Source organism: Rhodococcus sp. Q1, assembly GCF_004153645.1.
Classification (GTDB): Bacteria; Actinomycetota; Actinomycetes; order Mycobacteriales; family Mycobacteriaceae; genus Rhodococcus; species Rhodococcus gordoniae.
This window is the reverse complement of record NZ_SDMJ01000003.1, coordinates 344,405-401,017: the sequence shown is the minus strand read 5'-3', so window position 1 is coordinate 401,017 and position 56,613 is coordinate 344,405. Positions and strand designations below refer to the sequence as shown.

Annotated in this window: 58 protein-coding genes (2 of these 58 only partly in view); 17 read left to right on the top strand and 41 right to left on the bottom strand. The window is 69.0% G+C overall.

Annotation, left to right across the window (positions count from 1 at the left end):
• The 5 genes from EQ874_RS10420 to EQ874_RS10400 all read right to left on the bottom strand — a co-directional run.
• On the bottom strand, positions 1-12 hold the start of the coding sequence (locus tag EQ874_RS10420) for an aspartate carbamoyltransferase catalytic subunit (protein ID WP_016934774.1). 930 nt of this gene lie to the left of the window's left edge; only the first 12 of its 942 coding nucleotides appear in the window; the start codon lies at positions 10-12; its stop codon lies off the left edge, out of view.
• On the bottom strand, positions 9-647 hold the full coding sequence (gene pyrR / locus EQ874_RS10415; RefSeq protein WP_026003434.1) for a bifunctional pyr operon transcriptional regulator/uracil phosphoribosyltransferase PyrR: 639 nt from the start codon (positions 645-647) through the stop codon (positions 9-11). Before pyrR ends, EQ874_RS10420 begins: the two co-directional genes overlap by 4 nt.
• A gap of 211 nt (positions 648-858) precedes the next feature.
• Positions 859-1,368 carry a transcription antitermination factor NusB gene (nusB, locus tag EQ874_RS10410; RefSeq protein WP_129976693.1) on the bottom strand — a complete coding sequence of 170 codons (510 nt, stop codon included), beginning with the start codon at positions 1,366-1,368 and terminating at the stop codon, positions 859-861.
• A complete protein-coding gene (gene efp / locus EQ874_RS10405) occupies positions 1,369-1,932 on the bottom strand; it encodes an elongation factor P (RefSeq protein ID WP_016934777.1) in 564 nt (187 codons plus the stop codon).
• A gap of 34 nt (positions 1,933-1,966) precedes the next feature.
• Entirely contained in the window at positions 1,967-3,064 is a 1,098-nt protein-coding gene (locus tag EQ874_RS10400) for an aminopeptidase P family protein (protein WP_129976692.1), read from the bottom strand.
• A gap of 75 nt (positions 3,065-3,139) precedes the next feature.
• On the opposite strand from EQ874_RS10400, the gene EQ874_RS10395 reads away from it, so the two are divergent.
• Positions 3,140-3,724: a B-4DMT family transporter gene (locus tag EQ874_RS10395; protein WP_064064931.1), complete on the top strand. Its 585-nt coding sequence runs from the start codon at positions 3,140-3,142 to the stop codon at positions 3,722-3,724.
• A 78-nt stretch (positions 3,725-3,802) separates the two neighbouring features.
• Positions 3,803-4,414 (top strand): TIGR03086 family metal-binding protein, encoded by a 612-nt coding sequence (locus EQ874_RS10390; RefSeq protein ID WP_016935103.1) that lies wholly within the window; start codon positions 3,803-3,805, stop codon positions 4,412-4,414.
• Positions 4,415-4,417: 3 nt separating this feature from the next.
• Here the strand turns inward: EQ874_RS10390 and aroB are convergent, their stop codons facing one another.
• Genes aroB through EQ874_RS10370 form a run of 4 tightly spaced genes read right to left on the bottom strand, consistent with a single transcriptional unit; the run spans position 4,418 to position 7,948 of the window.
• A complete protein-coding gene (gene aroB, locus EQ874_RS10385; protein WP_129976691.1) occupies positions 4,418-5,527 on the bottom strand; it encodes a 3-dehydroquinate synthase in 1,110 nt (369 codons plus the stop codon).
• Complete coding sequence (locus EQ874_RS10380; RefSeq protein ID WP_064064934.1) at positions 5,524-6,090, bottom strand: shikimate kinase; 567 nt, start codon at positions 6,088-6,090, stop codon at positions 5,524-5,526. Before EQ874_RS10380 ends, aroB begins: the two co-directional genes overlap by 4 nt.
• A 4-nt stretch (positions 6,091-6,094) precedes the next feature.
• Positions 6,095-7,282, bottom strand: a complete 1,188-nt coding sequence (gene aroC, locus EQ874_RS10375) for a chorismate synthase (RefSeq protein ID WP_064064935.1) — start codon at positions 7,280-7,282, stop codon at positions 6,095-6,097.
• A gap of 48 nt (positions 7,283-7,330) precedes the next feature.
• Positions 7,331-7,948 carry an A24 family peptidase gene (locus tag EQ874_RS10370; protein WP_129976690.1) on the bottom strand — a complete coding sequence of 206 codons (618 nt, stop codon included), beginning with the start codon at positions 7,946-7,948 and terminating at the stop codon, positions 7,331-7,333.
• Positions 7,949-8,112: 164 nt separating this feature from the next.
• Here EQ874_RS10370 and EQ874_RS10365 point away from each other — a divergent pair, with 164 nt between their 5' ends.
• Positions 8,113-8,493, top strand: a complete 381-nt coding sequence (locus EQ874_RS10365; protein ID WP_129976689.1) for a DUF1622 domain-containing protein — start codon at positions 8,113-8,115, stop codon at positions 8,491-8,493.
• On the opposite strand, the gene EQ874_RS10360 is transcribed toward EQ874_RS10365, so the two are convergent.
• The 7 genes from EQ874_RS10360 to EQ874_RS10330 all read right to left on the bottom strand — a co-directional run bounded on the left by EQ874_RS10360 (position 8,486) and on the right by EQ874_RS10330 (position 17,770).
• On the bottom strand, positions 8,486-9,721 hold the full coding sequence (locus tag EQ874_RS10360; protein WP_129976688.1) for an RNA polymerase sigma factor: 1,236 nt from the start codon (positions 9,719-9,721) through the stop codon (positions 8,486-8,488). The two genes, EQ874_RS10365 and EQ874_RS10360, sit on opposite strands and share 8 nt — an antisense overlap.
• Before the next feature lie 13 nt (positions 9,722-9,734).
• Positions 9,735-10,091 (bottom strand): YciI family protein, encoded by a 357-nt coding sequence (locus EQ874_RS10355; RefSeq protein ID WP_016934267.1) that lies wholly within the window; start codon positions 10,089-10,091, stop codon positions 9,735-9,737.
• Between the two features lie 200 nt (positions 10,092-10,291).
• Positions 10,292-11,146, bottom strand: coding sequence for a shikimate dehydrogenase (locus EQ874_RS10350; protein ID WP_064064940.1), 855 nt, complete (start codon positions 11,144-11,146; stop codon positions 10,292-10,294).
• The gene (locus tag EQ874_RS10345; protein WP_129976687.1) at positions 11,136-13,004 is read right to left on the bottom strand and encodes an endolytic transglycosylase MltG; all 1,869 of its coding nucleotides are present in this window, start codon (positions 13,002-13,004) and stop codon (positions 11,136-11,138) included. Before EQ874_RS10345 ends, EQ874_RS10350 begins: the two co-directional genes overlap by 11 nt.
• The gene (gene ruvX, locus EQ874_RS10340; protein ID WP_016934264.1) at positions 13,001-13,519 is read right to left on the bottom strand and encodes a Holliday junction resolvase RuvX; all 519 of its coding nucleotides are present in this window, start codon (positions 13,517-13,519) and stop codon (positions 13,001-13,003) included. Before ruvX ends, EQ874_RS10345 begins: the two co-directional genes overlap by 4 nt.
• 2 nt (positions 13,520-13,521) lie before the next feature.
• Positions 13,522-16,188, bottom strand: a complete 2,667-nt coding sequence (gene alaS, locus EQ874_RS10335; RefSeq protein WP_129976686.1) for an alanine--tRNA ligase — start codon at positions 16,186-16,188, stop codon at positions 13,522-13,524.
• A 169-nt stretch (positions 16,189-16,357) separates the two neighbouring features.
• Complete coding sequence (locus EQ874_RS10330) at positions 16,358-17,770, bottom strand: replication-associated recombination protein A (protein WP_129976685.1); 1,413 nt, start codon at positions 17,768-17,770, stop codon at positions 16,358-16,360.
• A gap of 94 nt (positions 17,771-17,864) precedes the next feature.
• Here EQ874_RS10330 and EQ874_RS10325 point away from each other — a divergent pair, with 94 nt between their 5' ends.
• On the top strand, positions 17,865-19,502 hold the full coding sequence (locus tag EQ874_RS10325) for an alkaline phosphatase D family protein (RefSeq protein WP_129976684.1): 1,638 nt from the start codon (positions 17,865-17,867) through the stop codon (positions 19,500-19,502).
• Between the two features lie 31 nt (positions 19,503-19,533).
• Here the strand turns inward: EQ874_RS10325 and EQ874_RS10320 are convergent, their stop codons facing one another.
• The 3 genes from EQ874_RS10320 to aspS all read right to left on the bottom strand — a co-directional run bounded on the left by EQ874_RS10320 (position 19,534) and on the right by aspS (position 23,140).
• Complete coding sequence (locus tag EQ874_RS10320) at positions 19,534-20,697, bottom strand: hypothetical protein (protein WP_064064945.1); 1,164 nt, start codon at positions 20,695-20,697, stop codon at positions 19,534-19,536.
• Positions 20,698-20,899: 202 nt separating this feature from the next.
• Complete coding sequence (locus EQ874_RS10315) at positions 20,900-21,169, bottom strand: DUF4235 domain-containing protein (protein ID WP_064064946.1); 270 nt, start codon at positions 21,167-21,169, stop codon at positions 20,900-20,902.
• A 183-nt stretch (positions 21,170-21,352) separates the two neighbouring features.
• Positions 21,353-23,140 (bottom strand): aspartate--tRNA ligase, encoded by a 1,788-nt coding sequence (gene aspS / locus EQ874_RS10310; protein WP_129976683.1) that lies wholly within the window; start codon positions 23,138-23,140, stop codon positions 21,353-21,355.
• Positions 23,141-23,279: 139 nt separating this feature from the next.
• Here aspS and EQ874_RS10305 point away from each other — a divergent pair, with 139 nt between their 5' ends.
• Complete coding sequence (locus EQ874_RS10305; RefSeq protein ID WP_129976682.1) at positions 23,280-24,197, top strand: neutral zinc metallopeptidase; 918 nt, start codon at positions 23,280-23,282, stop codon at positions 24,195-24,197.
• A 73-nt stretch (positions 24,198-24,270) separates the two neighbouring features.
• Here the strand turns inward: EQ874_RS10305 and EQ874_RS10300 are convergent, their stop codons facing one another.
• Positions 24,271-24,570, bottom strand: coding sequence for a protease inhibitor I42 family protein (locus EQ874_RS10300; protein WP_064065002.1), 300 nt, complete (start codon positions 24,568-24,570; stop codon positions 24,271-24,273).
• A gap of 82 nt (positions 24,571-24,652) precedes the next feature.
• Here EQ874_RS10300 and EQ874_RS10295 point away from each other — a divergent pair, with 82 nt between their 5' ends.
• Both EQ874_RS10295 and EQ874_RS10290 read left to right on the top strand, forming a co-directional pair.
• Complete coding sequence (locus EQ874_RS10295) at positions 24,653-25,183, top strand: hypothetical protein (RefSeq protein ID WP_242496708.1); 531 nt, start codon at positions 24,653-24,655, stop codon at positions 25,181-25,183.
• 33 nt (positions 25,184-25,216) lie between these two features.
• A complete protein-coding gene (locus EQ874_RS10290) occupies positions 25,217-25,825 on the top strand; it encodes a hypothetical protein (RefSeq protein WP_129976681.1) in 609 nt (202 codons plus the stop codon).
• 20 nt (positions 25,826-25,845) lie between these two features.
• Here the strand turns inward: EQ874_RS10290 and EQ874_RS10285 are convergent, their stop codons facing one another.
• A complete protein-coding gene (locus tag EQ874_RS10285) occupies positions 25,846-26,637 on the bottom strand; it encodes an SDR family NAD(P)-dependent oxidoreductase (RefSeq protein WP_129976680.1) in 792 nt (263 codons plus the stop codon).
• A gap of 175 nt (positions 26,638-26,812) precedes the next feature.
• Between EQ874_RS10285 and EQ874_RS10280 the strand changes: the two genes are divergently transcribed.
• The gene (locus tag EQ874_RS10280) at positions 26,813-28,534 is read left to right on the top strand and encodes an ATP-dependent DNA helicase RecQ (RefSeq protein ID WP_129976921.1); all 1,722 of its coding nucleotides are present in this window, start codon (positions 26,813-26,815) and stop codon (positions 28,532-28,534) included.
• A 46-nt stretch (positions 28,535-28,580) separates the two neighbouring features.
• Here EQ874_RS10280 and EQ874_RS10275 read toward each other — a convergent pair whose 3' ends face one another.
• Both EQ874_RS10275 and EQ874_RS23360 read right to left on the bottom strand, forming a co-directional pair.
• Positions 28,581-29,015, bottom strand: a complete 435-nt coding sequence (locus tag EQ874_RS10275) for a DUF4383 domain-containing protein (protein WP_207213531.1) — start codon at positions 29,013-29,015, stop codon at positions 28,581-28,583.
• 259 nt (positions 29,016-29,274) lie between these two features.
• Entirely contained in the window at positions 29,275-29,397 is a 123-nt protein-coding gene (locus EQ874_RS23360) for a hypothetical protein (protein WP_255162744.1), read from the bottom strand.
• Between the two features lie 424 nt (positions 29,398-29,821).
• Here EQ874_RS23360 and EQ874_RS10270 point away from each other — a divergent pair, with 424 nt between their 5' ends.
• Together EQ874_RS10270 and EQ874_RS10265 are read left to right on the top strand one after the other, a co-directional pair.
• Positions 29,822-31,189: a hemolysin family protein gene (locus tag EQ874_RS10270; RefSeq protein ID WP_064064951.1), complete on the top strand. Its 1,368-nt coding sequence runs from the start codon at positions 29,822-29,824 to the stop codon at positions 31,187-31,189.
• Positions 31,182-32,195, top strand: coding sequence for a hemolysin family protein (locus tag EQ874_RS10265; RefSeq protein WP_026003251.1), 1,014 nt, complete (start codon positions 31,182-31,184; stop codon positions 32,193-32,195). The genes EQ874_RS10270 and EQ874_RS10265 overlap by 8 nt, the downstream gene beginning before the upstream one ends.
• 74 nt (positions 32,196-32,269) lie before the next feature.
• Here the strand turns inward: EQ874_RS10265 and EQ874_RS10260 are convergent, their stop codons facing one another.
• Positions 32,270-33,049, bottom strand: a complete 780-nt coding sequence (locus EQ874_RS10260) for a pirin-like bicupin family protein (protein ID WP_129976679.1) — start codon at positions 33,047-33,049, stop codon at positions 32,270-32,272.
• Positions 33,046-34,071, bottom strand: coding sequence for a pirin family protein (locus EQ874_RS10255; RefSeq protein ID WP_129976678.1), 1,026 nt, complete (start codon positions 34,069-34,071; stop codon positions 33,046-33,048). Before EQ874_RS10255 ends, EQ874_RS10260 begins: the two co-directional genes overlap by 4 nt.
• Positions 34,072-34,164: 93 nt before the next feature.
• On the opposite strand from EQ874_RS10255, the gene EQ874_RS10250 reads away from it, so the two are divergent.
• The 3 genes from EQ874_RS10250 (at position 34,165) to EQ874_RS10235 (ending at position 36,498) form a co-directional block, all read left to right on the top strand.
• A complete protein-coding gene (locus EQ874_RS10250; protein WP_064064954.1) occupies positions 34,165-34,644 on the top strand; it encodes a MarR family transcriptional regulator in 480 nt (159 codons plus the stop codon).
• A 289-nt stretch (positions 34,645-34,933) separates the two neighbouring features.
• Entirely contained in the window at positions 34,934-35,269 is a 336-nt protein-coding gene (locus tag EQ874_RS10240) for a type VII secretion target (RefSeq protein ID WP_026003172.1), read from the top strand.
• A complete protein-coding gene (locus tag EQ874_RS10235; protein WP_347400869.1) occupies positions 35,269-36,498 on the top strand; it encodes a hypothetical protein in 1,230 nt (409 codons plus the stop codon). The genes EQ874_RS10240 and EQ874_RS10235 overlap by 1 nt, the downstream gene beginning before the upstream one ends.
• A 10-nt stretch (positions 36,499-36,508) precedes the next feature.
• On the opposite strand, the gene EQ874_RS10230 is transcribed toward EQ874_RS10235, so the two are convergent.
• From EQ874_RS10230 to EQ874_RS10220, 3 genes are all read right to left on the bottom strand, one after another.
• Positions 36,509-37,153 carry a hypothetical protein gene (locus EQ874_RS10230; RefSeq protein WP_207213522.1) on the bottom strand — a complete coding sequence of 215 codons (645 nt, stop codon included), beginning with the start codon at positions 37,151-37,153 and terminating at the stop codon, positions 36,509-36,511.
• Positions 37,140-38,414: a histidine--tRNA ligase gene (gene hisS, locus EQ874_RS10225; protein ID WP_016933619.1), complete on the bottom strand. Its 1,275-nt coding sequence runs from the start codon at positions 38,412-38,414 to the stop codon at positions 37,140-37,142. The genes EQ874_RS10230 and hisS overlap by 14 nt, the downstream gene beginning before the upstream one ends.
• A gap of 61 nt (positions 38,415-38,475) precedes the next feature.
• Positions 38,476-39,159, bottom strand: a complete 684-nt coding sequence (locus EQ874_RS10220; protein WP_026003171.1) for an MBL fold metallo-hydrolase — start codon at positions 39,157-39,159, stop codon at positions 38,476-38,478.
• 149 nt (positions 39,160-39,308) lie between these two features.
• On the opposite strand from EQ874_RS10220, the gene EQ874_RS10215 reads away from it, so the two are divergent.
• A complete protein-coding gene (locus EQ874_RS10215; protein WP_064064956.1) occupies positions 39,309-40,181 on the top strand; it encodes a peptidylprolyl isomerase in 873 nt (290 codons plus the stop codon).
• The gene (locus tag EQ874_RS10210; RefSeq protein ID WP_064064957.1) at positions 40,181-40,963 is read left to right on the top strand and encodes a peptidylprolyl isomerase; all 783 of its coding nucleotides are present in this window, start codon (positions 40,181-40,183) and stop codon (positions 40,961-40,963) included. The genes EQ874_RS10215 and EQ874_RS10210 overlap by 1 nt, the downstream gene beginning before the upstream one ends.
• Before the next feature lie 91 nt (positions 40,964-41,054).
• Here EQ874_RS10210 and EQ874_RS10205 read toward each other — a convergent pair whose 3' ends face one another.
• From EQ874_RS10205 to tesB, 12 genes are all read right to left on the bottom strand, one after another.
• Entirely contained in the window at positions 41,055-43,367 is a 2,313-nt protein-coding gene (locus EQ874_RS10205) for a RelA/SpoT family protein (protein ID WP_064064958.1), read from the bottom strand.
• Between the two features lie 105 nt (positions 43,368-43,472).
• On the bottom strand, positions 43,473-44,030 hold the full coding sequence (locus EQ874_RS10200) for an adenine phosphoribosyltransferase (protein ID WP_064064959.1): 558 nt from the start codon (positions 44,028-44,030) through the stop codon (positions 43,473-43,475).
• Positions 44,027-45,778, bottom strand: a complete 1,752-nt coding sequence (locus EQ874_RS10195; protein WP_129976675.1) for an ABC transporter substrate-binding protein — start codon at positions 45,776-45,778, stop codon at positions 44,027-44,029. Before EQ874_RS10195 ends, EQ874_RS10200 begins: the two co-directional genes overlap by 4 nt.
• 1 nt (position 45,779) lies before the next feature.
• Positions 45,780-46,982, bottom strand: a complete 1,203-nt coding sequence (secF, locus tag EQ874_RS10190) for a protein translocase subunit SecF (protein ID WP_242496707.1) — start codon at positions 46,980-46,982, stop codon at positions 45,780-45,782.
• A gap of 2 nt (positions 46,983-46,984) precedes the next feature.
• Positions 46,985-48,802, bottom strand: coding sequence for a protein translocase subunit SecD (gene secD / locus EQ874_RS10185; RefSeq protein ID WP_129976673.1), 1,818 nt, complete (start codon positions 48,800-48,802; stop codon positions 46,985-46,987).
• Between the two features lie 109 nt (positions 48,803-48,911).
• Entirely contained in the window at positions 48,912-49,241 is a 330-nt protein-coding gene (gene yajC / locus EQ874_RS10180; protein WP_064064963.1) for a preprotein translocase subunit YajC, read from the bottom strand.
• Between the two features lie 147 nt (positions 49,242-49,388).
• Complete coding sequence (ruvB, locus tag EQ874_RS10175; RefSeq protein WP_064064964.1) at positions 49,389-50,558, bottom strand: Holliday junction branch migration DNA helicase RuvB; 1,170 nt, start codon at positions 50,556-50,558, stop codon at positions 49,389-49,391.
• Positions 50,555-51,151, bottom strand: a complete 597-nt coding sequence (ruvA, locus tag EQ874_RS10170) for a Holliday junction branch migration protein RuvA (protein ID WP_016933011.1) — start codon at positions 51,149-51,151, stop codon at positions 50,555-50,557. The genes ruvB and ruvA overlap by 4 nt, the downstream gene beginning before the upstream one ends.
• Positions 51,148-51,726 carry a crossover junction endodeoxyribonuclease RuvC gene (gene ruvC, locus EQ874_RS10165; protein WP_207213530.1) on the bottom strand — a complete coding sequence of 193 codons (579 nt, stop codon included), beginning with the start codon at positions 51,724-51,726 and terminating at the stop codon, positions 51,148-51,150. The genes ruvA and ruvC overlap by 4 nt, the downstream gene beginning before the upstream one ends.
• 198 nt (positions 51,727-51,924) lie before the next feature.
• Entirely contained in the window at positions 51,925-52,677 is a 753-nt protein-coding gene (locus EQ874_RS10160) for a YebC/PmpR family DNA-binding transcriptional regulator (protein WP_016933013.1), read from the bottom strand.
• A 36-nt stretch (positions 52,678-52,713) separates the two neighbouring features.
• Positions 52,714-53,385 (bottom strand): pyridoxal 5'-phosphate synthase glutaminase subunit PdxT, encoded by a 672-nt coding sequence (gene pdxT, locus EQ874_RS10155; protein WP_129976672.1) that lies wholly within the window; start codon positions 53,383-53,385, stop codon positions 52,714-52,716.
• Between the two features lie 94 nt (positions 53,386-53,479).
• The gene (gene tesB / locus EQ874_RS10150) at positions 53,480-54,304 is read right to left on the bottom strand and encodes an acyl-CoA thioesterase II (RefSeq protein ID WP_064064968.1); all 825 of its coding nucleotides are present in this window, start codon (positions 54,302-54,304) and stop codon (positions 53,480-53,482) included.
• A gap of 142 nt (positions 54,305-54,446) precedes the next feature.
• On the opposite strand from tesB, the gene EQ874_RS10145 reads away from it, so the two are divergent.
• Both EQ874_RS10145 and EQ874_RS10140 read left to right on the top strand, forming a co-directional pair.
• Entirely contained in the window at positions 54,447-55,268 is an 822-nt protein-coding gene (locus EQ874_RS10145) for an alpha/beta hydrolase (RefSeq protein WP_129976671.1), read from the top strand.
• Positions 55,265-56,461: a SpoIIE family protein phosphatase gene (locus tag EQ874_RS10140; RefSeq protein WP_129976670.1), complete on the top strand. Its 1,197-nt coding sequence runs from the start codon at positions 55,265-55,267 to the stop codon at positions 56,459-56,461. The genes EQ874_RS10145 and EQ874_RS10140 overlap by 4 nt, the downstream gene beginning before the upstream one ends.
• 5 nt (positions 56,462-56,466) lie before the next feature.
• Here the strand turns inward: EQ874_RS10140 and pdxS are convergent, their stop codons facing one another.
• Positions 56,467-56,613 carry the end of a pyridoxal 5'-phosphate synthase lyase subunit PdxS gene (gene pdxS / locus EQ874_RS10135; RefSeq protein ID WP_129976669.1) on the bottom strand. Its footprint extends 756 nt past the window's final position, so the window shows 147 of its 903 coding nt (coding positions 757-903); its start codon lies beyond the right edge, outside the window; the stop codon is at positions 56,467-56,469.

Below are 56,613 nucleotides of genomic sequence, written 5' to 3'. Positions count from 1 at the left end.
CAGGTGTTTCACTGAGCCTTGCCTCCGGAGATCTCGACGGCGTCGCGCCCGTCGTGTTCGGTGAGCAGTACGCGGACATCCTCGGTGCGTGCGGTGGGCACGTTCTTCCCGACGTAATCGGCCCGCAGCGGAAGTTCGCGATGGCCGCGGTCGACGAGCACCGCGAGCTGGACGGCGCGGGGGCGACCGAGATCGCGCAGGGCATCGAGCGCGGCACGGACGGAGCGTCCCGAGAACAGGACGTCGTCGACGAGCACGACGAGGGTGTTGTCGACCCCACCCTCGGGCACCGAGGTGCGCTCGAGCGGTCGATGCGGCTTCGTGCGGAGGTCGTCGCGATAGAGCGTGATGTCGAGCGAACCCACCGGGACCCGGACACCGGCGAATTCCTCGATGCGCTCGGCGAGTCGCTGAGCGAGAGTGATCCCGCGGGTGGGGATTCCGAGGAGCACGACACGCGGCGCGTCGTCGGGAGTGTCGAGCGCGGTCTTCTCGATGATCTGATGTGCGATCCGGGCGATCGTCCGATGGACGTCGGCGGCGGAGAGCAGCTCGCGGGCCGGCACGGCGGTACCGGACGACGCAGCAGGAGTGGAGGAAGACTCGGTGGGGGTAGAAGCTGTGGACCCGTCCTCGGACACGGCCATGCAGCGACCTCCTTCTCCGCCTCACTGGACGGATCGTTAAAGGATGCCTGACGGTTGTCGAGCCTATCAGCGTCGACGTCCGCCTCGGCACGGATGGTGGGTGAAGCGCAACACAGACCTCCCGGACGCCGGAGTGGGCCCGGCAGGAACATTCCCGCCGGGCCCACTCACGGTGCCTCGTGTCGTCGCTCGCCCCGACAGGGTGACGAACTCAGGACTCGTCCGACTCCCGGTCCTGCGACGCCTGCGCCGGCCGGGCGAGGGTGGCAGCGGCAGCTGCGCGCACCTGGTCGGCGACGGCGACGATCTGCCCGAGTACTCCGTTGACGAAGGCGGGCGAGTCGTCCGTGGACAGCTGCTTGGCCAGCTCGACCGCTTCGTCGACCGCCACCACGGGCGGCACGTCGGTCGCGTGGAAGAGTTCCCAGACCGCGATGCGCAGGATCGCGCGGTCGACGGCGGGAAGCCGGTCCAGGGTCCATTCGTGCAGGTGGTCGGCGATCACCCGATCGGTCTCGTCGAGGTTCTCGGCGACACCGCGGATGATGGTCTGCGCGTATGCCGGCACCGGTGCGACCTGGTCGTCGTCGATCGCGAGTTCGACGCGATCGGCGGCGAGGTCGACGGGATGCACGTCGCGGGCCTCCGCCTCGAAGAGCAGATCCACGGCGCGCTTGCGGGCCTTGTGGCGGGCCCCGAGCTTCTTCTGGTTACCGGACACTCAGGAATTCACTCGCCCGAGGTAGTTGCCGTCGCGGGAATCGACCTTGAGCTTGTCGCCGGTGTTGATGAACAGCGGGACCTGGATCTCGGCGCCGGTCTCGAGAGTCGCGGGCTTGGTGCCGCCGGTGGAGCGGTCGCCCTGCAGGCCGGGATCGGTGTGCTGGACGACGAGCTCGACCGTGACCGGGAGCTCCACGAACAGCGGGACGTCCTCGTGCGTCGCGACCTGGACGGGCATGTTCTCGAGCAGGAAGTCGGCGCTGGTACCGAGCAGCTCGGGCGAGATGGTGATCTGGTCGTAGGTCTCGCCGTCCATGAAGACGTAGTCGGTGCCGTCGTTGTAGAGGTAGGTCATGTCGCGGCGATCGACGGTGGCGGTCTCGACCTTGACACCGGCATTCCAGGTCTTGTCGACGGTCTTGCCCGACGTCACATTCTTGAGCTTCGTACGCACGAAGGCAGGGCCCTTGCCCGGCTTGACGTGCTGGAACTCGATGATCTGCCAGAGCTGTCCGTCGATTTTCAGAACGAGGCCGTTCTTGAAGTCACTGGTATCAGCCACTTGGTTCGTGTCTCCTAGGGTCGAGGAACCGCCCTCAAACGACGGTCAATGTCTTGTCGGTGAGCGTGAGCAACTCCGGAGTATGCTCCCGCACCACGAGCGTGTCTTCGATCCGCACGCCTCCGCGCCCCGAGAAGTACACACCCGGCTCGACGGTCACCGCCGCACCGGCGACAAGTGTACCGGTCGCCGCCGCACCGATCCCGGGCGCTTCGTGGATCTCGAGCCCGACTCCGTGGCCGAGCCCGTGCAGGAACAGCTCGCCGTAGCCGGCCTCGGCGATCACCGTGCGCGCGGCGGCGTCCACCGCGGAGCATTCGGCACCGGGTGCGAGCGCCTCGCGACCGGCCTGCTGTGCACGCAGGACCAGCTCGTACAGGTCGCGCTGCCAGTCCGCCGCCCGGCCGAGCACGTAGGTGCGCGTCATGTCGGAGTGGTAACCCCCGATTCGGGCACCGAAGTCGAGTTTGACGAAGTCGCCCTCCACGAGGACCGCGGAGGTGGGCCGGTGGTGGGGTACGGCGGAGTTCGCGCCTGCGGCGACGATCGTCTCGAAGGAGATCCCGTCGGCGCCGTGCCCGAACATGCGCCATTCGAGGTCGCGCGCCACCTCCTTCTCGGTACGCCCCGGGCGCAGCCCGCCCGCCGCGAGGAGATCCGCCAATGCGCGGTCGGCCGCGCCGCACGCGTCGCGCAGCAGGCCGATCTCGTGTTCGTCCTTGACGGCGCGCAGCTGCTCGACGAGTCCCGGAGTGGGGACGAAGCGGACGGGGACGTCGAGCTCGTCCCACCGGGCCCTCTCGTCGACAGTGACCAAGTGGCTCTCGAATCCCCAACGCGCAGCGTCGGTTCCGAACTCGGTGATGAGCCGGGCCGCCGACGACCGGGCGATCACGGCGCGCAGATCGGGGACCTGCTCCTCCACCTGCGTGACGTAGCGGCCGTCGGTGCAGACGACGGTGCGGGTCTCGTCCGCATCGTCCACCGTGGAGACGATCAGCGCCGCGTTGGAACCCGTGAAACCCGTGAGATATCGGATATCGGTCAGACCGGTCACCAGCAGCGCGTCGAGATCGCGGTCGGCGAGCAGCGCACGCAGCGCTCGGCGACGGGAAGCGTGGTCGGCAGACATATCGCTCAACCTACCGCGACGGCAGCTGTGGGACGGGACACACTGTCGGCTTCGCCACCCGTTACGCTGAGGTACATGAAACCCTGGTTGCTTCGCGGACTCGGGCTCGCCCTCGTCCACGTGGTCGTGCGCGTCCTGCTCGGTGCCGCTCTCATCCAGTGGCCGTTGCAGGGATCGGTCCTGCGCTGGCTGGGCTTCGCCGTGGTGGTGATCGCCGCGTTCGTCTGGGCCGGTCTCGACGGCATCCGCGACCACCGCGCGCATCCCGACCCCGACGAGGGCGACGACCTGACGATGCGCTGGCTCGCCGCCGGCGCGGTCACCGCCATCGTCGGCGGAGTCCTCACGTGGCTCGTCGATACGGTCACCCCGGTGCCGGTGGGCGTGACGTCCCTGTTCTTCGAGATCACCTCCGGTGCCGCGTTCACCGTGCTGCTGGTGTTCCTGCCGGCGATGGCCGCGGTCACCTCGGGCAGGTTCTTCGCGCGCCGGAGCGAGCGCAAGGCCGCGCGTGACGACGACTGGTCGGTCCATCGGGAGCACCACGCGCCCGCAGGTGTGGGAGCGGCGGCGCCCGCGGGTTCGGCGCAGGCCGACCCTGCCTGGCGCACCGACGACTCCCCCACCGAGGTGTTCCCGAGGGTCGATCCGAAGCAGTAGGCCCCTCGGCAGGCGGCAGGTGCTCAGTTTTCCGGGTGGTGACGGTCGGTACCTACAGCCGACCTCGAGGAGCTTCCCATGACCGACACCACCGAGATGCTCGACCTGACTCCCGCCACCCGCCGCATGGAGCGCATCCTGGCGGGCATCGACGACGCGCAGCTGACAGGACCGACGCCGTGTTCCGACACTTCCGTCGGGGTGCTCGTCGACCATGTGCTCGGACTGTCGCTCGCGTTCACGGCGGCAGCGCGCAAGGACCACGGACCGTACACCGACACCCCACCGCAGCTCACGAGCGAACTACAGCCGGACTGGCGTCGCCTCGTACCCGATCGGCTCGCCGACCTCGGCCGGGCGTGGAAAGAGCCCACAGCCTGGGAGGGCACGACCCGCGCGGGCGGACTCGACCTTCCGGCGGCGGTCGCCGGACTCGTCGCCCTCGACGAACTCGTCGTCCACGGCTGGGATCTCGCGGTCGCCACGGGACAGCCGTACACCTGCGAGTCCGACGAGATCGCAGCGTGCACCGCCTTCGCGGAGAGCATCACCGAGGCGGAACGCGTCGGCGACGGGGGTGGTCTGTTCGGTCCTGCCGTCCGGGTGGGCGACGACGCGTCGCCACTGGACCGCCTGATCGGACTCACCGGGCGCGACCCGTCGTGGAGACCACCCTCGTCGACGAGGTGACTGCTAGAGCAGCACGGTTCCCGCGTCGGCCTTGCCCTGTCGCGCGACCTCGGAGTAGGCCGCCGCGAGCAGGGTGGGATCGGGTCCTTCGAGCCTGCCGGGCTTCGCGAGTCCGTCGAGGACGACGAAGCGCAGCATGCCGACACGGTTCTTCTTGTCGGTCTGCATACCCTCGAGCAGATCGCCGAAGGCGTCGGGATCGTAGGTCGTGGGCAGGCCGACGGATTCGAGGATCGCGCGGTGCCGGTCGGCGGTGGCGTCGTCGAGGCGCCCGGCGAGCCGGCCCAGTTCGGCTGCGAACACCAGGCCCACCGACACGGCGGCGCCGTGACGCCAGCGGTACCGCTCGCGACGCTCGATGGCATGCCCGAGGGTGTGGCCGTAGTTGAGGATCTCGCGCAGGCTCGACTCCTTGAGGTCGGCCGCGACCACCTTCGCCTTGACCTCGACCGAACGCCGGATCAGCTCGGGCAGCACCGTCCCGGCGGGATCGAGCGCGGCCTCGGGGTTCTCCTCGATCAGGTCGAGGATGACCGGATCGGCGATGAAGCCGGTCTTGACGACCTCGGCCAGACCGGCCACGATCTCGTTGCGCGGCACCGTCTCGAGGGTGGCGAGATCGACGAACACCGCGGACGGTTCGTGGAACGATCCGACGAGGTTCTTCCCCGCCTCGGTGTTGATGCCGGTCTTGCCGCCCACCGCGGCATCGACCATCGCCAGCAGGGTGGTGGGGATGTGGTAGACGCGCACACCGCGCATCCACGTCGCGGCGACGAATCCGGCCAGGTCGGTGGCGGCGCCGCCGCCGAGGCTGACGACGGCGTCCGAGCGGGTCAGCCCGATGCGGCCGAGAACCTCCCAGCAGAAGCCGGCGACGGCGAGTTCCTTGCCGTCCTCGGCGTCGGGAATCTCGATGCGGTGCGCGTCGATGCCGGTCTCGGCCAGCGCCTCCCGCACGGCCTCCGCCGTCGCGGTGAGCGTCGGCTGGTGGAAGATCGCGACGGTCCGCGTGCCGGACAGTTCTTCGACGACGTCGCCGAGCAGTCCCCGGCCGATGATCACCGGATAGGGCTGGGCGGTCTCGACGTCGATGCGTACCGGTTCGGTCACGGTGTGGGGCTCCGATCCTCGCTGATGGTCTGGCTGGTAGCGGTGTCCGCTGCTTCGAGTTTGGCAAGCACCTGCTGGACGACCCGCCCGGGGCTGCGGCCGTCGGTGCGCACCCGGATGGTCGCCGCCTGCCGGTACAACGGACGGCGACGACGCATGAGGTCGCGGTACTTCTGGGCCGGGTCGCCGCCGGCCAGCAACGGCCGGGTTCCGGCGGCTCCGACCGCGCCGGTGCGGCGCAGTCCCTCCGACACGCTGATCTCGAGGTAGACGACGGTCTGACCGGCGAGTCGCGCACGGGTGCGTTCCGACAGGATCGCACCCCCACCGAGGGACACCACCCCGTCGTGGGTGTCGAGGGCCCGCGCGACCACCTCTTCCTCGATCTCCCGGAAGGCGGGTTCGCCGTCCTGCGAGAAGATCTCGGGGATCGTCCGGCCGGTCACGCGCTCGATCTCGGCGTCGGTGTCGAGCAGCGGCAGGTCGAGTGCGTTCGCGACCCGACGGCCGATCGTCGACTTGCCCGCTCCCGGCGGGCCGATGAGTACCAGGCGAGGCGACATGGGATCACCGCGGCGGCCGCGCCGCGATGCCCTTCAGGTAGTGGTCGATGTTGCTCACGGTCTCGGCGAGCGAGTCGCCGCCGAACTTCTCGAGGGCGGCCTGCGCGACGACGAGTGCGACCATCGCCTCGGCGACGACACCCGCCGCGGGCACCGCGCACACGTCGGAGCGCTGGTGGATCGCGACGGCCTCGTCGCCCGTGGTCATGTCGACCGTCGACAGGGCGCGCGGCACCGTGGAGATCGGCTTCATCGCCGCGCGCACCCTCAGGGCCTCGCCGTTGGTCATGCCGCCTTCGAGGCCACCGGCACGGTTGCTCGAACGGAGCACACCGTCGGGACCGGGCTTCATCTCGTCGTGGGCGGCACTGCCGCGTCGGCGCGCGGTCTCGAAGCCGTCGCCGACCTCCACACCCTTGATGGCCTGGATCCCCATGAGGGCGGCGGCCAGTCGCGCGTCGAGACGGTCGGCGCCGCTGACGAACGAGCCGAGGCCCACGGGCAGCCCGTGCACCACGACCTCGACGATTCCGCCGAGGGTGTCGCCGTCGCGCTTCGCAGCCTCGATCTCGGCGATCATGGACTCTTCGGCGGCCTTGTCGTAGGCGCGCACGGGGCTCGCGTCGATCGCGGCGAGATCATCGGCGCCGGGTTCGGGGCCGACATAGGGATCGGACGCGCCGATGGAGATGACGTGCGAGACGACCTCGGCCCCGAATGCCTGGCGCAGGAAGTTCCGGGCGACGGTGCCGGCCGCCACGCGTGCTGCGGTCTCCCGGGCGCTGGCGCGCTCGAGGACGGGACGGGCGTCGTCGAAGCCGTACTTGAGCATGCCCGCGAAGTCGGCGTGGCCGGGCCGGGGGCGGGACAGCGGCGCGTTGCGCGCCTGTCCTGCGAGCAGTTCGGGATCGACCGGGTCGGAGGCCATGATGGTCTCCCACTTGGGCCACTCGGTGTTGCCGATCTCGATCGCGATGGGGCCGCCCAGGGTGCGTCCGTGCCGGACACCGCCGATCACAGTGACCTTGTCGGCCTCGAACTTCATGCGTGCGCCGCGGCCGTAGCCCAGTCGCCGGCGCGCGAGTTGCTCCGAGATGTCGTTCGACGTCACCTCGACTCCGGCGACCATCCCCTCGAGCATCGCGACGAGGGCGGGACCATGGGATTCTCCAGCAGTTATCCAGCGCAGCACAGGTCCATCCTTCCATGTTCGCCCGCCGCCTCGACATACCGCCCCTGGTCAACCCGGCACGATCGACGCCAGTGCCGCGGCGGCACACATCGACGGTCCGTGTGGAAGCGCACGCGGAACGGCCCTCGCTCCCCCGCGACCGGCCGCCCGGAACCGCAGAAACAGGGCCGCACCTGCGGTGAGGACGGGTGGGAGCAGGGCACCGAGCAGCACCGCCGAGGGCCCGGCAAGTCCGGTGACCGCGCCGAGCCCGAGGGCGAGTTTGACGTCGCCCGCGCCCAGTGACCGCGGCACCGTCAGATGGGTGATGAGCAACGGCGCCGCGAGCAGGAGGGCGCCGGCGAAGGCGGCCCGCCCCTGTCCCGTCGCGGCGGCGACGCCGAGGATCGCTCCTGCTCCCCCGAGGGTCAGCACGTTCGGCAGACGCCGCACGAGCAGATCCACCGTGCTCAGACACACGCACCACCATCCGAACACCATCACTCCGATCGTCGTGGCGCCGGCGGTTGCAGCGACCACGACGAGTGCGACTCCCACGCAGGCCAGCTCGCACAGTCCCGGTGGCGGTCGACGTCGGGCCAGCAACCCCGCCGAAACCCGCACGATCACTCCCGCGCCCAGCCCGAGAACCGCCGTCGCGAGCACGCCTGTCGCCTCCCCTGTCATGCCCCGGAGCGTGCACCCCACGCCCACCCGGCAGCGGGCTCGCGCGGGGTCCGGCCCGGCTTCTGTGGATACGACAGGGTCCTGTGGACAAAGCCGCACGGGACGGCGATCGTCCTGCAAGGATTGCCGCAGTCTGTCGGATCCGGTCGGAAGGTTCTGGTCGAATGGAGATTTCGTCGCTGCTCGAACACGTGGGCACGGTCATCGACGTCGTCGGAGTAGGCGTCATGGTGATCGGCGCGCTGGCGGCGACCTGGCTCGCGGCGACCGCGCGGCGACGCACCCCGGAGGCGGAGATCTACGAACCGTACCGGCGCAATCTCGGCCGATCGATCCTGCTCGGCCTCGAATTCCTGGTCGCCGCCGACATCATCAAGACCGTCGCCGTCACACCCACCTTCACGTCGGTGGGCGTGCTGGCGGTCATCGTGCTCATCCGCACCTTCCTGAGCTGGTCGCTGCAACTGGAGATCGACGGCCGGTGGCCGTGGCAGCGTTCGGTGCCCGAGACCGAGAGCGCGCCCGGCACGACGTCTGTCAGCTGAGCTCGTCGCGCCGCCGCAGCAGATGGGCACGTTCGACCGCGTTCTCCGTCCGCGCGGCGGCGATGCCGTACGCGACGCTCGCCTCGGTGGTCCTTCCGAGGCGTCTCAGCAGATCGGCCCGCGCCGCGTGGAAGACGTGATAGCGATCGAGATCGAGGCGGTCGACGATGTCGAGTGCCGCAGCGGGACCGTCCACTTCGGCGAGTGCGACGGCCCGGTGCAACGCGACGACCGGCGTGGGGCCCGAGGCCATCAGCAGGTCGTAGAGCGCGACGATCTGCGCCCAGTCGGTGTCGTCGATCGTGGCCGCGTCGGCGTGCACGGCCGCGATGGCGGCCTGGATCTGACAGGGCCCAGGCCTGTTCCAGCGCAGGGTGCGTCGCACGAGCGCCTGCCCCTCGTCGATCAGGGTTCGGTCCCACAGCGATCGGTCCTGGTCGGCGAGCAGCACGAGCCCGCCGTCGGGTCCCGTCCGCGCCGCGCGTCGGGACTCGCCGAGGAGCATCAGGGCGAGCAGTCCCGTGGTCTCGGGATCGTCCGGGACGAGCCGGACCAGCAGTCGGCCCAGGCGCACGGCCTCCGCGCACAGGTCGGCGTCGGCGAGTTCGGGCCCACCACTTGCGGTGTGGCCTTCCGTGTACACGAGATAGAGCACGGATCGGACGGCGTCGAGACGCTCGGGTAGATCGTCGGGGGACGGTATGCGGAACGGGATACGCGCGTCGCGGATCTTTCGCTTGGCGCGCGAGATCCGTTGTCCCATGGTCGGTTCCGGAACCAAGAAAGCGCGGGCGATCTGCGCCGTGGTCAACCCGCAGAGCAGGCGCAGCGTCAGGGCGACACGTGACTCCGGCGCGAGCGCCGGATGGCAGCAGGTGAAGATCAGCCGGAGCCGGTCGTCGGGAATCTCGGGAGAGGCGACCGCCTCGGGGTCGAGTGCCGCGCCGGACGCCGGGTGGAGCAGATCCGCCTCGGCGTGCTTGACCGAACGTGCCGTCTCCCGTCGTGCCCTGTCGATCGCCCGGCGACGGGCGGTGGTGATGATCCATCCGGCCGGACTCGGCGGGATCCCCTCCGTCGGCCACCGCTCGGCGGCAGTCGAGAAGGCATCCTGTACCGCGTCTTCGGCGACATCGATGTCGCCGAAGACGCGGTACAGGACGGCGACCGCCCGACCGTACTCCTCGCGGAAGACGCGTTCGATGTCTGCGGTGGACGGATCGGTCATCGCTGTATGCGCGTCATCCGGCGCAGGAACCGAAGGCCAGCGGCCGTACCTCGACGGGCAGCGTGGTGGCCTCCGCGAGACCGCGTGCCCACCTCAGCGCCTCGTCCAGGTCGGGCACGTCGAGGATGTCGAAGCCACCGAGGTGCTCCTTGCCCTCGATGTACGGACCGTCGGTCGTCACCACGCGCCCCTCGTCGGTACGCACGACCGTGGCGGTGTCCGGTGGGTGCAACCCACCGGAGAACACCCAGATGCCCGCCTCCCGGATCTCGTTCTGCCAGGCCTCGACCTTCTTCATGATCGGTTCGAGGAACTCCGGAGACGGCGGCTCACCGTCCGGTTGGTAGATGCTCAGCAGGTACTGCGCCATGTCGGGGTCCTTCCCTCCACGGCCGGCGGATCCGGCCTCTCATCCTCCATACGAACGGTAAGGCGCGGATTCGACACCTGGCACGGAAAAGACCGTCGGTCCGACCCGCCGCCCTCGCACATGGTCGGTATCGGACCCCTCGTCCGCATCCATGGATGAAGACGGTGCGGATCGCCACGACCCCGGGGCCGCGCGGGTCCTCAGGCCGGATGCGGAGAATTCATGTCCAGCCCGACGGCGCGGGCCATCGCCGCGCGCGGGGCGGGTAGTCCGGTGAACTGTTCGACCTGCCCGAAGGCCTGGTTCAGGAGCATGTGCAGACCGCTGACGACGCAGCCCCCACGTGCCTCGGCTGCCTTCGCCAGGGGCGTGGGCCAGGGATCGTAGATCGCGTCGAGGATGCAGGGCGCGTGCGCGAGCGTCTCCGCGTACGGTGCCGCCGCGGGCGCGGGCACGGTGCTCACGAGCGCACCCGCCTCGGCGCAGACCCGGGCGAGTTCCGGCGCATCGAACGAGAGCCATCGGGCCTCGATGTCGTCCCCGAGGCAGTCGAACGTCGCGCGGGCCTTCTCCTCGGAACGCGCGACGACGATCACCGAACGCACACCGAGGTCGGTGAGCCCGACCAGCGCCGGTCGCGCGGTGCCACCCGACCCGACGACGACCGCCGCCGCATCGGACAGATCGCCGACCCCGGCCGACCGCAATGCCCCCGACACACCGTCGACGTCGGTGCAGTCGGCCCGCCACCCGTTCTCGATACGGACGAGGGTGTTCGCCGAACCGATCGTCACAGCCCGCTCGGTGCGTTCGGTGGCGAATTCGAGTGCCGCGAACTTGCCGGGCATCGTGACGGACAGGCCGACCCATTCCTCACCGAGTGAGGACACGAGTCCCGGCAGCTGCTCGCCGGTGCATTCGACGCGTTCGTAGGTCCACTCGGCCAGCCCGAGTGCCCGGTACGCCGCGAGATGCAGCAGGGGCGACTTCGAGTGCGCGATGGGTTTCCCGAGGACCGCCGCCCTCCGGACACCCGACCTCGGATCAGCGGCCACTGTCGAGGATCCCGCTCGCGAGTGCCAGTTCGGTGTTCTGCAGGTGCTCCTCGTAGGAGTTCGCGAAGAGCGTGGTGCCCTTGTCGTCGATCGTCACGAAGTAGATCCATTCCCCCGGTTCCGGGTTCTCCATCGCCTGCAACGCGCCGATACTCGGCGAGGAGATGGGCGTCGCCGGCAGACCGACCTTCGCGTAGGTGTTCCAGGGGGTCACCCGGCCGCGATCGGCGTCGGTGGTCGCGAGTTCGGTCTCGTCGAGTTCGTAGTTGACCGTCGAGTCGAACTGGAGCATCTGATCGATCTCGAGCCTGTTGAGGATCACGCGGGCGACCTTCGCGAAATCCTGTGGCAGTGCCTCGCGTTCGACCAGCGACGCGGAGATGAGCATCTCGTAGGGGGTCAGGCCCACCCGCGCGGCCGCATCGGTGATCCCGGTGGAGTCGTAGCTCGTAGCACTCTCCGAGACCAGGCGGGCAAGGATCTCGACGGGTTCGGCAGTGGGATCGAAATCCCAGCTGCCTGCGGCGATGAGGCCCTCGAGCTGTCGTCGCCTGTCGGGCACGTTCGCCACCGCATCGCGCGCCCATTCGGGAACGCCGAGGGCCTGCAGATCCGGAGTGGATCCGGCCGCGTCGAGTTCCTCGTAGGTGATGCAGTTCTCGGCGGCGGCGTCGCCGTGGCAGCTCGCCTCGGCGATGAGTGTGTAGATGCCCTTGCGAACGGCGCCCGTGTTGACGTCGCGGATGTCGTGCAGCTGACGTCCCTCGGAAATGACGAGCGCCCCCACCCGGCTGGCCGGGTCGACGAGCGCCGCGACGGCGTCGACGGCGGGAATGTTGGTGGGCACCTGATAGAAGCCGGGATGCAGGGAGTTCATCCCCGAGTTCTGCACGGCCGCTTCGTAGAAAGCGGCGGAACTCGCCACGACGCCCTTGTCGACGAATTCGCTGCCGATCTCCCCGGCGGTGTCGCCCGGGGCGACCTGGACGACGACGGCGGGACCGGCGGGTCCGGTGAAGTCGGGTGGGAGGTCGGGGCCGAGGAGCCGATCGTAGGCGAGGTAACCGCCACCTGCTACGACGAGCAGGAGAATCGCCGCGGCGAGCGCCCCGACGACCCGTCCACGTCTCTTGCGCTTGCGCGCCTTCGGATCGCGGCGCGCGGGATGATCCGAACCGCCGACCGCGGCAGGCACCGCGCGCTGTTCGGCGGTGTCGTCGTCGGCGTCGTCCGCATCGTCGTCGACGTAGTCGGCATAGTCGTCGCGCCGATCGGTGTCCCGGTAATCGTCGCGTGCGGCGTAGGAGTAGCCGCCCGGATACTCGTCGTCGAGGTGTCCGCCGTCGTCGTAACCCCGCTCGCCGTAACCCTGCTCGCCGTAACCCTGCCCGCCGTAACCCTGCCCGCCGTAGTCCTGCCCGCCGTAGTCCTGGTCCGCATAATCGTCGTCGACGTATCCCTGTTCGGGGCGACCGGCCGTGGCATGCGGGTGGTACCCCGGGGTGCCTGACGGTGGACCGTCGACCGTGCCCGGCGGTGGGCCGTCGAACGCCCCCGGACCGAAGTTCAGGACCGTGGTCTCGTGGTCGTCCGGACCAGGACGACCGGCGCTCGGCGCCCCGCCGGAGTGGCCTTCACCGTACGGATCGCCGGCGTGGGGATCGTGCCCGTACGCATCGCGCGCGTAGGGGTCGGGTGCGTACGGGTCGTCGTACCTGTAACCCCGGTCGGACCGCTGCGGGTCAGCGGGTCCGGTGCGATCGACCGGAGGTTGCGTGTACCCACCGGCGTAGGGATCTGCGAACAGATCCTCCCGCCCGTTCTCCGAATGGTCGTCGTGTCGTCCGTGCCGGCTCACCGGCTGCCCCCCGCGTCACGCCCCGACTCGTTCACTACCGAACTCCGCTCGTCCAACCAACCCTGCAAGATGGCCACGGCGGCAGCCTGGTCGATGACCGGCCGCGCGCCTCGCGCACTCACCCCGCTCTCGCGGAGGGCGCGCGCCGCAGTGACCGTCGTGAAACGTTCGTCGGCCAGGCGCACGGGAACGTCGGGTAGGGCACGGCGAAGTCGACGCGCGAAGTCGCTCGCCAGTTTCGCAGCCTTGCCGGGCTCACCGCGCAGTGTCTGCGGCAGCCCGACGATAACCTCAACAGCCTCGTATTCCCTAACGATCTCGATGATGCGCCGGATATCGGGTGCGTCGGGTCCGCGTTCCTTGGACCGCGGCACCGTCTCGACCGGGGTGGCGAGGATGCCGTCGGGGTCGCTGGAGGCGACCCCGATCCGGACGCTGCCGACGTCGACTGCGATGCGGCGACCACGGCCGGGATCGTCCGCTCCGGGGCGATCGGGGCGCGGCGGTTCGGCCACGCTCAGCCGGCCAGCTCGCTCAGGCGGGCACGGAAGGCATCGAGTGCGGCCGGGATACCGGCCGGATCCGACCCTGCGCCCTGAGCCATGTCGGGCTTGCCGCCACCGCGACCACCGATCGCGGGGCCGAAGCTCGCGACGAGGTCGCCTGCCTTGATGCCCTTCTCCTGCGCAGCCTTGGTGGTGGCCACGACGAAGGGCACCTTGTCGCCGGCGTTGCCGAGCAGCAGCACCACGGCGGGCTCGGTGCCGAGCCGCCCACGGACGTCGGATGCGAGTGTGCGCAGGTCGTTGCCGGCGACACCCTCCGGAGCGGCCTCGGCCACGACGAGTACGTCGCCGACGCGCTGCGCCTTGCCCGCATACGTTCCGGCTGCAGCGGCGACGTTCGCGGCACGGGTCTTCTCGAGTTCCTTCTCCGCGGCCTTGAGCCGGTCGAGCAGGGCCTCGACGCGTCCGGGCACCTCCTCGGAGGGGACCTTGAGGGTGGAGGACAGGCCCGCGAGGAGCGCGCGTTCCTTCGCCAGATGACGGTAGGAATCGAGACCGACGTATGCCTCCACTCGGCGGATACCGGAGCCGACGGACTGCTCGCCGAGGAGGGTCACGGTGCCGACGTGCGAGGAGTGCTGCACGTGTGTGCCACCGCACAGCTCCATCGAGAACGGACCACCGATCTCGACGACGCGGACCTCGTCGCCGTAGTTCTCGCCGAACAGGGCCATCGCGCCCATCTTCTTGGCCTTGTCGAGGTCGGTGACGAACGTGTTGACCGGGTAGTTCGCCGCGACGGCCTCGTTGGTGACGCCTTCGATGTCCTGCTTCTGCTGCTCGGACAGCGCGCCGGGCCACGAGAAGTCGAACCGCAGGTAGCCGGGCTTGTTGAGCGAGCCGGCCTGCACGGCGTTGGGGCCGAGCACCTCGCGCAGCGCGGCGTGGACCAGGTGGGTGCCGGAGTGGCCCTGGGTGGCGCCCTTGCGCCACTCGGGATCGACCTGCACGAGGACGGCGTCGCCTTCGACGACCTGGCCCTCGAGCACGGTGACCTTGTGTGTCCACAGCTGCTTGGCGATCTTCTGGACGTCGTCGACCTTGATCCTCAGACCCGGGCCGGTGATGCTGCCGATGTCGGCGATCTGACCGCCGGACTCCGCGTAGAGGGGGCTGCGGTCGAGGATCAGCTCGACCTGCTGGCCCGCGCTTGCGGCGTGCAGCCGCTCGCCGCCGGTGATGACGGCGAGCACGTGCGCCTCGCTCACCAGTTCGCTGAAGCCGGTGAACTCGGTTGGGCCGCGGTCGAGGAGCTCCTTGTAGACCGTCAGGTCGGCGTGGGCGTGCTTGCGAGCGCGGGCATCGTCCTTGGCGCGCTGCCGCTGCTCGGCCATGAGCGAGCGGAAACCTTCCTCGTCGACGGTGAGGCCGGCCTCGGACGCCATCTCGAGGGTGAGGTCGATCGGGAAGCCGTAGGTGTCGTGGAGGGTGAACGCCTCGGTGCCGCCGAGCACGTTCCTGCCCTGCGACTTCACGGTCTCGACGGCGCCTTCGAAGAGCTTGCTGCCGGTGCCCAGGGTCTTGAGGAAGGCGGTCTCCTCGCCCACCGCGACGGTCTCGACGCGGGAGAAATCGGTGGCGAGCTCGGGATAGGACGGGGCCATGGTGTCGCGCACGACCGCCATGAACTCGCGCATCGTGGGCTTGTCGGCGCCGAGCAGGCGCGCCGAGCGCACGATGCGGCGGAGCAGGCGGCGCAGCACGTAGCCGCGGCCGTCGTTGCCGGGGTTGACGCCGTCGACGATGAGCATCGCGGCGGTGCGGGCGTGGTCGGCGATGACGCGGAAACGCACGTCGTCGTCGTGTGTCGCACCGTAGACGGCGCCGGTGAGTTCGGTGGCCTTTTCGATCACCGGACGCAGCAGGTCGGTCTCGTAGACGTTCTCGACGCCCTGGAGCAGGAAAGCGACGCGCTCGACCCCCATACCGGTGTCGATGTTCTTCTTCGGCAGCGGGCCGAGGATCGGGTAGTCGTCCTTGGCGCCGCCCTCACCGCGCTCGTTCTGCATGAACACGAGATTCCAGATCTCGATGTAGCGGTCCTCGTCGGCTTCGGGACCACCTTCGACGCCGTAGTCGGGTCCGCGGTCGTAGAAGATCTCGGAGCACGGACCGCACGGGCCGGGGATGCCCATCGACCAGTAGTTGTCCTTCATGCCGCGGCGCTGGATGCGCTCGTCGGGCACACCGACCTTGTCGCGCCAGATGGAGTACGCCTCGTCGTCGTCGAGATAGACCGTCGCCCACAACTTCTCGGGATCGATGCCGTAACCGCCGTGCTCGACGGAACCGGTGAGCAGCGACCACGCGAAGGTGATGGCCTCTTCCTTGAAGTAGTCGCCGAACGAGAAGTTGCCGGCCATCTGGAAGAAGGTGTTGTGGCGGGTGGTCTTGCCGACCTCCTCGATGTCGAGGGTGCGAACACACTTCTGCACGGATGTGGCGCGCGTGTACGGCGGGGTCTGCTGACCGAGGAAGTAGGGCACGAACGGGACCATGCCGGCGTTGACGAACAGCAGGTTGGGATCGGCGAGGATCAGCGACGCGCTCGGCACCTCGGTGTGTCCCGCCTTCACGAAGTGATCGAGAAAGCGCCTGCGGATCTCGTGGGTCTGCACGTCGATGGTCCTTTTGTGGTCTGGCGATGGTGTGAACTGCCCGGGGCGGGCTGCCGATCGTGCCGATCGGCCGCTCTTCAGCTTATCGCGCCGCCGAAAGTGGTTTCTGTACGGCAGCGCCGTGCATGGCTTCCGTACGGTGGCGCCGTCCGGGGTCCTCGGTACACGGTCACCGCTCACCGCGCACGATGCGGCGCAGCTTGGGCAGGCGGGCCGACAGCTCCCGTTCCACGCCGCGGCCGGTCGGCTCGTAGTAGTCGACGCCGACCAGCTCGTCCGGGGCGTACTGCTGCGCGAGCACGCCGTCCGGGTGCGCGTGCGGGAACTTGTAGCCGATCGCGTTGCCGAGCTTCTGCGCGCCCTGGTAGTGACCGTCGCGCAGATGCGTGGGTACCGGCCCCGCCTTGCCCGCTTTGACGTCGGCGATGGCGGCGCCGAGGGCGGCGGTGACCGAACCCGATTTGGGGGCGGTGGCGATGTGGATCGTCGCCTGGGCGAGCGCGAGCTGGGCTTCGGGCATCCCGACCTGCTGGACGACCTGCGCTGCGGCGACCGCCGTCTGGAGGGCGGTGGGGTCGGCCATGCCCACCTCCTCGCTGGCCTGGATCATCAGACGACGGGCGATGAAGCGCGGGTCCTCCCCCGCGACGATCATCCGTGCCAGATAGTGCAGGGCCGCATCGACGTCGGAGCCGCGCAGCGACTTGATGAAGGCACTCGCGACGTCGAAATGCTGATCGCCGTCGCGGTCGTAGCGGACGGCGGCCTCGTCGATGCTCGACTCCACCGTCGCGAGGTCGATGACGGCCGCGTCGCCACCGGTGACGGCGAGCGCGGTGTCGGCGGAAGCTTCGAGCGCCGTCAGGGCACGGCGGGCGTCGCCCCCGGCGAGCCGGACGAGGTGGTCGAGGGCGTCGTCGTCGATCTCGACCGCACCCGCGAGTCCACGGGCGTCGGTGCGCGCACGTTCGAGCAGTGCCCGGATGTCGTCGGGCCCGAGCGGCTGCAGTTGCAGTACCAGCGACCGGGACAGCAACGGGGCGACCACCGAGAACGACGGGTTCTCGGTCGTCGCCGCGACCAGCAGCACGATGCGGTTCTCGACGGCGGCCAGCAGTGCGTCCTGCTGGGTCTTCGAGAAGCGGTGGACCTCGTCGATGAACAGCACCGTCTGCTCACCGTGGGTGAGCCGCCGGCGCGCCAGATCGATGACGGCGCGCACGTCCTTGACGCCCGCCGACAGTGCGGACAGCGCTTCGAACCGGCGTTCCGTGGCCCCCGAGATCAGCGACGCCAGGGTCGTCTTCCCGGTGCCGGGCGGACCGTAGAGCACCACCGAGGCGGCGCCCGATCCCTCGACGAGTCGCCGCAGCGGCGCCCCGGGTTCGAGCAGATGCTGTTGCCCGACCACCTCGTCGAGAGTCGCGGGCCGCATGCGCGCGGCGAGCGGTGCGTTCGCGCCACCGGGTGCGATCGAGGTCCGGCGGACCTGCGGTTCGATGTCGGGTTCCGGTTCGCGTGGCGCCTCGAACAGGGCGTCCGGTTCGGCAGACGGGTCGTTCGCCCCGAAAAGATCACTCACGCATCCGACGCTACAAGCTCGCGCCGACGCCCGGTCGACGACGGTCTGTGCCGTTCGCGTGACGGATGTCCGATTGTGTGGTCGGATCGTGGTCGTGGCCACGACACCGTTCGCCGATCATGTGTCCCGCCGCGCCGTGCTCCGGTCGTCGGTCCTCGCCGCCGGTGTTGCGGCCTTCGCGACGACCTCGCAGCCGGCGCACGCCTCCCCGGCGGTCTTCGCGCACGGTGTGGCATCGGGAGATCCGCTGCCCGACGCGGTGATCCTGTGGACGCGGGTGACCCCGTCACCGGAGGCGACACCCGGTTCGGGTGCGGGGCCCGACGTCTCCGTGAGCTGGGAACTGGCCCGCAGCAGTACCTTCGATGCGGTCGTCTCGAGCGGCGCGGTGACGGCGAGTGCGGTCTCCGACCACACCGTCAAGGTCGACGTCCGCGGACTCGCACCCGGTTCCACCTACTTCTATCGTTTCCGTGCCGCCGGAGCCGTCTCACCGACCGGCAGGACGCTCACGGCACCTGCTCACGACGCCGCAGTCGAACGTCTCCGGTTCGGGGTGGTGTCGTGCTCGGATTGGGAAGGCGGGTTCTTCTCCTCCTACCGCCATCTCGCCGCGCGCGACGATCTCGACGCCGTGGTGCACCTCGGCGACTATCTGTACGAGTACGCGGCCGGGAAATTTCCCGTCGCCGGCGGCCGGGCCGTCCGCGCTCACCTGCCGGCGCACGAGATCGTGAGCCTGGCCGACTACCGGATACGGCACGCGCAGTACAAGACCGACCCGAACCTGCAGGCGCTGCACGCAAAGGTGCCGTGGATCGTGGTGTGGGACGACCACGAATCGGCCAACGACGCGTGGGCAGGCGGGGCGGAGAACCACGATCCGCTCGTCGAGGGCGACTGGGCGGCCCGCAGAGCGGCATCCGTGCAGGCCTACGACGAGTGGATGCCGGTCCGCACGAATGCCGGACGTCTCTACCGCCGTCTGCGCTTCGGGCGGCTCGCCGAACTGTCCATGCTGGACCTGCGGAGTTATCGATCCCAACAGGTTCGTGGCATCGGACGGCAGGTCGACGATCCGGCGCGCACGATGACCGGACGGGACCAGATGGAGTGGCTCACCGCGGGTCTGACCACCTCCCCTACCCGGTGGCAGCTGATCGGCAATTCGGTGATGTTCTCGCCGATCCTGCTGCCACCCCTCGATCCACGGACCACCGGGGCGCTGACCGCGCTCATCGGAGCGCCGGCCGGAGGCGTGCCCTTCAACACCGATCAGTGGGACGGTTACACGGCCGACCGCCGGCGGCTGCTCGACACGATCACGGCGGCGGGTCTGCGGAACGTCGTCTTCCTCACGGGCGACATCCACACCTCGTGGGCGATGGACGTCCCCGTCGACGCCGCCGACTATCCGGGGGCGGGCACCGTCGCCACGGAGTTCGTGGTTCCCTCGGTGACCTCGGCGAACATCGACGAGCTGCTCGGTGTGCCGCCGAGGAGCACGTCGCCTGCGCTGGAGGCGACGGCGACCGCGACCAATCGGCACGTGCGCTTCGTCGAACTCGATTCGCACGGCTACGGGGTACTCGACGTGGCCCCCGATGCGACACAGATGGAGTGGTTCTTCATCGGCGACCGCACGGATCCGAACACCCCTGCACGCCGTGTCGCGGGATACCGGGTGGCAGACGGCGCGACGAGGATCGAACCCGCCGCTCCCCTCGTGTAGCCGGCGAGCGGCGCCTGCCGGAGCGACCGCTCTAACCGGCGGCGCGGTCCTCGAGGTGGGCGAGCACGTCGCGGGCGTGTGCAGCGACATCGTCGTGGCCTGTCGCGGTGGCGAACTCGGCGAGCAGCGACCAGCGGGCGCGGAGCGCCGGAATGCGCGGCACCGACAGTCCGTGTTCGCGGACCGATGCGATGCGTGCGTGGTCCTCGGGCAGGAACAGGTGCGTGCTCAGCCAGATGCACGCGAGCAGGGCATCGAGCAACCGCTCCTCGAGCACCTCGTCGTAGGCCAGCTGCGGCCACATGGCGACGACCTCGGCGCGCCATGCGTCGGCCATCGCGCGGATGCGGTCGACGGAGAGCGGCACCGAGCACAGGCACAGCGGGAAGGAGCTGAGTGCGTACGCGATGTCGAGGGTCGCATCGCGGAAGCCGCCCCACTCGTAGTCGAGGAACTGCACGCCGTCGTCACCGACGACGATGTTGTCGGGGCACAGGTCCGACGGGCTGAAAGCCCGGAAACGTCCGCCGGTGAACAGCTTGGAGGCACGCTCGGCGCGCTCGCGCACCGACTCGGGCACGGCCAGCCCGAAATCCGCCTCGAGGAGTTCGGGGACGCCCCGTACCGCGTCGAGGGCCTGCTGGGACACCGCGTCGGCGACCCGCGCGACGTCGGCGCGACGAAGCAGGGCCGCGAAGTCCTCCTCGCGCCCGACGGTCGCGGCGTGCATGCGCCCGAGCGCCTGCGCCAGGGCCATCAAGGTGTTCCCGGCGGCCTCGGAGCTGTTGCGCAGCACCTCGGCGAGAGTGGTCGCGTCGCCGAGGTCGCTGAGCACGAGCAGACGGGCGTCGAAATCGTAGGCGAGCAGTTCGGCGCCCGGACGGTGATCCTTCGCCAGGGCCGTCGTGAACTGGTAGGAGACCGCCTCCCGGAGGAAGGCGATCTGCTCGTCGGTCTCGGAACCGCGGAAGTCGACGTGGCCGGTGCCGCGGGAGGGCGGCACCTGCTTGAGGACGAGGGTGCGTGGAAGCGAGAACGGATTGGCGGCCACTCGTACCCGAACGACCACCGAGCGGCCGCTGCCCCCGAGATCCACGGGATCGGTGAGGGTCACCGTGGCGCCGGTACGGCGGGTGAGCAGCGCTTCGGCGGCGTGTACCACCTCGGACACGGGGTCTGCCAATGTTGCGGTCATCACGGCCCAATCTACAGGTTCTCGGTCACGACGAGGTCGTCCACAAGGCTCGGATCGAGCGGGACCTTCTTCGCCCGCGACCGTTCCACCACGTCGCTTTCGTCTGCTTGCGAGGAAGAACTCGCTGTTCACCGATGTGTCCCGTTCCGCTCCCGTCCGCCGCGGCTCTCCACGCGTCCATCACGATAGGGACACGTCACCACTATTCCGGTGAAACGTGTGTCACCTTCTGAAATCCACGGGCGGTGCCGCGGTCCACCGCGGCCTTCACGACACCGAAGATCAGACCCTGGAGAGCGGCCGCGACGAGCACGTCCCTGGTGCGCTGCGACAGATCCTGAGGTTCGGGCCGTTCGTCACTGCCGCCGACCTTCTTCCACACCTGATTGAAGACTGCGCCGGCGAGAAGGCCGCCTCCCACACTGGCTGCGAGAGCGAGCGGCTTGTAGAAGATCACACGTGCGTCGGCCATCGATACCTCCTCGTACCGGCGCCCCCGTTGGCGCCGGACCGACGGAGTACCCCGACAGGATCCTCACAAACCCCATCGAACCCACGAACCTCACCACACGACCTCCGTCGGAGGCCTCGGACACGACGGCGCGGTACCGCCGCCCGGAGGCGGACGGCACCGCGCCGAGGAAGATGCGAGTGATCAGGACCTGTCGGCGTCCTCGGTCTCAGGCTCCGGCACGAAGTCGATGCCCGACTCCTTGCGCTGCGCCGGCGTGATGGGCCCGGGAGCGTCGGTCAGCGGATCGACACCGCCTCCGGACTTGGGGAACGCGATGACCTCACGGATCGAGTCGACCCCGGCGAGCAGCGCGGTGATGCGGTCCCAGCCGAAGGCGATACCGCCGTGCGGCGGCGCACCGTACTTGAATGCCTCGAGCAGGAAGCCGAACTTCTCGTTCGCCTCCTCCTCCGGGATGCCCATGACCTTGAACACCCGCTCCTGGATGTCGGGGCGGTGGATACGGATCGAGCCGCCACCGATCTCGTTGCCGTTGCAGACGATGTCGTAGGCGTAGGCCAGCGCCGACCCCGGATCGGTGTCGAAGGTGTCGAGGTACTCGGGCTTGGGCGAGGTGAACGCGTGGTGCACCGCGGTCCACGCCGAGTGACCGAGGGCCACGTCCCCACTGGCGGTCGCGTCGGCCGCGGGCTCGAACAGCGGGGCGTCGACGACCCACACGAACGCCCACGCGTTCGGATCGATCAGATCGAGCTTGCGGGCGATCTCGCCGCGCGCGGCACCGAGCAGCGCCCGCATCGGCTTGGTGGGGCCGGCGGCGAAGAAGATGCAGTCGCCGGGGTCGGCGCCCACGTGCGCGGCGAGCCCGGCACGTTCGGCGTCGGTGAGGTTCTTGGCGACCGGGCCGCTCAGCGTGCCGTCCTCGCCGACGAGCACGTATGCGAGGCCCTTGGCGCCGCGCTGCTTGGCCCATTCCTGCCAGGCGTCGAGCTGACGACGCGGCTGGCTCGCGCCGCCGGGCATGACGACAGCACCGACGTACTCGGCCTGGAAGACACGGAAGGTGGTGTCCTTGAAGAATTCCTTGCACTCGACGAGTTCGATACCGAAACGCAGATCCGGCTTGTCGGTGCCGAAACGGCGCATGGCTTCGGCGTAGGTCATGCGCGGGATCGGGGTCTCGAGTTCGTAGCCCACCAGACGCCACAGTGCGTGCAGCACCTCCTCGGCGAGGAGGATCACGTCGTCCTGGCTCACGAACGCCATCTCGATGTCGAGCTGGGTGAACTCGGGCTGACGGTCGGCGCGGAAGTCTTCGTCGCGGTAGCAGCGCGCGATCTGGTAGTAGCGCTCGATACCACCGACCATGAGCAACTGCTTGAACAGCTGCGGGGACTGCGGCAGGGCATAGAAGTTGCCGGGCTGCAGGCGTGCGGGCACCAGGAAGTCGCGGGCGCCTTCCGGTGTCGAGCGGGTGAGGGTCGGGGTTTCGACCTCGACGAACTCGTGGTGGGCGAGCACGGCGCGGGCCGCAGCGTTGACCTTGCTGCGCAACCGGATGGTCTTGCCGGGCTTCTCGCGGCGCAGATCCAGGTAGCGGTACTTCAGGCGGGCTTCCTCACCGGCCTGGTCGTCGAGCTGGAACGGCAGCGGGGCCGACTCGTTGAGGACGACGAGTTCGGAGGCGTCGACCTCGATCGCGCCGGTCGGGATCTCGAAGTTCTGGTTGCCCTCGGGGCGGACCTCCACCTTGCCGGTGATCCGGACGCAGTACTCCGCGCGGAGCCGGTGCGCCTGCTCGAGGACCCCGGCACTACGGAAGACCACCTGCGAGACACCCGACGCGTCGCGCAGGTCGATGAAGATGACCCCGCCGTGATCGCGTCGCCGGGCAACCCATCCGGTGAGGGTGACAGTCTGCTCGGCGTGCTCGGCTCGCAACGAGCCGGCGAGATGGGTGCGCAGCACGGAATTCCTTTCGAAACGATCAGCGACGGGTTCGTCGGCTGTAATCCTACGAAAGACACGATCGGCCTGAGCGCACCCGTACCGAATAGTTCGTGCCAAGCTTGTCCGGGTCCGACGAACACGGGAGAAAGCGGCGGCGATGACGTTCAGAGAAGGTGCACGCATGGATGCGGGCCGTGTCCGTACCGGCGGTGGTGGGCGCGGTGGGAAGCTCGCTCTCGGTGGCGGGGCCGGTGGCCTGATCGTCATCATCCTGGCATTGCTGTTCGGCGGAGATCCGTCCTCGCTGCTGGGATCGGGGGTGCCCGACACGTCCGGCGATCCGCAGGCGGAGAGCGCACTCGAGGAGTGCGAGGTCGGTGGTGCCACCGCCAACGAGAACGTCGACTGCCGGGTGCTCTACACCGTCGGGTCGCTGGACTCGGTGTGGGAGCAGCAGTTCGCGAGCCAGACCGGTGTGGCCTACGTGCAGCCGGAGGTCGAGATCTTCACGTCGGCCACGTCGACGGGCTGCGGTAACGCCACCAGCGACATCGGGCCGTTCTACTGCCCGGCGGATCGGACCGCGTACTTCGACACCAGCTTCTTCGACGAACTCGAGACCCGGTTCGGCGCCAGCGGCGGTCCGCTCGCGCAGGAATACGTCGTCGCGCACGAGTTCGGCCACCATCTGCAGAACCAGCTCGGCGATCTCGGACGTGCGCAGGCCGATCCGCGCGGTCCCGAATCCGGCGCCGTCCGTACCGAGCTGCAGGCCGACTGCTACGCCGGAGTATGGGCCTATCACGCCGACAAGCTGCCCGAGCCGACCACCGGCGAACCTTTCCTCGTGCCCCTGACCGACACCGATATCCGCGACGCACTCTCCGCCGCATCCGCCGTCGGCGACGACCGGATCCAGCGGGCCGCCACCGGTCGGGTGAACCCGGAGGGCTGGACGCACGGTTCGTCCGAGCAGCGCCAGGCCTGGTTCCTGGCGGGATACCGCACCGGCCGGGTCGACGCGTGCGACACCTACTCGGCGCGCGATCTCGACAACCCCCCGGCGCTGCGCTGACTCCGCGGATCGCGTGCGGCACCTCGTGTACCGACGAACCTCTACGTCACGCGTCCGTGGCTGCGATACGCCCTCACGCGACCGTGACGGTCATGTTCGCGCTGTCGGCGATCAGGTCGGCGTGCTTGCGCATGCGCAGGGAGATGGGCCAGGTACCGGCGCGGCGTGCCGTGAAGCTGAAGACCCGTTCACCGGCCCCTCCCGGCAGCGGATTCTTCGACGGCAGGAATCGGATGTCGCGCAGGACGAGTCCTTCTCCGATCCTCGACGTCGACCAGCAGTAGTCCCGGGAGGTGTTCTCGGGAAGGTGCAGTTCGATCGTGTCCCCGACACCGACCGTGACGTCCTTCGGCCCAGTGGCGATGTGCTTCATGACCTCAGAATAGCGCTCGGATGTGATCCGCCTCACCCACTCGGCCGTGGTGACCGCACAGCCCGCGCGATGCCAATGTGTGATGGGACACAAAATGGGGCATTCGGTGCCCATGCACGAGGAACGAGCCGGAATCACACGCAGCGACGCGGTGATGGGAGGACGCCTTCTCGCTCTCGCCCACGAGAACGGTTACAGCGAACTGACCGAAGAGGTCGCGGCACTGGTGTCGAGCGCCGGTTCGGACTCACCGTCCCGGATCACTCCCCCGCTGTACGGCGGCGTACTGAGGTGGACGGTCTCGACGATCGCCGACGTCGTGGTCGACAAGATCGGCCCGCAGGTGCGCGGCGACGAGTCCTTCGAACTGACCATCCGGACCGAGAGCGGCCGTCACGTCCGGCCGGAGGAACTTCCGCAGCCGGAGAGCACCGTGATGAAGGCCGTCGTCGATGCACTCGCCGGCGACTCCGTCGCGGCCCGCAGCGACCTCGACGAGGTGGTCTTCGCGATGGACTGGGCATCGCAGATGGAAGCCTTGGTCGAAGCGGTGCTCTGGCTCGACCGGCTTCTCGACACACCGGTACCGGACGGGAACGACGCACCCTGGTGATCCTCACCCGCAGAAGGGCATGAGCGACGACCGATGCCCTCGTTCACTCCCCTGACCCCCGAAGCCCTCGCGATCTCCGTCGCCGACCGTGCCGAGTCGCTCACCGGAACCGTGTGCGTCGCCGTGAGTGCGCCCGACGCGGCAGACCCGGTGGAACTCGCGCGCCGAATCGCGACGGAACTGCGAACACGGGGCCGTGCCGCCGACGTCGTGGCACTCCACGACTTCGTCCGGCCCGCGTCCCTCCGGCTCGAGCACGGGCGGACCGATCCGTACAGCTACCGGCACGACTGGTTCGACTACGCAGCACTCGATCGGGAGGTGGTGCGAGCATTGCACGAACAGCACCGATGGCTTCCTCGTCTGTGGGACGAGGACACCGACCGCTCGGCACGCGAACTCCCGCGGCCGGCGGCGCACGACCAGATTCTCGTCGTCGCCGGTCCGATGCTCCTCGGCCGCGGGCTCGACTTCGATGTCACCGTTTCCCTGACGATGTCGCGTGGGGCGCTCGAAAGACGCACGCGCGCCGGGGATCACTGGACGATCACCGCGTTGCTCGAGCACGGCGAGACGGATGCGGACGTGCTGGTGCGCTACGACCATCCCACCCGCCCGGCCGCACGGACGAGATCCGCCTGACCGGTCCTCTCGTCGCGGGCTCATCTCTCCGATCGCGGCTTCGCCAGGACCCGGTGGACGGCCGAGGTCACGGCGTCGGGCGCCACCGTACCGAAGACCGCCATGGATTTGGCGAGGAGGGAACCGGGCACCACGTTCCGCTTGCCGCGCATCAGCGCGGCATAGCCGTCCCGGGCCACACGGGCAGGATCGTCCTTGGGGGACTTCCCCAGCAGGGTGTCGAGCATCCCGGCACGCGCGAAGAAATGGGTGTCGGTGGCCCCGGGCAGCATCGACGTGAGCGTGAGCCCGCTGCCGTCCAGCTCCTTCCGGACACCGTCGGCGAAGGACTGCACGAAGGCCTTGGACGCGTTGTACACGGCCTGGTAGGGGCCGGGCATCGTCGATACGACCGACGATGTGATCAGCATGCGGCCCGATCCCGCCCGCAGCATGTCGTTCAGCAGCAGGTGCGCCAGATGCACCGTCGAGCGCACGTTGACGTCGACGATCGAGAGCACGTCCTCGAGCTCTGCGTCGACGAATGCGCCGCCGGCCCCGACACCGGCGTTGAGCGCGGCGGCGGCCGGGATGCGACCCTCGGCTGTCGCGGCCTCGTGGACCGCCCGGACGCCGTCCGGCGTCCGCAGGTCGGCGTGGACCGCAACCACGTCCACCCCGGTCTTCTCCAGGTCGGCGGCGACCGAGTCCAGCGCGTCCGATCTCGCTGCCAGGACGAGGTCGTAGCCGTCGGCCGCGAACAGGGCGGCCAACTCCCGGCCTATCCCTCGCGAGGCTCCGGTCACCAGAGCACGGGGTCGAGCATCGTTCATCTCTCCTCCTCGGCACGTATGGAGCGCGGGTACCCACACCCGGCCGGACCGACACGGCAGGCCCGGGATCCGCGAGCCGTTTGGGTCGGGCGCGTCCCCGGGTATGCGGCAGGCATCCTGCGCCCGCCCCACCCGGGCAGTCCACACGGAATCTGGAGTTCACTTGCAGCACAAGATGTATCGATCCTCGCCCGAACGAGCGTCGGACGAGGCACGCGAGGAACTCTGTGCCGCCACGCAGAATGTCTTCGGCTGGAGCGCTCTGCGCCCCGAGCAACTGGACGCCATGGTGCCGCTGCTCGACGGACGCGACGTCCTCGCCGTCATGGCCACCGGCTCCGGGAAATCCGCGATCTATCAAGTGCCCTCGTTGCTGCTACCGGGGGTGACCGTGGTCGTCTCGCCTCTGATCGCGCTGCAGAACGATCAGATCGCCGGTCTCGACCACTCGGAGGCGCCCGACGCGGTCGCCATCAATTCGCGCCAGCCCGAGTCCGAGAACGAGGCGAACTGGCGTGCCGTGCTCGAACACGATGCCGACTACGTATTCCTCGCTCCGGAACAACTCGTCAAGGACGAGGTTCTGGACCGTCTGCGCGACGTGCAGGTCTCGCTCCTCGTCGTCGACGAGGCGCACTGCGTCTCGATGTGGGGTCACGACTTCAGACCGGAATACCTGCGCCTGGGAGACGTGGTCGAGACGCTCGGTCGCCCACCCCTCGTGGCTCTCACCGCCACGGCCTCACCGCCGGTCCGCGAAGACATCGTCGCGGCGCTGGGTATGCGGGATCCGCTCGTCGTCGCCGGCGGCTTCGATCGGCCGAATCTCGACATCGAGGTGCGCAGGCACACCGACGACGGAGAGAAGCGGCGCGCCGTCGTCGAGGCCGTGGCATCGATGCCGGGCCCGGGGATCGTCTACGCCGCGACCCGCAAGGACACCGAGCGGTACGCCGATGCCCTGCGTGAACGTGGGATCGAGGCGTGTCCCTATCACGCCGGAATGCGCGCCGGGGAGCGCGAGGACGTCCACCTCGGCTTTCTCGACGGTCGCTGCGAGGTCGTGGTGGCGACCTCCGCTTTCGGCATGGGCATCGACAAGCCCGACGTGCGTTTCGTCGTTCACGCCTCGATACCCGACTCGGTCGATTCCTACTACCAGCAGATCGGGCGCGCGGGGCGGGACGGGGAACCGGCCACCGTCCTGATGTTCTACCGGCCCGAGGATCTCTCGCTCGCGACCTTCTTCACCACCCATCATCCCGACGAGGAGTTGATCGCCCGGGTGTTCTCGGCGGTTCGCGCCGGATCCCCGATGCGGCTCGGACAGTTGCGTGCCGAGCTGGACGTGCGGGGGCGCAGGTTGTCGAACGCCGTGAACCTGCTCGAACGGTGCGGAGCTCTCGTGTCCGGCCGGCGAGGACTCTCCGTCGCCGACGTCTCGCGCCGGACGGCGGTCGAGCGCGCACGGGAGACGGCGGCGGCAGGTGAGCGCCTGGATCGCTCCCGCGTCGACATGATGCGTGGCTACGCCGAGACCCGCGGGTGCCGACGCCGATTCCTCCTCGGATACTTCGGCGAGTCACTCCCCGCGCCGTGCGGCCGGTGCGACACCTGCCGGGACGGCGCCGCCGACGAGGCCGGGACGGTCTCGGCGCTTCCGTCCCCCGGCGGATACTCCTCCGTGCTCGCCCCGAACACGCGCGTCGTACACGCCGAGTGGGGACCGGGAGTGGTCATGACGGGCGAGCACGATCGTGTCACCGTCCTGTTCGACGACGAGGGTTACCGGACGTTGTCGCTCGAGGCGGTCGCCGAATCGGGTGTGCTCACGGTCGACGGCGAGGACGCCCCCTCGGAACCCGCGCCTGTCCACACGGAAGAACCCGTAGCGTGAGCCACGGGTTCTTCGGATCCCGTCACCGGGACGGGCCGGGCACGGGTCAGGGGCGAACCGTACCCGGAGTGGTCCGCGTCCGTGTCAGGAGCACACCGAGAGCGATCATGCCCACCCCCAGAACGAAGTGCAGCCAGTCGTCCGCCGAGTTCACGGGCACGAAGTTGGCGCTGCTGTCCTTGTCGATGATCAGGCCGTAGATCCAGAGCACCAGGTAGATCGCGCCACCGATGATCAGGAAACTGCGAGCGGTGGCCGCGGCGCGGGCCGCGGCGAGTCCCAGGACACCGAACAACAGGTGCACGATGTTGTGCAGGATGGACACCTGGAAGATCCCCAGGAGCAGAGCCTCGGAGTGGTGGCCTGCACCCGAGAGTTGGCCGTAGTCCGTCGTGACCCCCGGGATGAACCCGAGGATGCCGACCAGGAGGAACACCGCGCCCACTACGAGCGCGGCCGTCTGCACCGGGGTTGCCGTCATCGAGCCCCGGGTGGGTCGTGGGGATGGGGATGTCATGATTCGCGTCCTCTCACCGAACGTCCGTTTGCGCTGAGTGGTCCGAATTGCTCCCCCCGGGTAGCCCTGCCGGATCGAACCCAAACGTCGGTTTTCGCGCACCGCACCACGGGCGACAACCGGAATCCCGGGCGCCCCGCCTTTCGGCCCCTCCCGCCCTGTCACCACCCCGGCCACGACGAAGGCCCGCGGGCGTACCCGCGGGCCTTCGAATCGGCGAGGCTCAGGCCTGGCTGCTGCCGAACGCATCGCCGGCGGCGTCAGCGGAACCGGTGAAGAAGTTCAGCGCGTCGAACAGGTCGGACAGGTTACCGAAGAGGTCGACAAGGAACTCGAGTGCAGGCACGGGCTTCTCCCATCAATGGAACGACATCGAAGTTGTGACGACTCGCGTCGACACGCGATCCAATTGTTACCTGCATTCGACAGCTGCGCAGCGCGAAGAATTGTAATCCGGAACACAAATCGGCCCTAGCAGGGGAAATATCGAAAACTCGGTGAAAATCCGCCTGATATGTCGTATTCCTCGGGGAGTTTCCGGGCCGGACAATACGGTCTATTCGGGGGAAGATCCACATATTACAAGATCGCCTTGTGACCATATCTCCACCCGGCGGGGGGAACTTCCGCCGGTGCCCGTTCGTCCTATCCTGTGAGTACACCTGCCCGTCCGACCCCGAGGGAGTCATGAAACGCCCCAAGCGAAAACCTCGAAGACCCGTCCCGCCCAGACGTGACGATCTCTTCGTCACCCGAGCCCGGTCCCTTCAGTGCTGACCGCCCTCGGAATCGCGGCCGGCATTCTTGTCGTTCTCGCCATCACTGCTCTGACCGGCTACTTCGTCGCGCAGGAATTCGCGTACATGGCCGTCGACCGCTCCCGCCTGAAGGCCCGCGCCGAAGGCGGTGACACGGCTGCGGCCCGCGCACTGACGGTCACCCGCCGCACTTCCTTCATGCTCTCGGGCGCTCAGCTCGGCATCACCGTCACCGGTCTGCTCGTGGGCTATGTCGCGGAACCGTTGATCGGTAGCGGCCTCGGTGAGTTGCTCGGCGGTGTGGGCATCCCCACCGCCGTGGGTGTCGCGGTCGGCACCGTGCTGGCGGTGCTCTTCTCGACGGTGGTCCAGATGGTCTTCGGAGAGTTGGTGCCGAAGAACCTGGCCATCGCTCGCCCCGAGCCGGTCGCCCGCCGACTCGCCCTGTCGACGAGTGCGTATCTCGCCGTCTTCGGTTGGTTGATCAAACTGTTCGACGCGTCGTCGAACCTCCTGCTGCGAGCCCTGCGCATCGAACCGGTGCACGACGTCGAGCACTCCGCCACTCCGCGCGACCTCGAACACATCGTGGCCGCGTCCCGGGAGACCGGCGAGCTGCCTCCGGAATTGTCCACCCTGCTCGACCGGATCCTCGAGTTCCCTACGCGCACAGCCGAGCACGCAATGATCCCGCGTTCGCGGGTCGACGTCGTCGAGCTGGACGAGCCGGTTACCACGATCCTCGACAAGATGAGCGACGGTCACACCCGCTACCCCGTGGTGGGTACCTCGTCCGACGATCTGCGCGGTGTCGTGCACCTCCACGATCTTCTCGGACTCGACACTCCGACGGGCACGGCCGCGACGGTCTGCCGGCCGCCGGTGATCGTGCCGGCGACGCTGGCTCTTCCGGAAGTTCTCACCGAGCTGACCCGGGCCGAGGACGAGATGGCCCTGGTGATCGACGAGTACGGCGGTTTCGCCGGCGTCGTCACCCTGGAGGACATCGCGGAGGAATTGGTCGGCGAGATCGCCGACGAGCACGATCCCGCGGTCGCCGTCGAGGTCATCCGTCCCGAGGGCGACGGCTGGCTCGTCCGAGGCGACGCGCACATCGACGAGGTGGCCCGCACCCTCGACCACGATCTGCCCGAGGGTGACTACGAGACACTCGCGGGTCTGGTCATCACCGAGTTCGGCGGCCTTCCCGAGGTGGGTGACACCGTCCGGATCACGCTCGATCCCGATCCGGCCGAACTCGTGCACGAGGAGGGTCCGACCCACCGGACCCTCGTGGCCGAGGTACGCGACATCGACAAACACGTGCCGTCCTCGGTGCACGTGACCGTTCTGACGGACGAGGTGACCGGCGATGAGTAACCCTGTGGTCGTCGCGGCGGTGACGATCGGCCTGATCGCCGCCAGCGCGTTCTTCGTCGCGGTCGAGTTCGCGCTCATCGCGGCGCGGCGACACCGCCTGGAGGACGCGGCGGCGTCGAGCCGCTCGGCACGGGCCGCTCTGCGCAGTGCCTCCGAGTTGTCGGTGCTGCTCGCAGGATCCCAGCTCGGCATCACGGTATGCACGCTCGCGCTCGGCGCGACGACGAAACCTGCCGTGCACCACTGGCTCACCCCGTTGTTCGAGAACTGGGGCGCACCGCTGTGGCTCGCGGACGTGGCCGGTTTCGTCCTCGCCCTGATCATCGTGACGTTCCTCCACCTCGTCGTCGGTGAGATGGCGCCGAAGTCGTGGGCGATCGCCCATCCGGAGAAGTCCGCCACGATGCTGGCATTGCCGATGCGCGCGTTCATGTGGGTGACCCGGCCGTTGATCGTCCGGTTGAACCACATGGCGAACTGGTGTCTGCGGAAGATCGGCGTGGACCCGGTGGACCAGGTCGCCGAAGGGCAGGATCCCGATGCGCTGCGGCACCTGGTCGAGCACTCGGCCACGGTCGGCACGCTCGACGAGCGCTATCACGGACACCTCAGCAGCGCGCTGGAACTCGAGACGCTGACACTCGGCGACATCGTCACGCCGCAAGCACAGCCGAGCAGCGTGAAGCCCACCTCGACCGGCGCCGAGATCCGCGAGACGGCCCATCGCACAGGGCATCTTCGACTGCTCGTGCGGGCCAACGGCCACGTGGACGGCGTGGTGCACGTGCGCGACAGCCTCCAGGCCGCTCCCGGAACCACCGCGGCCGAACTGATGCGCCCGGCGCTGACGATCGACGCGGTGACGCCTGTCTACGAGGCGCTGACGACGATGCGGGAAACCAGGAACCATCTGGTCACCGTTACCGAGAACGGCCGGATCGTCGGATTGATCACCCTGTCGGACGTGCTGGCCCGGCTGCTGCCGATGAGCGGCGCCACGAGCTGACACACCGATACGTCAGGCCCGTTCCGGATCCACGGAGCGGGCCTGACGTCGCTTCCCGTCCCGACCGGCACCGTTCAGGAGTGCCCGAGTGCGGCGTGCATCTCCCAGACGAGGATCTCCGCGCCGGTCGCGGTGGTGAGCTGCCGGCCACCGCCGCCGGCAATCCGCACGGCGTCTCCTTCCGCGAGATGTCCGGCCCCTTCGAGCGCGGCTTCCCCTCGCGCGACGAACACGTGCAGGAACGGCGCGTCCGGGAGCGTCACGGGCCGGTCCGGACGCATCCGCGCGACATGCATGGCCGCGTACCTGTTGCGGATGCGGATCGCGGAATGGTCGGCGTAGGCATCCATTCCCGATGCGACCGGAACCAGACCACCGGAGAGCAGTTCGTCGTCGATCTCGAGCTGTTCGTATCCGGGCTCGATGCCCGCTTCGTCCGGCAGCACCCACATCTGCACGAAACGCACCGGCTCGTCGTGCTCGGCGGCGTGGGAGCCGGTGGCACCGGCACAGCGCCACGAGTCGTTCTTCTCGGAGTGGAGGATCCCGGAACCCGCACTCATACGCTGCGCGAGACCCGGGTAGATCACCCCGGAGTGCCCCGTCGAATCCTGGTGCACGAGCGATCCGCGGAGCACCCATGTGACGATCTCCATGTCGCGGTGCGGATGGGTGTCGAAACCGGCTCCGGGACGGACGATGTCGTCGTTGTTGACCATGAGTACGCCGAAATGCGTGTTCTCCGGGTCGTAGTGGTGACCGAACGAGAAGGAATGTCGCGAATCGAGCCAGTCGATCTTCGTGCGGAGGCGGTCGTCCGCGCGGCGGACGTCGAGTATCGGTGTGGTGCTCATGCGGGGTCCTGTGTCGGGCAGTTCGGATCTGCGGTGGACGGATTGCGGCGGGGGCGGATACGCGCCTGGGGCAGGGGTGGCGCCGGGAGACGCTCGATCCGGCCGGTGTAGCCGGAGACGCTGCCGAAGCGATCGGACCCGCGCTCCCAGGCGTCCCGGTAGGCGACGATCTCGTCGTGGTCGCGCCCGACGAAGTTCCACCACATCACGATCTCCTCGCCGAAGGGTGTTCCGCCGAGGAGGACGATACGTGCGGGTTCGTCGGTGGTGTTGGTCAGTTCGAGGGCCGTAACACCGGTTCCGGTGTAGCCGAGCGCGGCACGCGTGAGCACGGTACCGAACAGCGCGACCGTACCGGTGTCGACGAGCACGCCGTGCTCGAACGACGGGTCGACGTCGAGGGTGATGCTCGTCGCAGGATCGAGGACGATCTCGGCCCCGAGCAGCGGCGTGAACGTCGTCACGGGCGACTGCCGGCCCGCGAGCGAACCGAGGAAGACCTTCACTGCGGCGCCGCGTACCCGGACGACCGGCGGCACATGGTGCTGGAAGTCGCGGGGCGCATCGCGATGCGCGTCGGGCAGGGCCAGCCACAACTGCACGCCGTGCAGCGTGACGGTCGCGGATGTGGAGACCTCGGAGTGGCAGATCCCGTGGCCTCCGGTCATGAGGTTCAACTCCCCCGGCCGGACCATCGCGTGCACGCCGTGACTGTCGCGGTGTTCGATCTCCCCGGTGAACAGCCACGACACCGTCTGCAGTCCGGTGTGGGGGTGCGGTGCGACGTCCATGCCACCGGTGCGGGAGACGTCGTCGGGGCCGTAGTGGTCGACGAAGCACCACGCACCGATGAGCGAGCGCTGCCGTTGCGGAAGGGTACGGCGGACGGGCATCGCCCGCGGACCGCCGAGCGGGACGTCGCGCGAGGTGATGATCTCCACGCGGGGGCGGTGTGCGTCCCGGATCGGAAGATCCTCCGTCCGGCAGTGGATCTCCTCGGGGCGGGTGTCGGTATTGCTCATGCCGCTCGACTCCTCTCGGTGGTCGCGTCGGTCGACCTTTCCAGTGTGTCACATTTGATTGCGTAGTCAACTAACTGGGGTAGACTGGATTTCATGGGAGAAACGATGTGGCTGAACGACGACGAACAGCGACTGTGGCGTGCCTATCTGGATGCGACCCGCCTGCTGTTCCAGAATCTCGACAAGCAGTTGCTGCGGGATTCCGACATCTCCTTCACCGACTTCGAGATCCTCGTCCTGCTCTCCGAGGCGCCCGACCGCAGGATGCGCATGCGCGACATCGCGGATGCCAGCACCACGACCCGCAGCGGGATCACCCGGGCGGTCTCCCGCATGGAGAACGCGGGATGGGTGCGGCGCGTGGAGTGCGAATCCGATCGACGCGGGGCCTGGGCGGAACTCACGGAGGCCGGCTACGCGCGACTCGCCGCAGCGGGCCCGGGCCACGTCGACGCGGTCCGCGAGAACATGTTCGACCTGCTCTCCCCCGACGACATCGCCTCCATGACCGAGACCTTCACCCGCATGCGTGATCGCATGATCGACGGTAAGCGGTCGGCCGCCACCTCCTAGCGGGTCCGCCCCTGCCGTCGGGACCACGACGCCTGCACGCTCGCCGATTCGGTGAACGTCGGTACGGCCGCCGAAGGTGGGTCACGACCGATCCCCGAAGCATCGCGCGTCGCGTCCGAGAAGTTCCGGCTCGCCTACGGCACAAGGTGCGATCGAAGGTCGCGCACCCGGTCTGCAACGAATTCATCGCCGATGCCGTGGGTTCATCCACAGGCCGGCCAGGACCCGGTGGCTCCCCCGGTTCTCTCGAGTTAGAGTGCTCGCCACACTGATCTTCGAGGGGGGTTCGATGAGCGGTCTGTTTCCCGGTGCCGGAATCCGGGTGGTGCCCGACGGAGTTCGAGCGTTCGGGACGACGAATCTTCGTGCGGCCGAGCACGTCGCGCAGGCAGGGGCGTTCGATCTGCAGGCCAACATCTCCGCGCTGAGTCCGGCCATGGGACTCATCGGAAGCGAGTTCCTCGCGGTGTTCGCAGCAGCGCAGTCCGAGCACACCCGTGCCGTCACACAACTGTCGTGGGCATACGCGTCCAACGGCATCGCGGCACACGAAGCCGCCGCCGGCTACGAAACCGCCGACACCGGAACGGCTTCGGCCCTCTCCGACGCCGCGGGAGGACTGTGATGCAGGGATCGGTCGCAGACGCCGCAGCAGCACCCGTCACCTCACCGACCGTTCTCGACGCACTTCGCGCGTCACCGATCGGACCGGTCCTCGACGCCCCGATTCCCGTACCACCGCAACCCGTGCTCCCCGAGCCGGGTCTGCCCGTCCTCGACGCGAACACGATCGTCGAACTGCTCGAATCGATTCCGGTGCCGGTGCTGCCCGATCTCGAGGTGATCGTGCGGCCGCTCACCGAACTCGGCTCGATGTTCGGCACCGGCATCCTCGACTCGCTCGATCCCACGGCGATCCTGCATCAGGGTTCGCGCCTGCTCGAGACCGCGACCACTCTCGGGCGCAGTGCGCTGCACGCGCTTCCGGAGTCGTGGGAGGGTGCGACGGCCGACGAGGCCACCGGTCACGGCGTCCGGGCTCAGCAGTCCGCGCTCGAACTGGCCGACCGCGGCGACCGGATCGGCGACGTCACCCGCGCCGCCACGGCGAGCGTCGAACGCGGCAACGTCGAATTGACCGGCATCGCACAGTCGTTCGTGGCCACAGCGGTCGCGGCCGCCCCCGCTCTGGTGACACCGCCGGGTCAGGCCGCTCTGCTGGCGTCGGCCGCACAACACCTTCAGGCGGCACTGGCCGTCGTCGCGCGTACGCGAGGCGAACTGGCGGTCCACACCGCCGCGATGACCCCGTTGACCGCCCCTGTTCCGGTGCCCGCGCCGGTCGCGGTGGCGGGGGTGCACGAGATGCGCACGATCGCCACGGCCGCAACCGATGTCGCGTCGAGTGCCGCTGCACCGTTCACCGCGGCCGCCGCTCACACCCCGACCGCTCCCACCGCCTACGCATCGACCGTGCCCACCGCGCACACGGCGGTCCCCACCGTCGGTGCGGCCGTCGCAGGCTCGGCCGGAACGGTGTCGGCGGGAGTCTTCGCCGGTCACGGCAGCGCGGGGACCGCGTTCGGGACTGCGGGTGTGCCCGCCGCCACTCCGCTCCCGACGGGCGCGGGTGCGGGTGCGGGCGGAGGGTCGCCGGCGACGACCGGTACGACGCCGGGGGGCCGCACGCCTTCCACCGGCGGGATGGTCCCCGCGACGTCGGGCCGCGGGTCCGAGGACGAGGAGCACCGCTCCCCTGCCCGTCTCCTGAGTGCCGCCTCCGTGAGCACCGAGGTGGTCGGCGAGTTGCCGTTGGTCGTTCCTGCCGTGATCGGTTCGCACGACGACCGGTGAGCCCAGGCCGTCAGTCGACCAGGGAAGCCACCTCGTGGTCGGTCAGCGTCGTCTGCGGCACGCGCCCGGCGCCGCGCGCGAGTTCGATAGCCCGGTAGAGCGGGCGTTCGCCGAGCGCGGCGTCGCGGGCCTCGGCCCGCAACTGTTCGACGAGCACCGACGAGACCGCCGCTGCCGGTGCAATCTCGCTGGTGGCCAGCGCATTCGCCAGCTTCCGCAGAGCGAGCACCTCGAGTTCGCGACCTCCGCCGTTGGCGTACAGCGCCAACGGAACCGACACGAGATTGTGCTCACCGTCGTTGACGCGCAGGACCGCCTGCGAGACGCCGCCCACCCGCACGAGCAGTTCGACGCCGGCGAGCCGCGCCAGATCGACACTGCGCGACCGGAATGCCCCCGAAAGGGTGATGACGGTGCCGCGCAGCAGCAGGTGCCGACGCGTGGCCAGGAACGCCCCGAGAGCCGGTGGCACCGCGAGGACGGCACCGACGAGCAAGGCCACCCAGCCGGGCGCGACGATCCAGACGAGGACGCCGAGGACGACGCCGACGGCGAGCGCGAGCAACGCGATCCTGCGTGCCCGCGGCCGCAGCAGTCGGGCCGGGATCAGATCGAGCGGGACGGCGCCACCGTCCCGGTCGTCATGCGCCGGCAACGACCTCACCCACACGGGCGACGACGTCCGTGAGAGCAACGCTGTGCTGTTCGCCGTTGCGCAGGTCCTTCACGACGATCTCGCCCGCCTCGAGTTCGCGGTCGCCGAGGACGAGCGCGACGACGGCACCGGACTTGTCGGCAGCCTTCATCGCGCCCTTCAGACCACGTCCGCCGTAGGCCAGGTCGACACGGAGGCCTGCTGCGCGCAGCTTGTGCGCGATGGGCACGAGCGCAGCCTTGGCGGCATCCCCCATGGGCACGCCGTACACCTCGCATCGTGCGGGGCTGCCGGCCGACTTGCCCTCCGCGGCGAGCGCGAGAACCGTGCGGTCGACGCCGATCCCGAAACCGATACCCGAGAGCGGCTGGCCACCCAGTTGCTCCATGAGTCCGTCGTAGCGACCGCCGCCACCGATACCGGACTGGGCTCCGAGTCCGTCGTGGACGAACTCGAAGGTGGTCTTCGTGTAGTAGTCGAGGCCGCGCACCATGCGCGGGTTCACGACGTACGGGACGCCGATCGCGTCGAGGTGCGCGAGCACCTCGTCGAAGTGCGCACGCGCGGTGTCCGAGAGGTGGTCGAGCATCAGCGGTGCGTCGGCCGTCATCTCGCGGACCTCGGGACGCTTGTCGTCGAGCACGCGCAGCGGGTTGATCTCGGCGCGGCGGCGGGTCTCCTCGTCGAGTGGGAGCCCGAACAGGAACTGCTGCAACTTCTCCCGGTACTGCGGGCGGCAGGTGTCGTCGCCGAGCGAGGTGATCTCGAGGCGGAAGCCGTCGAGGCCGAGCGACCGGAACCCGGCGTCGGCGATCGCGATGACCTCGGCGTCGAGCGCAGGATCGTCGATGCCGATCGCCTCGACACCGACCTGCTGCAGCTGACGGTAGCGACCGGCCTGGGGGCGCTCGTAGCGGAAGAACGGTCCGGAATACGACAGCTTCACGGGGAGCTGACCTCGATCGAGGCCGTGCTCGATCACCGCGCGCATCACGCCCGCGGTGCCCTCGGGACGGAGCGTGACCGAGCGCTCACCGCGATCGGCGAAGGTGTACATCTCTTTCGTGACGACGTCGGTGGATTCGCCGACGCCCCGAGCGAACAGGCCGGTGTCCTCGAAGATGGGCAGTTCGATGTGCCCGTACCCCGCCAAGCGTGCGGCACGGGTCAGACCGTCCCGTACCGCCACGAACTCCGCCGACTGCGGGGGAACGTAATCGGGCACACCCTTCGGCGCCGAAAACGTGGAGGCCTTGCTCACTGGTACTGCCTTCTCTCGGAATTCTCTCGGTTGGTCACCGACGGATCGCGGTGTTCGTGTGTCAGCGGGATTCTGCCAGGCCGGTGAGGAAGGGATTCGAGACCCGCTCCTGCCCGATCGTGCTCGACCCGCCGTGACCGGGAAGGATGTTGGTGCCGTCGTCGAGCACGAGCAATTTGCGGGCGATCGAGTCGAGCAGTTGCGCGTGGTCGCCGCCCGGCAGGTCGGTACGGCCGATCGACCCCTGGAACAGGGTGTCGCCGGTGAGCGCGACGTTCAGGGCAGCCCCGTCCGGGGTGGTGGTGCGCGTGCGCAGGACGACCGAGCCGCGGGTGTGTCCGGGCGTGTGGTCGACGACGAACTCGATTCCGGCGTGTTCGATCTCGTCTCCGTCGCCGAACTCCACGACCTGCTGCGGTTCGACGAACTCGACGCCGTCGAGGAAGGGGGCGAGGCTCGACCCCATGCCCTGCAGCGGATCGGTGAGCATCGCCCGGTCGTCGGGGTGGATGTAGACGGGGATTCCGTACCGGTCGGCGATCGGCTGCGCCGACCACATGTGGTCGAGGTGACCGTGCGTGAGCAGCACCGCCCGGGGCGTGAGATCGGATCCCGTGAGGAACTCCACGAGCGGCTCGGCGGCGTCCTGGCCGGGATCGACGACGACGCACTCCTTCGCGTTGTCCTGCGCGAGGATGTAGCAGTTGGTCTGGAACATCCCGGCAGGGAATCCGGTCACGAGCACGAGCATCGCTCCTACGGGTGGAAGCCTTCGAGGTCTCCTACAGACTATGCGTTGCGCCCTGTCCGCGGGTTCCCGGTCCCGGGTGGCAGACTCGAATCGGCTTCGAAGTCGGTTGGACCACATCGATCGTTCACGGGAGGACTACTGCAGTGCCGAGCAACGCACAACGGCGCCAGGCCGCGAAACGCAAACTCGAACGGCAACTCGAGCGACGAGCCGAACGCGAGCGCAAGCGGCGCCGCGCGACGATCGCGCTGTCCGCGCTCGGGGTGATCATGGTCGTCGGCGCAGGTGTTGCACTGTGGGCGGTGAACCGGGGTGACGACACGGCCACGGAGGCAGCGTCGAACGACACCTCCGGTTCCGAGTACGCGGCACTGCCCGAGGGCCGGTCGGAGCCGTTGCCCGAGACGGTGAACTGCTCGTACCCCGCCGACGGTCGCGAGCCGTCGAAGCCCGCGCAGCCCCCGCGCACCGAGGGCATCCGCACCACCGGCGAGGGCAACACGGACGTCAGTGTCAGCGTGGAGACGAATCAGGGCAACATCGGCCTGATCCTGCACAACGACGACTCGCCGTGCACCGTCAACAGTTTCCTGTCGCTGGCGTCGCAGAACTACTTCGACGACACGACCTGCCACCGTCTGACCACCTCGCCGTCCCTGCAGGTCCTGCAGTGCGGCGACCCGTCCGGGAGCGGTTCCGGCGGACCGGGTTACCAGTTCGCCAACGAGTTCCCCACCGATCAGTTCGCCGCCGACGATCCCGCCGCGCAGGAACCGATGACCTATCCGCGCGGCACCCTCGCGATGGCGAACACCGGACAGCCCGAGACCAACGGCAGCCAGTTCTTCCTGGTGTACGGCGACTCGGTGCTGCCCCCTCAGTACACCGTGTTCGGCACGATCGACGAGACCGGTCTTGCGACCCTCGACACGATCGCCGCAGCCGGTGTAGCGGGTGGGGCTGCCGACGGTACCCCCGCACTGGAGACGACCCTCACGTCGGTCAGGATGGACTGATGATCCGATTGCGCACCACCCTCGCCGCCGGCCTCGGGCTCGCACTCCTCCTCACGGGGTGCTCCGACGATTCGTCCACCGATACCGCCGCGAGCTCGTCGGCACCGGCGTCCGCCGCCGACCGGCAGTCCCCCGCCTACACGGGCGAACTACCGGAGCGACCCAGCGGCACCGACTCCGTCTCGTGCACCTACGACGCCTCGGGTGACGCCGCACGCGACGTGACCGCCCCCGCCGCGGACGACGTCTCCGCCACCGGCGCTGCTGCCGCGCAGATCACCACCAGCGTCGGCGTCATCGGCGTCGAACTCGACCGGGCCGCGGCCCCCTGCACGGTCAACAGCTTCGTGTCCCTCGCGGAGCAGGGCTATTTCGACGACACGCCCTGCCACCGGCTGGTGACCTCCCCCGGGCTGCAGGTGCTGCAGTGCGGCGACCCGACGGGCACCGGAACGGGCGGGCCGGGTTACGGGTTCGACACCGAGTACCCGGAGAACGTGTACGCGCCCGGCGACACCCAGCTGCGGCAACCGGTGATCTACCCGCGCGGCACGGTCGCGATGGCGAACACCGGTCGTCCCGGCAGCAACGGCAGCCAGTTCTTCCTGGTGTACGAGGATTCGCAGCTTCCCCCCACCTACACGGTGTTCGGGACGGTCGACGAGGCCGGACTCGCCGTGATCGAGGAGGTCGCGGCGGAGGGTGACGACGGCTCGATGGCGGCCGGCGGCGGTGCGCCCAACCGCGCGGTGCAGATCGAGTCGGTGACCGTCGGGTCCTGACACCCCCGTTCACACGGAACGCACGGACGTCCCGTCCCGGAGATTCCGGGGCGGGACGTCGTCGTCCGGCGCCAGACCGAGACGGATTCGGTCAGGCTGCCGAGGTCACCCGGTACACGTCGTAGACGCCTTCGACATTGCGGACGACGTTCAGCACGTGTCCGAGATGTTTCGGGTCGCCCATCTCGAAGGTGAACCGGCTCACCGCGACCCGGTCGCCCGTGGTCGTCACGGAGGCCGACAGGATGTTGACCTTCTCGTCGGCGAGTGCCTTCGTCACGTCGGACAGCAGACGGTGCCGGTCGAGAGCTTCGATCTGGATCGCGACGAGGAACACCGACGACGGCGAGGGCGCCCACTGCACCTCGATGATCCGCTCCGACTGCTCCCGCAGCGACCCGGCGTTCGTGCAGTCGGTGCGGTGCACGCTCACCGCACCGGTCCGGGTCACGAAGCCCATGATCTCGTCGCCGGGAACGGGCGTGCAGCACTTCGCGAGCTTCGAGACCGTGCCCGGTGCGCCCGGCACGAGGACACCGGAATCACCGCTGTTCCGCGAGCGGGTCGGGATGGTCGACGGTGTGGACCGCTCGGCCAGTTCCTCCTCGACGCCACCGACGCCACCGAGCAGCGCGACCAGCCGTTGCACGACGTGGTGCGCCGAGACGTGGTGCTCTCCGACCGCGGTGTACAGCGCCGAGACGTCGGCGTAGCGCAGTTCCTTCGCGACCGCGACCATCAGATCGGCGTTCATCAGGCGCTGTAGCGGCAGACCGACGCGGCGCACTTCCTTCGCGATGGCGTCCTTGCCGGATTCGAGGGCTTCCTCGCGGCGTTCCTTGGCGAACCACTGCCGGATCTTCGCCTTGGCGCGGGGCGAGACGACGAACGACTGCCAGTCGCGGCTCGGGCCGGCATTGGGATCCTTGGAGGTGAACACCTCCACGACCTCACCGTTCTCGAGCTTGCGTTCGAGTGCCACGAGCCGGCCGTTGACCCGAGCGCCGATGCAGCGGTGTCCGACCTCGGTGTGCACGGCGTACGCGAAGTCCACGGGCGTCGAGCCCGACGGAAGGGTGATCACATCGCCCTTGGGAGTGAAGACGAAGATCTCCTTGACGGCCAGGTCGTAGCGGAGGGACTCGAGGAATTCGCCCGGGTCCGCCGCCTCACGCTGCCAGTCGAGGAGCTGCCGCATCCAGGCCATGTCGTCGAGCTCGGCGACATCACCGGAGTGGCGTCCCTTCGTCTCCTTGTACCGCCAGTGCGCGGCGATACCGAATTCGGCGGTGCGGTGCATCTCGTGCGTGCGGATCTGCACCTCGAGCGGCTTGCCCTCGGGACCGATGACGGTGGTGTGCAACGACTGGTAGACGCCGTAGCGGGGCTGTGCGATGTAGTCCTTGAACCGCCCCGCCATGGGCTGCCACAGCGAGTGCACGACCCCGACGGCCGCATAGCAGTCGCGGATCTCGTTGCACAGGATCCGCACGCCGACCAGGTCGTGGATGTCGTCGAAGTCGCGGCCCTTGACGATCATCTTCTGATAGATCGACCAATAGTGCTTGGGCCGGCCCTCGACGACCGCGTCGATCCGGGATGCCGAGAGCGTCCGGCCGATCTCCTCGCGGACGGTGGCCAGGTAGGTGTCGCGCGACGGCGCGCGGGTCGCGACGAGGCGGACGATCTCCTCGTACTTCTTCGGGTGGAGGATCGCGAACGCCAGATCCTCGAGTTCCCACTTGACCGTCGCCATCCCGAGACGATGGGCCAGCGGGGCGATCACCTCGAGGGTTTCGCGTGCCTTGCGGGCCTGCTTCTCGGGAGGCAGGAAGCGCATGGTCCGCATGTTGTGCAGACGGTCCGCGACCTTGATGACGAGCACCCGGGGGTCGCGCGCCATCGCGATGATCATCTTGCGGATGGTCTCACCCTCGGCGGCCGAACCGAGCACGACCTTGTCGAGTTTGGTGACGCCGTCGACGAGATGCGCCACCTCCTCGCCGAACTCGGCGGTGAGCTGCTCGAGCGTGTAGCCGGTGTCCTCGACGGTGTCGTGGAGCAGCGCCGCGACGAGGGTCGTGGTGTCCATACCGAGTTCGGCCAGGATCGTCGCGACCGCCAGCGGATGGGTGATGTAGGGATCACCGGACTTGCGCTTCTGGGTGGCGTGCCGTTCCTCGGCCACATCGTAGGCCCGCTGCAGCTGCGAGAGGTCGGCCTTCGGGTACAGCTCCCGATGGATGGTGACCAGCGGCTCGAGGACGGGCTTGAGGCTGGTGCCGCGCTGCCCGGTGATGCGCCGGGCCAGGCGGGCGCGCACCCGCCTCGAGGCAGAGGTGGACGCCGCGGTGGGCGTCGGATTCTGACCGGAATTCTGGGACCGATCGAGATTCTGGGTCATCCCTCCACCTCCCGTCGCAGGCTGCGAACCCGGTTCGTCACCGATGCGCATGTCCGGACCGTACGGGCCCGGCGGGTTCACCGGCACCTGTGGCAACTCTAACTCTCAGATCCGCACGAGCGACGTCAGTGGGTACTTCTGCAGTCGTGCCCGGCCACCGAGAGCTTCGATCTCGGTGACGACGGCGATACCGACGACCTCCGCGCCGACACGCTCGAGCAGTTCGACGGTCGCGGACAGGGTTCCACCGGTCGCGAGGACATCGTCCACCACGAGCACCTTCCGGCCCCGCAGAGCGAGCCAGTCGCCCGGGATCTCGATCGCTGCCGTGCCGTATTCGAGACGGTATTCGCAGGTCTGCACGGGCGGCGGGAGCTTGCCGGCCTTCCGGACGGCGAGAACCCCCACACCGAGGGTCCGGGCGATGCCACCCCCGAGGAGGAAACCACGCGCATCGATCCCGGCGACCAGTTCGGCGTCGGGTGCCACGGACGACAGGGCCTCGATGATCGCCGAGAAGGACGGACCGTCGGCGAAGACCGGCGTCAGGTCGGCGAACCGGACACCCGTGGACGGAAAGTCGTCGACCCATCGGGTGTGTCCGGCGACGGCTGCGGCAGCTTCCTCGACGAGCTGCGGTTCGCCGATCCGTTGAGCGTTCATCCTCTGAGTATCCACCGATCCATGTTCCAGCCCGCACCCGCGGTCGTCGGGTTCGGTACCCCGGCGTGAATTCCCGCGGCGAACCCGATCGTGCGGGGCTGCGCGAACAGCGGCAGGGTGGGAACATCGCCCCACAGGATGCGTTCGGCCTCGGTCGCGAGCCCGGCGACGGCGGCGTTGTCGCGGGCGACGAGCAGCCCGTCGAGCAGTTCGTCGACGCGCCCGATCGAGTAACCACCCACGTTGCTGCCGGCACCGGAGTGCAGCGCATCGCGCGCGTCCTCCATGTCCGCGGTGCCCCCGGCCCCCGCCGCGGTGGCGGTACCCACGAGGATCGCGTCGACCTCCCCGGCCGTCAGCTGCGACGGCGCGAACGTGTCGGAGCCGGCGTCGACGATGTCGATGCCCGCCTCGCGGCAGGACTCGCCGATCAACTCGAGAGTGCGCGCGCGCCGGTCGTCCGGCCCGAGATATCCGATACGGACCTGCATCCGGTCCTGACCGGAGGCCTCGCGTTCCGAACGGGCGGCGTCGATGTCCACCTCGGCGTAACGTTCGGCCGACGGCGCGGTCTGCGGGTACAACGGCGAATCGGGCGCCAGGAGCCTCGACGTGATCGGGCCCGTGACGCCGTCCGACTCGTCGGAGGCGCCCAGCTCGTCGAACAACTGCGTCCGCGGCACGCACAGGGCGACGGCGCGACGCGCCGCCGGGTTCTGGAACACCCCGCTCGTGGCGAACACCAGCTGCTCGAGATTGCGCGAGACGACCGTGGAGACCTCGGCGCCGTCGCCGAGATTGCTGTGGCCGATAGATCCCTCGGCGGCATCGACGACGTGGATGCGGCCGTCCTCCGCCGCCGCGGACGCGTCGGTCCCGCGCGGCCATACGACGATGCGATCGGTGCCCGGGGCGTTCCCCCACCACCGTTCGTTCGCGACGAGCGTCAGACCGTCCTCGGCCGTGTACGACTCGATACGGTACGGACCCGCCGACGGGAAGAGGGCCGGGTCGATCTCACCCGGGGTGAGAGACCAGCCGGTGTTCCAGAACTCCGCGATGCGCCGGACGGCGTCGGTGTCGTTCGTCGTGATCGCCCCGACCAGATCGGCCACGCCCGACCGGCCCGCCGCCACGTGCGCCGGCATCAGCTCGGTGGCCGAGAACAGCGACCTCCAGTTCGTGTCCTCGCGGCCGGGCCGGAAGACGACGGTGGCCTCCTTCGAACCGGGCCGACAGTCGACCCGGTCGATGTCGGCGTAGCCCCCGCGATGGGCGGCGTCGAAGAGCGGGACCTGTTTCCCGGCTTCGTCCGGTGCGGTGAACCGGCCGCTCGACGCCGCCCAGGCGAGGACGAGGTCGTCGCAGGACATGGGCACGCCGTCGGAGTAGACCGCGTCCGGGGACAACCGGTACTGCACGGTCAGACCTTCGCCCGGCACGACCGAGGCCGTTCCGATGTCGGTGTCCGCGATCACCCGGCCGGACGGGCCGACGTAACCGAATCCGGGCAGCACCCGGGCGAACGCCTGGCGCGCGCCGGAGGCGGCACCGTCGACGGTGTTCGCGTTGTAGGTCGTCACCGTGTTGTCGATCGCGTACCCGATCGAGTGCAGCGGTTCCTCCTCCGTGGCGCACGCCACGGTGGAGAACGCGAGCGTCGAGGCCACCGCTGCACACGCGAGGAGCGTGCCGCGGCGCCTCGGCGACCGCCTCGTCGTCGGGTCGTTCCGCTCGGTCACCGCCATGTCACGACCTTCTCTTGGCGCGCTTTCCGGTAGGTCGCGCTCCGGGGGCGGGGCCGCGACGGATCGTCGCCCGGTCGGGCAGGGCATCGGAGGCAGGGGCCGGCGGAACGATCCGGGGATCGCGCGTGCCTGCGGCCTGCGCACCGGCCGTCGTTCCGGCCTTCGCCGCGCGGGCGGCGGCCTCCTCCCGCTTGGCGAGCACCTTGCGGGTGTGCTTCGCGACCGGACCACGCCATTCCTCGAGGGTAACCAGCAACGGGGTCGCGAAGAAGATCGAGGAGAAGGTGCCGACGACGATGCCGACCAGCTGGACGAGCGCGAGGTCCTTGAGCGTGCCCACACCGAGGAGCCACACCGCGACCACCATGAGCGCGAGCACCGGAAGCACCGAGATGACGGTGGTGTTGATCGAGCGCATGAGCGTCTGGTTGACGGCGAGGTTGGCCTGCTCCGCGTAGGTGCGGCGGTGCAGGTGCAGGATGCCTCGGGTGTTCTCCTCGACCTTGTCGAAGACGACGACCGTGTCGTACAGCGAGAAGCCGAGGATCGTGAGCAGACCGATGACGGTCGCCGGGGTGACCTCGAAGCCGACGAGCGAATACACCCCCGCCGTGACGACGATGTCGAAGAACAGCGCCGCGATCGCCGCCATCGCCATGTTCCGCTGGTATCGGACGGTGATGTAGATGCTCACGATGACGAGGAAGACCACCAGCGCGAGAAGCGCCTTGTTCGTGATCTGGCTTCCCCACGTCTCGCTGACGTCCGCGACGCTGATCGAGTTGCGGGACGGCTCTCCGTCCGGACCGGCCGGCTGGAACTCCTCGAACAACGCGGTCTGCAGTTGCGCGACCTGCTCCACGTCGAGGGTCTCCGACCGGATCTGCACCGTCGCGCCGTCGCCGGCGCCGACGGTCTGCACCGCTTCGGGTTCGAAGCCGATGGTGTCGCTGAAGACGGTTTCGACGTCATCGACGGAGACGCCCGCCACGACCGGCATCTGGATGCGGGTGCCACCCTCGAAGTCGATTCCCCAGCTGAATCCGCGCAGCAGCATGCTGAGCAGGGCGATGAGCACGATCACCGCGGTGACGATGTACCACCGCTTGCGGCGGCCGACGATCTCGAAGGCACCCGTGCCGGTGTACAGACGGGACAGCAGGCTGTGCTGCGGTGCGGCCGTCGTCGTGGTCGTGTCGGTCATCGTCACGCCTCCTTCGCAGCGGTCGCGGCAACGAGGCGACGCTCGTCGGCCACCTGCTGGATTGCGCCCAGACCGTTCACGCTCGGCTTGGACCAGAACTTCGACTTCGAGGCCAGGAACACCAGCGGCCAGGTCACGAGGAACACCACGACGACGTCGAGGATCGTGGTGAGACCGAGAGTGAACGCGAAGCCGCGGACCTGGCCGACGGCCAGGACGTAGAGCACGGCGGCAGCGATGAAGCTGACCGCGTTACCGGAGAGGATCGTGCGGCGGGCTCGTGCCCAGCCTCGTGGCACCGCGGAACGGAAGCTCCGCCCCTCCCGGATCTCGTCCTTGATCCGTTCGAAGAACACGACGAACGAGTCGGCGGTCATGCCGATACCGATGATCAGACCGGCGACTCCGGCGAGGTCGAGTGTGAACCCGATGTATCTGCCGAGCAGCACCATGACCGCGTAGACCGCCAGACCCGCGAGAACGAGCGACAGCGCGGTGAGCAGTCCGAGCATCCGGTAGTACGCGAGGCAGAACAGGAGCACCAGGGCCAGACCCACCGCACCGGCGATCAGACCGGCCTCGAGCGATGCCAGACCCAGTGTGGCGGAGACGGTCTCGGCTTCGGATGCCACGAACGACAACGGCAACGAGCCGTACTTGAGGGTGTTCGCGAGCTCTGCGGCCTGCGTATTCGTGAACTGGCCGGTGATCGAGGTGGCGCTGCCGGCAGGGGTGGCGCCCTGGATCACGGGGGCGCTGACGACCTTGGAGTCGAGCACGAAGGCGGCCTGCTGACCGATGTTCGCGGCGGTGAACTGCGCCCACGTGTTGCTGCCCTCGCTGTCGAAGGTCAGGCTGACCTCGTAGCGCGACTGCTGCTGATTGAAACCGGAGGTCGCGTCCTCGATCTGCTGGCCGTCGATGATGCTCGGGCCGAGCAGGTAGATCGCGGTGCCGTCGGTCGAGCAGGCGACGAGAGGGAGCGCCGGGTCGTCGTTGCCGGCGAGCGGGTCGGCCGCGGAGCAGTCGAGGGCGAGGGCCGCCGCCTGCTGGACCGCGGGGTCCTCGCTCTGACGGGCGGCCTTGGCCGCGGCGATGTCGGCGGCTGCCTGTTCCTGCGGAGTGAGCGAGCCGTCGTTCGGCTGAGCAGGAGCGGGCGTCCCGCCCTCCGGTGCAGGAGCGGGCGTCCCGCCCTCCGGTGCAGGAGCGGGCGTCCCGGGTGCATCGGTGGGCTCGGCCGGAGCGTCGCCCGGTGCCGGGGTATCGGTCGGCGCGGTGGGATCCTGCGCCGGGAACGGGCGTCCCTGCGGTTCGGGCGCCTCGGCCGGCGGCGCCTGGTCGGCGGGAGCCGGCTCTGCCGGTGCGGGTTCGGCAGGCAGGCCGCCGCCGGGTGCACCGGCACCGGGCTGCTGGGCGAGATCCTCGGCCGTCATGTTCGCGTCGATCGGTCCCCCGATCACCGGCCTGATGTACAGACGGGCGGTCTGTCCCAGAGTCCTGGCCTGGGCACTGTCCTCACCCGGAACGGTGATCACGAGGTTGTCGCCCTCGACGATCACTTCCGAACCCGAGACACCGAGGCCGTTGACGCGGGTCTCGATGATCTGCTGGGCCTGGCGGAGGCTGTCCGGACTCGGGCTGCTCCCGTCGGGGGTTCGCGCGGTAAGGGTGACGCGGGTGCCCCCCTGCAGGTCGATGCCCAGCTTCGGGGTGGGCGACTTGTCCCCGGTGAAGAAGACCAGTGCATACAACGCGGCGAGAATCACCCCGAACAGGGCGAGAGCGCGCACGGGATGCACCGATCCATTGGAAGGTGCCACGGTCTGTCGGTCTCCTCGATGAGAGTGAGTGGTGGTCGGATGCAGTCGCGCGGCGCTCGGCCTCGACACCGGGAGTCCGGTGCCGACACCGTGGGGCGCGGAGCTGCCGTCAGTACTCGGTGGGACGTCCCTCCGGCGGATTCGTATCGTCGTCCTTGCGGAACAGGTCCGGATCCTGCGCGGTCGCAGTCTCGACGCGCTCCCGGACGACCAGGCGCGACCAGGTTGTCACGACGCCCGGCGCGATCTCGAGATCGACGGTGTCGTCGGCGAGCGCTGCCACCGTGGCGTGCAGCCCCGCGGTGGTCATGACGCGGTCGCCGATGCGCAGGGAATCCTGCAACGCCGACACCTTCTGCATCTCCTTCTTCTGACGCCGCACGCCCAGAAAGGTCGGGACGAGCAGTGCCAGGATCAGGAGAGGGAAGAGCAGTTCCATCGTTGAAGTCAGTCCTCGGTCGTTGTCGGCGGGTGGTGACGCAGGCGACACCAGCGTGTCGTGGTGGCGCGGGCGGCTCCACGACGTCGGGATCGGCCTCCACAGACCGACGCAGTAGACCAGTGTGCCATTCCCCGGCCGAGCGTCCTACCGCCGTACGTCCGGATCGTCCGGGTCGGACGTATCGGCGCCACCTTCGAGGACGGTGCCGGAGCCGTCCTCGAACAGGTCGAGCCGGGGTTCACGCGCGCGCACCTCGATGCCACCGGTGGCGGCTTCCGGCGGCGGGGTGAGCCCGAGTTGCAGCCAGGCGGCCTGCGTGGCCACGCGTCCGCGCGGGGTGCGGGCCACCATCCCGGCACGGACCAGGAACGGTTCGCACACCTCCTCGACCGTGGCGGGTTCCTCCCCCACGGCCACGGCGAGCGTGGACACCCCGACCGGGCCGCCACCGAAACTGCGTACGAGAGCACCGAGCACGGCACGGTCGAGACGGTCGAGACCGATCGGGTCGACGTCGTACACCTCGAGTGCGGCCTGAGCGACGGCCCGGGTCACGACACCGTCGGCCCGCACGTCGGCGTAGTCGCGGACGCGCCGCAGCAACCGGTTCGCGATGCGCGGAGTGCCCCGCGAGCGGCCGGCGATCTCCGAGGCAGCGTCGTCGCGCAGATCGATCCCGAGGATCGAGGCGGACCGGTGCAGGATCCGCTGCAGCTCGGGGGGCTCGTAGAAGTCCATGTGCGCGGTGAAACCGAACCGATCGCGCAGGGGGCCGGTGAGGGCACCGGAACGGGTGGTCGCGCCGACGAGGGTGAAGGGAGCGACCTCGAGGGGGATGGACGTCGCGCCCGGCCCCTTCCCCACCACGACATCGACGCGGAAGTCCTCCATCGCGAGATACAGCATCTCCTCGGCGGGACGCGCGATGCGATGGATCTCGTCGATGAACAGCACGTCGCCCTCGGCGAGATTCGACAACATCGCGGCGAGATCGCCGGCGCGTTCGAGCGCGGGACCGGAGGTGAGTCGTAGCGACGTGCCGAGTTCGGTGGCGATGATCATCGCCATCGACGTCTTGCCGAGACCGGGTGGTCCCGACAGGAGGATGTGATCCGGAGTGCCGCCGCGGAGCTTGGCGCCGCGCAGTACGAGCTGAAGCTGCTCGCGGACCCTCGGCTGCCCGATGAAGTCGTCGAGACTGGTCGGGCGCAGACTCGTCTCGATGTCGCTGTCGGAGGGCAGATGCTCGGCCGTCACCGGCGACCGCTCGCGGTCGGAGGCGGCCGCGTCGAACTCGCGGTACTCGTCGGTCACCGCGACCTACCCAGCAGCTTCAGTGCCGACCGCAGTGCCGTGGAGACGTCGGCGCCCGGGTCCTCGGTGAGCACCTTGTCGGCGGCCGGCTCCGCTTGTCGCGGAGTGAAACCGAGCCCGACCAGGGCCTCGACGATCTGATCGCGCAGCGGCGAGGCACCGGCCGCGACCGACGCCGATCCGGCCGCACCGAAGGCCGCGACCTTGTCGCGCAGTTCGACGATCATGCGCTCGGCACCGCGCTTGCCGATCCCCGGTACCCGCGTCAGCGCCGCGGTGTTGCCGTCGGCCAGGGCCGCACGCAGGGCGTCGGGTTCGAGCACGGCCAGGGTGGCCATGGCGAGCCGGGGGCCGACCCCGCTGACCGTCTGCAACAGGCCGAACAACTCGCGCGCCTCCGAGTCGACGAAGCCGTACAGCGTCATCGAGTCCTCGCGGACGATCATCGCGGTGGCGAGTCTGGCCTGCTCTCCGCGCCGGAGCCCGGCGAGGGTCGCGGGTGTGGTGTTGATCCGATAGCCGATCCCTCCCGCCTCGATCACCACATGATCGAGGGCTATGTCGAGTACCTCGCCGTGCACCGAGGCGATCACCGGCTACCTGCCTTCCGTGCGGCCGACTGTTCGCGCAGCCGCTCCTCGTAGCGTTTCTTCTGCTGGGCGGCCGCAGCTTCGGCGGCCGCGAGCCTGGCGAGCAGCGGAGCTCGCCAACAGTGTGCGACGGCCAACGCGAGCGCATCGGCGGCATCGGCGGGTTTCGGCGCGGAATCGAGCTTGAGGATGCGGGTGATCATCGTGGTCACCTGCTTCTTGTCGGCCGTGCCGCTGCCGGTGACCGCGGCCTTCACCTCGCTCGGCGTGTGGAACATGACCGGGATCGCACGCCGCGCCGCGGCCAGGGCGACGACGCCACCGGCCTGCGCGGTGCCCATCGCGCTACGCACGTTGTGCTGGGAGAACACGCGCTCGATCGCGACGACGTCGGGTTTGTAGCGGTCCATCCATTCCTCGACCGAGTCGAACACCTCGAGCAGCCGGTGCTGCAGGTCGAGGTCGGGCGAGGTGCGGATGACACCCACGGCGACGGGGATGACGTCGCGTCCGCGTCCGGTGTCGACCATTCCGAGCCCGCAGCGGGTCAGACCGGGGTCGACACCCATCACGCGCACCCGACTCACCTCTCGACACCCGACTACGGCCGGTTCCGACACCTCTCGACGGATCCCGACCCGCTCCGCACGATTGCGAACGCCTGTTCGAGAGCATAGCGGCCGGGGTCGGGTGCCGGGAGACCGACACGCGACCCCGGCCGCTGTGACAAGGACGACGCGAGCGTCGCTCGGGGACGACTACGACGCGAGCGTCGCTCAGGCGTCGAGTTCTGCGAGCACGTCGTCGGAGATGTCGACGTTGGTGTAGACGTTCTGCACGTCGTCGCAGTCCTCGAGCGCGTCGACCAGTTTCATGACCTTGCGCGCGCCCTCGGCGTCGACGGGCACCTCGACCGAGGCCCGGAAATCCGGATCGGCGGAGTCGTAGTCGATGCCGGCGTCGACGAGAGCCGTACGCACGGCGATCAGGTCGCTCGCCTCGGAGACGATCTCGAACGAGTCGCCGAGATCGTTGATCTCCTCGGCGCCGGCTTCGAGGACGACCTCGAGGATCTCGTCCTCGCTCCGGTCGTTCTTCTCGAGCACCACCACGCCCTTGCGGGTGAACAGGTAGGCGACCGAGCCCGGATCGGCCATGTTGCCGCCGTTGCGGGTCATCGCCGTCCGGACCTCGCCGGCGGCGCGGTTGCGGTTGTCGGTCAGGCACTCGATGAGCAGCGCGACACCGTTGGGACCGTAACCCTCGTAGGTGATGGTCTGCCAGTCGGCGCCGCCGGCTTCCTCACCGCCGCCGCGCTTGCGCGCACGCTCGATGTTGTCGTTCGGGACCGAGCTCTTCTTCGCCTTCTGGATGGCGTCGAACAGGGTCGGGTTACCCGCCGGGTCGCCACCGCCGGTCCGGGCCGCCACCTCGATGTTCTTGATGAGCTTCGCGAACATCTTGCCGCGCTTGGCGTCGATGACCGCCTTCTTGTGCTTGGTGGTGGCCCATTTGGAGTGGCCGCTCATTCGCTTCGAGCCCCTTCCGGCGAAGTGTGGTCGGCGTCAACCGACAGGTCGGAGAGTCGATTCTACGCGCTCCCGTTGTGGGATACCGCCCGGCCGCCGGGTCGCCGAGCGCACGGTCTCCACGAACAGCCGGTGCACACGATGGTCACCGGTGATCTCGGGGTGGAAGGACGTCGCGATCACAGCGCCCTGCCGCACTGCGACCACCCGTCCCGCCGCCGGCCCGTCCGGCACCGTGGCGAGGACCTCGACGCCGGAACCGACCTCTTCCACCCAGGGTGCGCGGATGAACACCGCGCGCACCGGACCGTCGTCGAGGCCCGTCACGGGCAGGTCGGTCTCGAACGAATCCACCTGGCGGCCGAACGCGTTGCGGCGCACCACGATGTCGAGTGCGTCCAGATGCTCGGCATCGTCGGTGGTGTCGAGCACCCGGGACGCGAGCAGGATCATGCCGGCACACGAACCGTAGGCGGGCAGCCCGGCCTCCAGCCGGGTCCGCAGCGGTTCGAGCAGGTCGAACACACGCAGCAGACGGCTGACGGTGGTGGATTCGCCTCCCGGAAGGACGATGCCGTCGACCTCGTCGAGTTCGCGTTCGCGACGCACCGCGATCGTCCGCGCGCCTGCCGCCTCGAGAGCGCTGCGATGTTCGCGGACGTCGCCCTGCAATGCCAGGACGCCGATCGTGGGGGAAGTAGTGGTCACTGTTGCCTGCCTGTCCGTTCGGGGTCGCCGGTGTGCAGCGTCGGAGCGCCGGGCCCGCGACGGGCCCGAAAGGCGCCCGGTCGGGACTTCCCGTTCAGGAATCGCGCAGGTACCGCGTGAGTCCTTCCTGCACCACCGCCGCGACCATATTGCCGTTGCGATCGAAGATCCGCCCCTGGGTCAGCGCCCGGCCCAGTCCGGCGGAGGGTGACGTCTGGTCGTAGAGCAGCCAGTCGTCGGCGCGGAACGGCCGCAGGAACCACATCGCGTGGTCCAGGGACGCACCCTGCGTCCGTTCGTCGTCGTGGCCGACACTCGCCGAGCCGAGCAACGTCATGTCGCTCATGTACGCGAGGGTGCACACGTGGAAGACCGGGTCGTCGGGAAGGATCTCGCGGGACTTGAACCACAACTGCTGCTGCGCGGCCATCCTGCTCGACGAATCCATCCGGTCGCGGGGAACGAACCGGAAGTCCCACTCGGCCCATTCCTTCTTGGCCCACAGCAGGGTGGCGTCGTCGATCACGGTCTCCGGATCGGGCAGTTCCTCGGGATCCGGCACCCGAGGCATCGTGTCCTGGTGCTCGATCCCCTCGTCGCGCACGTGGAACGACGCCGACATGGTGAAGATCGCCTTGCCGTCCTGGACGGCCGTCACGCGCCGGGTGCAGAAGGAGCGGCCGTCGCGGATCCGGTCGACGAGGTAGACGATCTGCATCGTGGGATTGCCGGGGCGCAGGAAGTAACCGTGCAGCGAGTGCACCAGATGGTCGGGTTCGACGGTGCGCACCGCCGACACCAGCGCCTGCGCGGCGACCTGACCACCGAACGTCCGCGGCAGCAGCGTCTCCGTCGCTATCCCCCGGAAGATGTCGTTCTCGATCTGTTCGAGCGCCAGGATCTGCTCGATCTTCGCCATGCGATCTCCTTCTGTGCACCGTTCGCAAGAAGGCTAGCTGCACGGACGTGCGCCGAACGCCGGGTCCCCGGGAAGTCGTGCGGCAACCGGGATCGCCTTCGAGTACCGAATGTGACACCCTCGGGAGAACAGAGGGGGTGCAATGCAACACGTCACCGATGTGGTGCGCCGCAACAGCGCGACGATCACCGGGAACCGGTCGGGTCCGGTCGTCGTCCTCGCGCACGGTTTCGGCTGCGACCAGCATCTGTGGCGCCTGGTGACCCCACGTCTCGAATCCGACTTCACCGTGGTGCGGTTCGACCACGTCGGTTCCGGGCGTTCCGATGCGACGGCCTGGGACCCCCGGCGCTATTCGCGGATGGAGACCTACGCGGAGGACGTCGTCGACCTGTGCCGGGGCCTGGACCTCGGTCCGGTGGTCTTCGTCGGTCACTCGGTGAGCGCCTCGATCGGCGTCCTCGCCGCCGCTGCAGCCCCGGACGTCTTCGCCGGACTCGTGCTCCTCGCACCGTCCCCGTGTTTCATCGACGATCCGGTCACCGGTTACCGCGGCGGGTTCAGCGCGGCCGACATCGACGAACTGCTCGAATCCCTCGAGGCGAACTATCTCGGCTGGACCGACACGATGGCCCCGGTCATCATGGGCAATCCCGGCCGGCCGGAGCTCGGTGACGAGCTCGCCGAGATCTTCTGCCGCACCGACCCTGCGGTGGCGCGGGTCTTCGCCCGGGTGACCTTCCTGTCCGACAACCGCGCCGAGCTGGCGGCGGTGTCGGTGCCCACTCTCGTCGCACAGTGCGCCCACGATACGATCGCGCCGCGTGAGGTCGGCGTGTTCGTTCACGAGCAGATCCCGGGGAGCGAACTCGTGACCCTGGACGCGACCGGCCACTGCCCACAGCTCAGCGCACCGGAAGAGACCGCCGCCGCGATCGCGGCGTTCGCACGCAGATCGGGGTGACGGCGACGCCCGATCGGATCTTCGATCCCGGCCTGCGCCACGGCGACATGCTCTACGAGAACGCGCCGTGCGGATTCCTCACGACCCTCCCCGACGGCCGCATCACCGACGTCAACCGCACGCTGACGGACTGGCTCGGATACCCGAGCGACGACCTGGTCGGCAAGCGGTACTTCTCCGACCTGCTCAGCGTGGGCGGTCGCATCTACCACGAGACCCACTACGCTCCGCTCCTGCTCGTGCAGGGGCATATCAACGGGATCGCTCTCGAGCTCGTCCGGGCCGACCGGACCCGGCTGCCCGTCCTGGCCGCGTCCGTCGTGGAGTCCGACGCCGAGGGCAGGCCGGCACTGATCCGCACCATGCTCTTCGACGCCCGCGAACGCCGGGCCTACGAGTCGGAACTGCTGCGGGCGCGCCGGGAGGCCGAACTCGAACGCGAACGGCTCCGCACGGTCAACACCACTCTCCAGGCCACTCTCCTCCCCCCGAGCCTGCCCGAGGTACCGGGTCTCGAGGTCGACGCGTACTACCACATCGCGTCTCCCGACGAGGTCGGCGGCGACTTCTACGACCTGTTCCCCGCGCGCGCCGGAACGTGGGGACTGTTCCTCGGCGACGTGTGCGGAAAGGGCGCCCGCGCAGCGGCGGTGACGTCGATCGTCCGGTACACCTTGCGTGCCGCGGCGGTCTACGAGACGGACCCCTCGGCGGCGCTCAGGACGCTCAACACGACTCTGCTCGACGAACGCGACCGCAGCGCGCGAGCACCCTTCTGCACACTCGCCTTCGGCACGGTCGCGCCCGACCCGGCGTCGGGAAGGATCGACATCCGCCTCGCCTCGGGTGGGCATCCGCCGCCGATCCTCGTGCGCGCGGACGGCAGCGTCGGTTACCTGCCGACGGTCGGCGGACAGCTGATCGGGATGCTGCCCGCCCCGCGACTCGTCGAGCACGCCTTCGCGTTGCGCCCCGGCGACACGCTGCTGTTGTACACCGATGGCGTGAGCGAGGCACTCGTCTCCGGTGAGACCCGTGAGCGTTTCGGGGAGGAACGGCTGCTCGATCACGTTCGCGCGTCGAAGCCGGCGACCGCCGCAGAGGCCGTCGGGGCTGTGTGCGAGGTGCTCGGGACCCTCGGGGAGGGCGTGCAGGACGACGTCGCCCGGCTCGCCCTGCACGCACCCCGATGAGGCGATCACCAGCCGCGTTCGGCGAGCCGGTGGGGTTGCGGGATCTCGTCGACGTTGATGCCCACCATCGCCTCACCGAGACCACGTGAGATCTTCGCGAGCACGTCCGGATCGTCGTGGAAGGTGGTGGCCTTGACGATCGCGGCCGCACG

Bases quoted from the DNA above. Each gene is read 5' to 3' on its own strand.
- EQ874_RS10255 (WP_129976678.1), bottom strand. From the start codon at position 34,071: ATGAGCAATACCGACACCCGCCCCGAGGAGATCCACTGCCGGACGGAG.
- EQ874_RS10285 (WP_129976680.1), bottom strand. From the start codon at position 26,637: ATGAACGATGCTCGACCCCGTGCTCTGGTGACCGGAGCCTCGCGAGGG.
- EQ874_RS10240 (WP_026003172.1), top strand. From the start codon at position 34,934: ATGAGCGGTCTGTTTCCCGGTGCCGGAATCCGGGTGGTGCCCGACGGA.
- secF (WP_242496707.1), bottom strand. From the start codon at position 46,982: ATGACCGACACGACCACGACGACGGCCGCACCGCAGCACAGCCTGCTG.
- EQ874_RS10280 (WP_129976921.1), top strand. From the start codon at position 26,813: ATGTATCGATCCTCGCCCGAACGAGCGTCGGACGAGGCACGCGAGGAA.
- EQ874_RS10290 (WP_129976681.1), top strand. From the start codon at position 25,217: ATGCCCTCGTTCACTCCCCTGACCCCCGAAGCCCTCGCGATCTCCGTC.
- EQ874_RS10200 (WP_064064959.1), bottom strand. From the start codon at position 44,030: ATGAACGCTCAACGGATCGGCGAACCGCAGCTCGTCGAGGAAGCTGCC.
- EQ874_RS10160 (WP_016933013.1), bottom strand. From the start codon at position 52,677: ATGAGCGGCCACTCCAAATGGGCCACCACCAAGCACAAGAAGGCGGTC.
- yajC (WP_064064963.1), bottom strand. From the start codon at position 49,241: ATGGAACTGCTCTTCCCTCTCCTGATCCTGGCACTGCTCGTCCCGACC.
- EQ874_RS10355 (WP_016934267.1), bottom strand. From the start codon at position 10,091: ATGGCGCAGTACCTGCTGAGCATCTACCAACCGGACGGTGAGCCGCCG.
- EQ874_RS10145 (WP_129976671.1), top strand. From the start codon at position 54,447: ATGCAACACGTCACCGATGTGGTGCGCCGCAACAGCGCGACGATCACC.
- EQ874_RS10295 (WP_242496708.1), top strand. From the start codon at position 24,653: ATGGGACACAAAATGGGGCATTCGGTGCCCATGCACGAGGAACGAGCC.
- EQ874_RS10265 (WP_026003251.1), top strand. From the start codon at position 31,182: ATGAGTAACCCTGTGGTCGTCGCGGCGGTGACGATCGGCCTGATCGCC.
- EQ874_RS10275 (WP_207213531.1), bottom strand. From the start codon at position 29,015: ATGACGGCAACCCCGGTGCAGACGGCCGCGCTCGTAGTGGGCGCGGTG.
- EQ874_RS10360 (WP_129976688.1), bottom strand. From the start codon at position 9,721: ATGACCGATCCGTCCACCGCAGACATCGAACGCGTCTTCCGCGAGGAG.
- EQ874_RS10315 (WP_064064946.1), bottom strand. From the start codon at position 21,169: ATGGCCGACGCACGTGTGATCTTCTACAAGCCGCTCGCTCTCGCAGCC.
- EQ874_RS10195 (WP_129976675.1), bottom strand. From the start codon at position 45,778: ATGGCGGTGACCGAGCGGAACGACCCGACGACGAGGCGGTCGCCGAGG.
- EQ874_RS10395 (WP_064064931.1), top strand. From the start codon at position 3,140: ATGAAACCCTGGTTGCTTCGCGGACTCGGGCTCGCCCTCGTCCACGTG.
- EQ874_RS10305 (WP_129976682.1), top strand. From the start codon at position 23,280: ATGACGTTCAGAGAAGGTGCACGCATGGATGCGGGCCGTGTCCGTACC.
- EQ874_RS10365 (WP_129976689.1), top strand. From the start codon at position 8,113: ATGGAGATTTCGTCGCTGCTCGAACACGTGGGCACGGTCATCGACGTC.
- EQ874_RS10400 (WP_129976692.1), bottom strand. From the start codon at position 3,064: ATGTCTGCCGACCACGCTTCCCGTCGCCGAGCGCTGCGTGCGCTGCTC.
- EQ874_RS10260 (WP_129976679.1), bottom strand. From the start codon at position 33,049: ATGAGCACCACACCGATACTCGACGTCCGCCGCGCGGACGACCGCCTC.
- EQ874_RS10250 (WP_064064954.1), top strand. From the start codon at position 34,165: ATGGGAGAAACGATGTGGCTGAACGACGACGAACAGCGACTGTGGCGT.
- EQ874_RS10390 (WP_016935103.1), top strand. From the start codon at position 3,803: ATGACCGACACCACCGAGATGCTCGACCTGACTCCCGCCACCCGCCGC.
- EQ874_RS10235 (WP_347400869.1), top strand. From the start codon at position 35,269: ATGCAGGGATCGGTCGCAGACGCCGCAGCAGCACCCGTCACCTCACCG.
- tesB (WP_064064968.1), bottom strand. From the start codon at position 54,304: ATGGCGAAGATCGAGCAGATCCTGGCGCTCGAACAGATCGAGAACGAC.
- EQ874_RS10370 (WP_129976690.1), bottom strand. From the start codon at position 7,948: ATGACAGGGGAGGCGACAGGCGTGCTCGCGACGGCGGTTCTCGGGCTG.
- EQ874_RS10205 (WP_064064958.1), bottom strand. From the start codon at position 43,367: ATGACCCAGAATCTCGATCGGTCCCAGAATTCCGGTCAGAATCCGACG.
- EQ874_RS10380 (WP_064064934.1), bottom strand. From the start codon at position 6,090: ATGTCGCCTCGCCTGGTACTCATCGGCCCGCCGGGAGCGGGCAAGTCG.
- EQ874_RS10210 (WP_064064957.1), top strand. From the start codon at position 40,181: ATGATCCGATTGCGCACCACCCTCGCCGCCGGCCTCGGGCTCGCACTC.
- EQ874_RS10320 (WP_064064945.1), bottom strand. From the start codon at position 20,697: ATGACCGCAACATTGGCAGACCCCGTGTCCGAGGTGGTACACGCCGCC.
- pyrR (WP_026003434.1), bottom strand. From the start codon at position 647: ATGGCCGTGTCCGAGGACGGGTCCACAGCTTCTACCCCCACCGAGTCT.
- EQ874_RS10300 (WP_064065002.1), bottom strand. From the start codon at position 24,570: ATGAAGCACATCGCCACTGGGCCGAAGGACGTCACGGTCGGTGTCGGG.